At 63.7% G+C, this 55,014-nt stretch carries 58 protein-coding genes, 1 tRNA gene and 1 other RNA gene (1 of these 60 running past the window's edge); 37 read left to right on the top strand and 23 right to left on the bottom strand.

Annotation, left to right across the window (positions count from 1 at the left end; translation table 11 throughout):
• From Q4G22_RS01700 to Q4G22_RS01675, 6 genes are all read right to left on the bottom strand, one after another.
• A protein-coding gene (locus tag Q4G22_RS01700; RefSeq protein ID WP_303384153.1) for a phage terminase large subunit family protein crosses the window boundary here: on the bottom strand, positions 1-1,507 show its 5' portion. The gene continues 272 nt to the left of window position 1, outside the view; only the first 1,507 of its 1,779 coding nucleotides appear in the window; its start codon is at positions 1,505-1,507; the stop codon falls past the left edge of the window.
• The gene (locus Q4G22_RS01695) at positions 1,500-2,120 is read right to left on the bottom strand and encodes a hypothetical protein (RefSeq protein WP_303384152.1); all 621 of its coding nucleotides are present in this window, start codon (positions 2,118-2,120) and stop codon (positions 1,500-1,502) included. The genes Q4G22_RS01700 and Q4G22_RS01695 overlap by 8 nt, the downstream gene beginning before the upstream one ends.
• A 497-nt stretch (positions 2,121-2,617) precedes the next feature.
• Entirely contained in the window at positions 2,618-5,005 is a 2,388-nt protein-coding gene (locus tag Q4G22_RS01690) for a DUF5906 domain-containing protein (RefSeq protein WP_303384151.1), read from the bottom strand.
• A 191-nt stretch (positions 5,006-5,196) separates the two neighbouring features.
• On the bottom strand, positions 5,197-6,411 hold the full coding sequence (locus tag Q4G22_RS01685) for an integrase arm-type DNA-binding domain-containing protein (protein WP_303384150.1): 1,215 nt from the start codon (positions 6,409-6,411) through the stop codon (positions 5,197-5,199).
• Positions 6,412-6,571: 160 nt separating this feature from the next.
• Positions 6,572-6,646: transfer RNA gene (locus tag Q4G22_RS01680), tRNA-Glu, on the bottom strand.
• 512 nt (positions 6,647-7,158) lie between these two features.
• Positions 7,159-7,602 (bottom strand): hypothetical protein, encoded by a 444-nt coding sequence (locus Q4G22_RS01675; RefSeq protein ID WP_303384149.1) that lies wholly within the window; start codon positions 7,600-7,602, stop codon positions 7,159-7,161.
• Positions 7,603-7,624: 22 nt separating this feature from the next.
• On the opposite strand from Q4G22_RS01675, the gene Q4G22_RS01670 reads away from it, so the two are divergent.
• From Q4G22_RS01670 to Q4G22_RS01640, 7 genes are all read left to right on the top strand, one after another.
• Positions 7,625-7,786 carry a hypothetical protein gene (locus Q4G22_RS01670; protein ID WP_303384148.1) on the top strand — a complete coding sequence of 54 codons (162 nt, stop codon included), beginning with the start codon at positions 7,625-7,627 and terminating at the stop codon, positions 7,784-7,786.
• Positions 7,787-8,208: 422 nt separating this feature from the next.
• Positions 8,209-8,679: a hypothetical protein gene (locus Q4G22_RS01665; protein WP_303384147.1), complete on the top strand. Its 471-nt coding sequence runs from the start codon at positions 8,209-8,211 to the stop codon at positions 8,677-8,679.
• A gap of 25 nt (positions 8,680-8,704) precedes the next feature.
• On the top strand, positions 8,705-8,992 hold the full coding sequence (gene gatC / locus Q4G22_RS01660) for an Asp-tRNA(Asn)/Glu-tRNA(Gln) amidotransferase subunit GatC (protein ID WP_303384146.1): 288 nt from the start codon (positions 8,705-8,707) through the stop codon (positions 8,990-8,992).
• Positions 8,989-10,473 (top strand): Asp-tRNA(Asn)/Glu-tRNA(Gln) amidotransferase subunit GatA, encoded by a 1,485-nt coding sequence (gene gatA / locus Q4G22_RS01655; protein WP_303384145.1) that lies wholly within the window; start codon positions 8,989-8,991, stop codon positions 10,471-10,473. Before gatC ends, gatA begins: the two co-directional genes overlap by 4 nt.
• Before the next feature lie 31 nt (positions 10,474-10,504).
• A complete protein-coding gene (locus Q4G22_RS01650; protein ID WP_303384144.1) occupies positions 10,505-11,050 on the top strand; it encodes a hypothetical protein in 546 nt (181 codons plus the stop codon).
• 3 nt (positions 11,051-11,053) lie between these two features.
• Positions 11,054-11,725: an N-acetylmuramoyl-L-alanine amidase gene (locus Q4G22_RS01645; RefSeq protein WP_303384143.1), complete on the top strand. Its 672-nt coding sequence runs from the start codon at positions 11,054-11,056 to the stop codon at positions 11,723-11,725.
• Positions 11,726-11,734: 9 nt separating this feature from the next.
• Positions 11,735-12,145 (top strand): GFA family protein, encoded by a 411-nt coding sequence (locus Q4G22_RS01640; protein ID WP_303384142.1) that lies wholly within the window; start codon positions 11,735-11,737, stop codon positions 12,143-12,145.
• Here the strand turns inward: Q4G22_RS01640 and Q4G22_RS01635 are convergent.
• The gene (locus tag Q4G22_RS01635) at positions 12,085-12,774 is read right to left on the bottom strand and encodes a hypothetical protein (RefSeq protein ID WP_303384141.1); all 690 of its coding nucleotides are present in this window, start codon (positions 12,772-12,774) and stop codon (positions 12,085-12,087) included. The genes Q4G22_RS01640 and Q4G22_RS01635 overlap by 61 nt on opposite strands.
• 51 nt (positions 12,775-12,825) lie before the next feature.
• On the opposite strand from Q4G22_RS01635, the gene rnpB reads away from it, so the two are divergent.
• Both rnpB and rpmG read left to right on the top strand, forming a co-directional pair.
• Positions 12,826-13,191: RNase P RNA component class A (gene rnpB, locus Q4G22_RS01630), an RNA gene on the top strand.
• A gap of 96 nt (positions 13,192-13,287) precedes the next feature.
• The gene (gene rpmG, locus Q4G22_RS01625; RefSeq protein ID WP_303362178.1) at positions 13,288-13,455 is read left to right on the top strand and encodes a 50S ribosomal protein L33; all 168 of its coding nucleotides are present in this window, start codon (positions 13,288-13,290) and stop codon (positions 13,453-13,455) included.
• 250 nt (positions 13,456-13,705) lie between these two features.
• On the opposite strand, the gene Q4G22_RS01620 is transcribed toward rpmG, so the two are convergent.
• A complete protein-coding gene (locus Q4G22_RS01620; protein ID WP_303384140.1) occupies positions 13,706-14,680 on the bottom strand; it encodes an alpha/beta fold hydrolase in 975 nt (324 codons plus the stop codon).
• A gap of 4 nt (positions 14,681-14,684) precedes the next feature.
• Positions 14,685-14,969 carry an SCP2 sterol-binding domain-containing protein gene (locus Q4G22_RS01615; protein ID WP_303362180.1) on the bottom strand — a complete coding sequence of 95 codons (285 nt, stop codon included), beginning with the start codon at positions 14,967-14,969 and terminating at the stop codon, positions 14,685-14,687.
• Between the two features lie 178 nt (positions 14,970-15,147).
• Between Q4G22_RS01615 and Q4G22_RS01610 the strand changes: the two genes are divergently transcribed.
• The 13 genes from Q4G22_RS01610 (at position 15,148) to Q4G22_RS01550 (ending at position 27,025) form a co-directional block, all read left to right on the top strand.
• Entirely contained in the window at positions 15,148-15,615 is a 468-nt protein-coding gene (locus Q4G22_RS01610; protein ID WP_303384139.1) for a hypothetical protein, read from the top strand.
• Positions 15,616-15,619: 4 nt separating this feature from the next.
• A complete protein-coding gene (locus tag Q4G22_RS01605) occupies positions 15,620-18,589 on the top strand; it encodes a helicase-related protein (RefSeq protein ID WP_303384138.1) in 2,970 nt (989 codons plus the stop codon).
• Complete coding sequence (locus Q4G22_RS01600) at positions 18,586-18,990, top strand: nuclear transport factor 2 family protein (protein WP_303384137.1); 405 nt, start codon at positions 18,586-18,588, stop codon at positions 18,988-18,990. The genes Q4G22_RS01605 and Q4G22_RS01600 overlap by 4 nt, the downstream gene beginning before the upstream one ends.
• The gene (locus Q4G22_RS01595) at positions 18,987-19,268 is read left to right on the top strand and encodes an RNA-binding S4 domain-containing protein (protein ID WP_303384136.1); all 282 of its coding nucleotides are present in this window, start codon (positions 18,987-18,989) and stop codon (positions 19,266-19,268) included. Before Q4G22_RS01600 ends, Q4G22_RS01595 begins: the two co-directional genes overlap by 4 nt.
• Before the next feature lie 88 nt (positions 19,269-19,356).
• The gene (fdxA, locus tag Q4G22_RS01590; RefSeq protein WP_303384169.1) at positions 19,357-19,695 is read left to right on the top strand and encodes a ferredoxin FdxA; all 339 of its coding nucleotides are present in this window, start codon (positions 19,357-19,359) and stop codon (positions 19,693-19,695) included.
• Between the two features lie 340 nt (positions 19,696-20,035).
• Positions 20,036-20,545 carry a CarD family transcriptional regulator gene (locus Q4G22_RS01585; RefSeq protein WP_303384135.1) on the top strand — a complete coding sequence of 170 codons (510 nt, stop codon included), beginning with the start codon at positions 20,036-20,038 and terminating at the stop codon, positions 20,543-20,545.
• A 192-nt stretch (positions 20,546-20,737) separates the two neighbouring features.
• Positions 20,738-22,081, top strand: coding sequence for a Hint domain-containing protein (locus tag Q4G22_RS01580; protein ID WP_303384134.1), 1,344 nt, complete (start codon positions 20,738-20,740; stop codon positions 22,079-22,081).
• 116 nt (positions 22,082-22,197) lie between these two features.
• Entirely contained in the window at positions 22,198-23,118 is a 921-nt protein-coding gene (locus Q4G22_RS01575; protein ID WP_303384133.1) for a manganese-dependent inorganic pyrophosphatase, read from the top strand.
• Positions 23,118-23,987 (top strand): TIGR01459 family HAD-type hydrolase, encoded by an 870-nt coding sequence (locus tag Q4G22_RS01570; protein ID WP_303384132.1) that lies wholly within the window; start codon positions 23,118-23,120, stop codon positions 23,985-23,987. Before Q4G22_RS01575 ends, Q4G22_RS01570 begins: the two co-directional genes overlap by 1 nt.
• 164 nt (positions 23,988-24,151) lie before the next feature.
• Entirely contained in the window at positions 24,152-24,595 is a 444-nt protein-coding gene (locus Q4G22_RS01565; RefSeq protein WP_303362190.1) for a MaoC family dehydratase, read from the top strand.
• 26 nt (positions 24,596-24,621) lie between these two features.
• Entirely contained in the window at positions 24,622-25,551 is a 930-nt protein-coding gene (locus Q4G22_RS01560) for a bifunctional riboflavin kinase/FAD synthetase (protein WP_303384131.1), read from the top strand.
• Complete coding sequence (locus tag Q4G22_RS01555) at positions 25,551-25,991, top strand: YcgN family cysteine cluster protein (RefSeq protein WP_303384130.1); 441 nt, start codon at positions 25,551-25,553, stop codon at positions 25,989-25,991. Before Q4G22_RS01560 ends, Q4G22_RS01555 begins: the two co-directional genes overlap by 1 nt.
• A complete protein-coding gene (locus Q4G22_RS01550; RefSeq protein ID WP_303384129.1) occupies positions 25,988-27,025 on the top strand; it encodes a low specificity L-threonine aldolase in 1,038 nt (345 codons plus the stop codon). The genes Q4G22_RS01555 and Q4G22_RS01550 overlap by 4 nt, the downstream gene beginning before the upstream one ends.
• Here the strand turns inward: Q4G22_RS01550 and Q4G22_RS01545 are convergent.
• Both Q4G22_RS01545 and Q4G22_RS01540 read right to left on the bottom strand, forming a co-directional pair.
• Positions 27,010-27,162, bottom strand: a complete 153-nt coding sequence (locus Q4G22_RS01545; protein ID WP_303384128.1) for a hypothetical protein — start codon at positions 27,160-27,162, stop codon at positions 27,010-27,012. The genes Q4G22_RS01550 and Q4G22_RS01545 overlap by 16 nt on opposite strands.
• A 3-nt stretch (positions 27,163-27,165) precedes the next feature.
• The gene (locus Q4G22_RS01540; RefSeq protein ID WP_303384127.1) at positions 27,166-27,918 is read right to left on the bottom strand and encodes an NAD kinase; all 753 of its coding nucleotides are present in this window, start codon (positions 27,916-27,918) and stop codon (positions 27,166-27,168) included.
• 123 nt (positions 27,919-28,041) lie between these two features.
• On the opposite strand from Q4G22_RS01540, the gene glyA reads away from it, so the two are divergent.
• Entirely contained in the window at positions 28,042-29,325 is a 1,284-nt protein-coding gene (glyA, locus tag Q4G22_RS01535; RefSeq protein WP_303384126.1) for a serine hydroxymethyltransferase, read from the top strand.
• Between the two features lie 100 nt (positions 29,326-29,425).
• Here glyA and Q4G22_RS01530 read toward each other — a convergent pair whose 3' ends face one another.
• Entirely contained in the window at positions 29,426-29,815 is a 390-nt protein-coding gene (locus tag Q4G22_RS01530) for a hypothetical protein (RefSeq protein WP_303384125.1), read from the bottom strand.
• Positions 29,816-30,058: 243 nt separating this feature from the next.
• Between Q4G22_RS01530 and Q4G22_RS01525 the strand changes: the two genes are divergently transcribed.
• The 4 genes from Q4G22_RS01525 to Q4G22_RS01510 all read left to right on the top strand — a co-directional run bounded on the left by Q4G22_RS01525 (position 30,059) and on the right by Q4G22_RS01510 (position 33,292).
• The gene (locus Q4G22_RS01525) at positions 30,059-30,835 is read left to right on the top strand and encodes an alpha/beta fold hydrolase (protein WP_303384124.1); all 777 of its coding nucleotides are present in this window, start codon (positions 30,059-30,061) and stop codon (positions 30,833-30,835) included.
• Positions 30,836-30,876: 41 nt separating this feature from the next.
• Positions 30,877-32,472, top strand: a complete 1,596-nt coding sequence (locus Q4G22_RS01520; RefSeq protein ID WP_303384123.1) for a peptide chain release factor 3 — start codon at positions 30,877-30,879, stop codon at positions 32,470-32,472.
• A gap of 69 nt (positions 32,473-32,541) precedes the next feature.
• Positions 32,542-32,928: a MerR family transcriptional regulator gene (locus tag Q4G22_RS01515; RefSeq protein ID WP_303384122.1), complete on the top strand. Its 387-nt coding sequence runs from the start codon at positions 32,542-32,544 to the stop codon at positions 32,926-32,928.
• On the top strand, positions 32,909-33,292 hold the full coding sequence (locus Q4G22_RS01510; protein WP_303384121.1) for a carboxymuconolactone decarboxylase family protein: 384 nt from the start codon (positions 32,909-32,911) through the stop codon (positions 33,290-33,292). The genes Q4G22_RS01515 and Q4G22_RS01510 overlap by 20 nt, the downstream gene beginning before the upstream one ends.
• Here Q4G22_RS01510 and Q4G22_RS01505 read toward each other — a convergent pair.
• Together Q4G22_RS01505 and Q4G22_RS01500 are read right to left on the bottom strand one after the other, a co-directional pair.
• Positions 33,289-34,122 (bottom strand): transglutaminase family protein, encoded by an 834-nt coding sequence (locus Q4G22_RS01505; RefSeq protein WP_303384120.1) that lies wholly within the window; start codon positions 34,120-34,122, stop codon positions 33,289-33,291. The two genes, Q4G22_RS01510 and Q4G22_RS01505, sit on opposite strands and share 4 nt — an antisense overlap.
• A complete protein-coding gene (locus Q4G22_RS01500; protein WP_303384119.1) occupies positions 34,122-34,544 on the bottom strand; it encodes an OsmC family protein in 423 nt (140 codons plus the stop codon). Before Q4G22_RS01500 ends, Q4G22_RS01505 begins: the two co-directional genes overlap by 1 nt.
• A 243-nt stretch (positions 34,545-34,787) precedes the next feature.
• Here Q4G22_RS01500 and Q4G22_RS01495 point away from each other — a divergent pair, with 243 nt between their 5' ends.
• Positions 34,788-35,570 carry a 3-hydroxybutyrate dehydrogenase gene (locus Q4G22_RS01495; RefSeq protein ID WP_303384118.1) on the top strand — a complete coding sequence of 261 codons (783 nt, stop codon included), beginning with the start codon at positions 34,788-34,790 and terminating at the stop codon, positions 35,568-35,570.
• 112 nt (positions 35,571-35,682) lie between these two features.
• Here the strand turns inward: Q4G22_RS01495 and Q4G22_RS01490 are convergent, their stop codons facing one another.
• From Q4G22_RS01490 to Q4G22_RS01465, 6 genes are all read right to left on the bottom strand, one after another.
• A complete protein-coding gene (locus Q4G22_RS01490; RefSeq protein WP_303384117.1) occupies positions 35,683-36,150 on the bottom strand; it encodes a CinA family protein in 468 nt (155 codons plus the stop codon).
• Positions 36,147-36,638, bottom strand: a complete 492-nt coding sequence (locus tag Q4G22_RS01485; protein ID WP_303384116.1) for a phosphatidylglycerophosphatase A — start codon at positions 36,636-36,638, stop codon at positions 36,147-36,149. Before Q4G22_RS01485 ends, Q4G22_RS01490 begins: the two co-directional genes overlap by 4 nt.
• Before the next feature lies 1 nt (position 36,639).
• Entirely contained in the window at positions 36,640-37,782 is a 1,143-nt protein-coding gene (locus tag Q4G22_RS01480; RefSeq protein ID WP_303384115.1) for a bifunctional 2-C-methyl-D-erythritol 4-phosphate cytidylyltransferase/2-C-methyl-D-erythritol 2,4-cyclodiphosphate synthase, read from the bottom strand.
• Positions 37,779-39,959 (bottom strand): phosphoribosylformylglycinamidine synthase subunit PurL, encoded by a 2,181-nt coding sequence (gene purL / locus Q4G22_RS01475; RefSeq protein WP_303384114.1) that lies wholly within the window; start codon positions 39,957-39,959, stop codon positions 37,779-37,781. Before purL ends, Q4G22_RS01480 begins: the two co-directional genes overlap by 4 nt.
• 87 nt (positions 39,960-40,046) lie before the next feature.
• Complete coding sequence (locus Q4G22_RS01470) at positions 40,047-41,072, bottom strand: hypothetical protein (protein WP_303384113.1); 1,026 nt, start codon at positions 41,070-41,072, stop codon at positions 40,047-40,049.
• 324 nt (positions 41,073-41,396) lie between these two features.
• On the bottom strand, positions 41,397-42,317 hold the full coding sequence (locus Q4G22_RS01465) for a LysR family transcriptional regulator (RefSeq protein ID WP_303384112.1): 921 nt from the start codon (positions 42,315-42,317) through the stop codon (positions 41,397-41,399).
• 161 nt (positions 42,318-42,478) lie between these two features.
• Between Q4G22_RS01465 and Q4G22_RS01460 the strand changes: the two genes are divergently transcribed.
• The 8 genes from Q4G22_RS01460 (at position 42,479) to Q4G22_RS01425 (ending at position 51,931) form a co-directional block, all read left to right on the top strand.
• Positions 42,479-45,874 (top strand): indolepyruvate ferredoxin oxidoreductase family protein, encoded by a 3,396-nt coding sequence (locus Q4G22_RS01460; protein WP_303384111.1) that lies wholly within the window; start codon positions 42,479-42,481, stop codon positions 45,872-45,874.
• Positions 45,875-45,938: 64 nt separating this feature from the next.
• A complete protein-coding gene (locus Q4G22_RS01455) occupies positions 45,939-46,751 on the top strand; it encodes a glutamate racemase (RefSeq protein ID WP_303384110.1) in 813 nt (270 codons plus the stop codon).
• 24 nt (positions 46,752-46,775) lie between these two features.
• A complete protein-coding gene (gene ccmE / locus Q4G22_RS01450) occupies positions 46,776-47,225 on the top strand; it encodes a cytochrome c maturation protein CcmE (RefSeq protein ID WP_303384168.1) in 450 nt (149 codons plus the stop codon).
• 78 nt (positions 47,226-47,303) lie between these two features.
• Entirely contained in the window at positions 47,304-47,915 is a 612-nt protein-coding gene (locus Q4G22_RS01445) for a holin-associated N-acetylmuramidase (protein WP_303384109.1), read from the top strand.
• On the top strand, positions 47,906-48,562 hold the full coding sequence (locus Q4G22_RS15670; protein ID WP_368661450.1) for a holin family protein: 657 nt from the start codon (positions 47,906-47,908) through the stop codon (positions 48,560-48,562). Before Q4G22_RS01445 ends, Q4G22_RS15670 begins: the two co-directional genes overlap by 10 nt.
• A gap of 93 nt (positions 48,563-48,655) precedes the next feature.
• Entirely contained in the window at positions 48,656-50,626 is a 1,971-nt protein-coding gene (locus Q4G22_RS01435; protein WP_303384108.1) for a heme lyase CcmF/NrfE family subunit, read from the top strand.
• Positions 50,623-51,096, top strand: a complete 474-nt coding sequence (locus tag Q4G22_RS01430) for a cytochrome c-type biogenesis protein (RefSeq protein WP_303384107.1) — start codon at positions 50,623-50,625, stop codon at positions 51,094-51,096. The genes Q4G22_RS01435 and Q4G22_RS01430 overlap by 4 nt, the downstream gene beginning before the upstream one ends.
• Positions 51,097-51,160: 64 nt before the next feature.
• Positions 51,161-51,931, top strand: coding sequence for an enoyl-CoA hydratase-related protein (locus Q4G22_RS01425; protein WP_303384106.1), 771 nt, complete (start codon positions 51,161-51,163; stop codon positions 51,929-51,931).
• Positions 51,932-52,018: 87 nt separating this feature from the next.
• On the opposite strand, the gene Q4G22_RS01420 is transcribed toward Q4G22_RS01425, so the two are convergent.
• From Q4G22_RS01420 to Q4G22_RS01410, 3 genes are all read right to left on the bottom strand, one after another.
• Positions 52,019-52,705 carry an NUDIX hydrolase gene (locus Q4G22_RS01420; RefSeq protein WP_303384105.1) on the bottom strand — a complete coding sequence of 229 codons (687 nt, stop codon included), beginning with the start codon at positions 52,703-52,705 and terminating at the stop codon, positions 52,019-52,021.
• Positions 52,702-53,103: a DUF983 domain-containing protein gene (locus Q4G22_RS01415; protein ID WP_303384104.1), complete on the bottom strand. Its 402-nt coding sequence runs from the start codon at positions 53,101-53,103 to the stop codon at positions 52,702-52,704. Before Q4G22_RS01415 ends, Q4G22_RS01420 begins: the two co-directional genes overlap by 4 nt.
• A gap of 71 nt (positions 53,104-53,174) precedes the next feature.
• Positions 53,175-54,563 carry a diguanylate cyclase gene (locus Q4G22_RS01410; protein ID WP_303384103.1) on the bottom strand — a complete coding sequence of 463 codons (1,389 nt, stop codon included), beginning with the start codon at positions 54,561-54,563 and terminating at the stop codon, positions 53,175-53,177.
• A gap of 111 nt (positions 54,564-54,674) precedes the next feature.
• Here Q4G22_RS01410 and Q4G22_RS01405 point away from each other — a divergent pair, with 111 nt between their 5' ends.
• Entirely contained in the window at positions 54,675-54,965 is a 291-nt protein-coding gene (locus tag Q4G22_RS01405) for a DUF3572 domain-containing protein (RefSeq protein WP_303384102.1), read from the top strand.
• Positions 54,966-55,014: the final 49 nt, after the last annotated feature.

The following is a 55,014-nucleotide window of genomic DNA, read 5'->3' as shown; positions in this document are numbered from 1 at the left end:
CGCCAGCGGCGACCATCTGCATAATGCGCGCCTTAACGCCGTCGACTCCGACCAGTTGAAGCCTGACTGTTTTCTGCCGTGCCTGCCCGACCGTTAAAGTCGGGTGCTTCCAGCCCGATACGCCTTTGCACGGAAAGATGCGCTGATGCGACCTGCCGCGGGTCGCGTCATAGACCGCGTCGACGGTGACGCCATCGCCGGAATCGATAAGGGCCGCGTCATAGCGCAGGGTTCCGCCGCGTGGATGCGGAAAGCTGCGGCGCAGCGCGTCGAACAGGTCCACCCATACGTCACCGGCCAGCGGATCGCCCCAGAACACGTCATGCCGCAGCACCAGCGCCGCGCCGTCAGCCGTCCAGCCCAGAGTTGCCAATTCGATGCGGTCGCGCTGAATATCGGCCCCGCCTGTGATCGTCAGCACCTCGGGCGGTATTCGGTCGAGGCAAAACGGTTCGGCCCGTGCCATCAGGTCGGATTCGTCCAGTCCCTCACTGTCATCACGCCATGCCTGGCCCAGAACCGTGTTGACCCAGGTCTTGAGCAACGACGGGTCGCGCTTGGCTGCGACGAATTCAGTTGCGAGACGGCCCAAGGCAGCATTCGGCAGAGTCGAAACAAGCGAGTTCAGGCGATAGCTATGATGGCCGGTCACTTCGGGCTTCGTCGCAACCCATCGACCAGCCGCGACCATCCTTGCCTTTTCGGTTTCCTGCGTCACGCAGCCGCAGCTTGGGCAGACATAATAAGCCGCTTCGGGCTTGCCTTCGGGCCACTGAATATCCTTCCATTCTATTTCGTGGAATTCGCCGCATTCCGGGCAAGGCACCTGATAAATACGGCAATCGCCTTCATTATAGGCGCGCAATATCCGGCTGGTTTCTTCGTCGACCGGCGTTGACGCCATGACGATTAGCCTGTTTGAATAAGTCATCGTGCGGCGAATGGCCAAGGCAACCGGATCACCTTCATCACCGGCGGAAAGCGCGAGTCCGTCCACTTCGTCAACCCAAAGGGTGCGAACAGTTCGGGCGCGCAGATTTTTAGGGCTGCCGCCAGAAACAAGCGCCAATGAGCCGCCCGGATAGTGGCGCGAAAGCATCGTATCGCGCCCGCTCACATCTTCCAGCAGCGCGTTGCGCAGCGCCGGGCTGGCCGCAAATGTCGGTTCGATGATATTGGTCATCAGCATTCGGCAATCGGATTCGGACGGCATAACCACCATCTGCGCCGCCGGATCATTCAGCGCATAATGCCCGATTGCAGCAACCATCAATTGAGTTGCGCCGACTCGGGCTGATTTCAATATAGAAACCCGCTCCACGGCAGGATTGCCCATGCTTCGGGCGATTTCTACCTGATACGGGAACAGTTTGAAGCGGCCAGATTGCGCGGCCACAGTAGCAGGCAGGCGAACATTCTTTTCCACCCATTCCGCCAGATCGAGGCGCGCGGGCGGCTTGATGGCTGCAAATACATCGCGGCGCAGGCCGATAATCAAATCATCCATGATCTGCGATTTCCTCTAGTGCCAATCTGATTTCGGCCTCAATTGCCGCCTGCGCTTCCCGGTCAAGCCCAAGCTGAGTTGTGACGCGGGCGGGAATTGCCATGATCGCCGTGCGCAGGTCGATTGCGAGAGTCGTCCATTCGCGCCGCACATCCGCGACCGGAATCAGTTCGCCTTTAGAAACGCTATTGGCGATTTCCAGTTTTTGCGCTGCGGCTTCGGTCTGGCGTAGCTTGGCCGCTTTCAGATCGTCGGGAACCTGCCCCCCGCCCTTCACCGTGCCGTCACGCAACTGGGCCAGATAGCCTTGCAGGGACGCGCGCACATCCCATCGGGCATCACGCGCCTTCACAAGAATGCCGTCGCGGGTCTTTGTTCGGACCTGCGAGGTGGCGATTCCCAGCAGCGCGGCTATCTCAACCTCATTCATGATGCTGGGTATGCCCTCAGCAATTGTCGTTTTATCCGTGGCAGGCTTTGCGGCCTTCCTGGGTGTGCGGGTAGCCTTAGCCGGGGAAGGGCTGCCAGCGGCCCGCTGATTAAGCGGGGCGGGCTGCACCGGATCGGCGGTGATGAACAAATCATCCAGGGTAGTCGAGTTTTGATAGGTCATCTGCGCTTACCTATTTTGGCCTTGCAATTTGAAATTTTCTTCTGCGGGTCGCGAATCGGGGTCCATGCCCCCCGCGGCCTGCCACCCTGCGGAAGAACCTAGTGGGAACAAAAGGTTAATGCACTGCGGTCGATCATCGGTCACAGCCAATCTTGAGCCGGTCCACGTGGTCCACGTGCCGGTCCAAGCAAGACGTCTCGTAACCCATTGGATTCGTTGGCTGGTCCAAGTGGTCCACGTGGTCCACGTAGTTTCATTCAGGGCTGACGCTGTGCCGTCCTGTGGCTGCGGCTGTGCCGTCGCTGCGTCCAATGTCACACCGTCCAGATCAAAACAGGATTCTACGTGGACCACGTGGACCACTTGGACCGGGCATTGATTTTGCTGGACTTTTCTGGCTTCGGCACTTGGACCAAAAACATCCCTCACTTGGACCACGTGGACCGGATGCGAGGCAAATGGGCTGCAATCAAGCTGCGGAAATGCACTGGAAGCCATCATTGATCCCAGTCCACTTCACTGCCGATGAACGTAGCAAATGCACTGCGGCATTGTGCCAACGGCGGGACCGTGTAACTCCGCGTCCTTTCGCCAGAAACGCGCGGGCGGGTCGACTGAATATCGCCGCACAACTCAAGCAGCTTCTTACCAAATCGTTCGCTAGAGATTGCCGCGCCGTGCCACCTTTGCCGCTCAAGCCATGCTTCATAGTTACACCGCAGCGCGTCACGGGCGACTGTGATCGCCGAAGTTTCCCAAGTCGGTTGATCGCTGTCGAAGCCATCCCCGACGCCATGCGACAAGTCGCCTTCGCTAAGCCGGTCATACCACCAGGCGTCGACGTTCCGCAGCCCTTCCAGCTTCTGCCGCGTCAGCGCCGCCGTCTCGGGCGGGTTGCGCACATCGAAGTCGCTCAGATCGAACGATTGCAGAAAGTGCAGCAGCGCGCCCGCGCCGCCGTTTGCCTGTTCCTTCCAAATCGCACCGAAATAAGCTGTGTCCTTCGCATGGGCAGGCGACACGTCCAGCACGAAAAACCGCCGTTCGCCGGGAGTCGCGGGCACAACCCATTCCGCGTTAGAGGTAATCAGCAGCCGCCCGAAATGGTCGATCTTGTAAGGGTCAATGCCTTTGCGCTCGATTTCGAGAGACTGGCAGGTAATGAGGTTTTTCAGGACGCCTTCTGCCCGGTGATCGCCCGCCCAATAACCTTCCTCAAGGTGAATCAGGATCGCCGTTTCCATGTGGGCATTGAAGCGCCCGGTGAGGTGTTCCGGCTGCGACAGGGTGACATGGTGGCGCGGGAACAGCGCCCCGAGATAGTGGCCCACGGTATCCTTGCCAGCGCCCTTTGCGCCGCGCAGCACAACGGCGGTGCCGGGCTTCTGTTCGGGGTGCTGCACCAGATGCGCCATCCAGCCAAGCAACCAGTGGTAATCCCGCTCGCTGCCATCGCATATCACGTCCCGCACATGGGCAAGGAACAGGTCGCAGGAAGCGTCCGGGTCGGGCTGCACTGCCCAGCCGCGCCAGATGTTATAGGCCCCAACTGGCGTTTCCTTGGGATTGAATACCAGCCCGCCGCGATACTCTCGCCGCTGCGGGTGACGCATCCAGGCTGCCGTGACAGGTTCGCTGCGATTTGTGCCGGGCACCTTCACCCGCCTGTTCGCATTCATTTTGTGAAGTTCGGTGTCGTTGAAAACCTCATAGTCACCGCCGTTCTCAATGATGATACGAAACTTGCCCCCGATCATCACGGCGGCATGATCCCGGTTCAAATCGTTGACAGGGTTGCGCTTGCCCGAGACGGGCAGTTCCGGCAGATCGTCAAAGTCGTCATCCAGCACCTGGACGCCGCGCCCGTAGCCATCAATTCCGGCGCGGTCGAATAGATGCGAGATTCCAAGCGCGCCGGGCTTATCGGCTTTGAATGACTTCCAGACAGTGCGGGAGTCTTTTTCAATGTGCTTGCTGGATGCTTTGGCCCATTCATTCCAAATAGAATAGCCCTTGTTCGATCCGGCGAATTGGTGATGCAGCGCCATGCCGACATCTTTCCAATCGTCGCGGTCATCGACATCGAAAAAGGCCAAGGCTTGCGCCAAGTGATCGGGGTTCACCTCATCAAGACGGGCAGCGGGTTCGCCGGTGCTGCCGGTATCCTGCCGCGCGCCGAAGCGGGCCACCTGGTCCGCGTTGACCCACATGCCCAAGCCGCCCAGCGTCAGATCGACCGGGCGTTCCCATATATACGGCAAGCCGGTGTCAGGGTGAATCGACGGCGGGATAACGGCCTGCGAGCCGGTTCCCATAAGGTCGATCTCCCAGTCGTTCTTCTTCACCTCGCGGCCCTTGCTGGCGTCGAACACCATTGTGAAGCCGGTCGACTTGGCGATCTTGTGCTTGCGGAACGGCGCGCTGGTCAGGAAATAAAGGTGGCGAGACTCGCCGCCGCTGCCACTGATGACGCTGGGATAGGTTCGCGCCTGCGGCCAGATCGCCAACAACGCGCCCCATGCCTCAGCCGCCTTGCTGGGGTCGCGCACGTCCAGGTCGATCAGATGCAGGTAGTCGGTGCCAACCTTCGACGGTTCGCCGAGTCGAATGCCTACGTTAGCACCTTGGCGGTAGCTGCCGCGCAGGTCCGATTCGGTCTGATTCGGCAAAGCTGACCAGTCTGCGGCAACCGGGCGTTTCTGTCCTGCGACCAGCCAGTGCAGCGAGGCACCTGCCGCGATCAGGGCGCAGTTCGTGGCGTCTAACGGGTGTCCCGATGCGTCTCCATGCGTCTCAGAGAGTTCCAAAAGGTCAGCTATGCTGTCGCAGTTTTTAATAGAAAGGTCTTGCCCGCGCCGGGCAGATTCGCTATTATCTAGAGGCATTCAGAAGCTATCCCATCTTGAAAGCCGCTGCGGGGTCAGAACCGCGGCGGTTTTTGCGTTGCATTAACGCTGGTCAGCATAGCGGAAACTGTCCCAAATGTCTCGGTAATTGTGAGATTCACAGTAAATGAGAAAGGCCGCACTTTCACGCGCGGCCTTGACAAGTGGCAGGTGACAACCCGTCGCCCGACTCAGATAAGCAGATCGCTTATATCGGTGTCCGGGTTTTTAGTCACCTGTTGACTAATTCCAGCAGATTCAAATGAATCCAGCTTATCGGACCACCATTGCAGCATCCGATTTCGCTCATCTAAATACAAAGCCGCATTATATGCGCTGCGAACCGAATCCGTTGGCACATGGGCTAATTGCCGCTCGATTGCATCGGCCCGCCATAATTCGGATTCGTTTAATATAGTCGACGCGGTTGAACGGAAGCCGTGCGTTGTCGCGCGACTGTGGTATCCCATCCTGTAAAGCGCGAATAGCATAGTATTTTCAGACATGGGCTTGCCGCGTGACCCTTCGGCTATCCATTCGGATTTGCCCGCCAGCGCCCGCAGCTTGTCCAAGATCGCCTTGGCCTGCTTTGACAGGGGGATGATGTGATCGCGCCCGGCCTTCATCCTGTCCGCGGGTATGCGCCACAGATCGCCGTCGATTTCATCCCAGCGCCCATAGCGCACTTCATTCGTTCTGGTCATGGTGTGAATCAGCAGTTCCAGTGCCAGCACCGTCTTGGGGTCGCCGTCGAACGCCCGCAGCTTCTGCATGAATTCGGGCATGTCGGCTGCCCGCAGCGCGGCCATGTGCCGGGTCTTAGGCGGCGGCTTTAGAGCGCCTTTCAGGTTGGCGGCAGGGTCCAGCTTCGCGCGGTCGGTGGCGATGGCAAAGCGGAATATGGCGCTGATCTTCTGCCGCAGCCTCTTGGCTATGTCCTGCGCGCCGCGCGCCTCAACAGCCCTTAGCACCTTCAAGACTTCGCTGGGTTCTATCTCAGTGATTGGCCGCTGACCCAGATCGGGAAACACGTCGCGTTCAAACTGGCGCATCACCTGCGGGGCATACTTCGGTGCCCAAGTCGGTTCCTGAGCCGCCAACCATTCCTTGCCGATAGCCGCGAAGGTGTCATGATCGGTCGTGGCAATGTTGGTATGCCGCGCCGGGTCGATACCATCAGCCAGCGCCTTCTTGGCCCGGTCCCGCAGCGCGCGGGCGTCGGCCAGTCTCACGGCAGGATAAGCGCCGAAGGCAAGAGTCTTCTGTTTCCCGTCGAACCGATAGGCCAGACGCCACAGCTTGGAGCCGTTCGGGTTGACCATCAAGAACAGCCCGCCGCCGTCGCTGTATTTTTTCGGTTTGGATTCAGGCTTCAAGCCCCTCAATGCTGTATCAGTCAGCGCCATAGATCACCTGTTGGTATCGCGTAAAATTTCGATACCAGCATTTGATACCAACATCGCTGAGATGCATAGAGACGCACTGAGACGCATGGAATTTCGGAAGATTGATTTTAAACGATTTTCTTGGCGCTTGAGACGCATGGAGACAGAAAAATCGTGTGACTGGCAGCCCGTAGGGGAATCGAACCCCTCTTTCCAGGTTGAAAACCTGGCGTCCTAACCGATAGACGAACGGGCCATCATGGCGGCTGCCAGGTCTGCCCGGCGGCGTGGAGCGGTGTTTAGTCACAGGTGACCGGGGGTGCAAGAGGAAAAATCAGATGCTGCGGTGATTTTTTCGGGGCCGCAACGGCTGCGGACGTTGCATGGCGATCGGCGCAACGGGGGTGTTCCGTCAAGCCCTGTATTTGCTGGGATTTTGGCTGCACAACCTGTGCACAGGCCGTGCACCGGCTGTACACAACCTGTACACAGGCTGCGGGCGTTGCGCGCCATCCTGTCACAGCGGGTGCATCGCGATGTTTGCCACCGGCAACGGCAGAAACGTCAGGAACAGACGGCATCCAAGTCGCCGGGCTGATGTGATGGCGCAGGTGTGGCTCAATATGCTCGCAGCGCCGGGGTGGGGGGCGGTGCGGATAGTCCGGCAACGCGGCATCCAAGCCGCCATGCGTGCGCCTGGACCCAAGGGCAGTGCAACGGTCGAGACGGCGAAGGACAGCCCAAGCTCTGGCATCAGATTGTCGCGGTTCAGGCCATGGGTTTGCAGAGAGGGCGCGGCGGGGGTGACGAACACGCCGGTTTTGCAGGTCCGCAGGCCGGTCGGGGCGACCACGATGGTGTATCGGGCGGTGCGGTGGTCGGATGGGCAGCAAGGGGAAGGCGGTATGGCCTGTCACGCGATGCCAGGGACGATGGTGGCCACAGCCCACCAACCAGCCCGACCCGGCAAAGGCGCCGATGCAGATCGCCATCCATCGGCCACAGCCACCGGATCAGCGCGGCAAAGGGCGGGCCGGACAGCAGTTGCCAGATATTCGTCACGAAAGACGGCACGATCAGCAGGCTGGCCGCCGTCAGAGGCCGGATCAGCGCGCCCTTCGCCATGGCTGTCAGGCCGATGCGGGTGATGTCCTCGATGGCTTGGGCGATGGAAAGGGTTGGGGTCAGGGGCTGGCTTATGCTCTTGGGCATGGCGGCCCTGACGCGTGACTGAATGCCGGGGTTGCTGCTGTCAGCCTGTGATGAAGCCGAGGGTTGTTGGGGGCTGTCGGTGGGTCAGGCCGATGCGGGTGATGTCCTCGATGGCTTGGGCGGTGGAAAGGGTTGGGGTCAGGGGCTGGCTTATGCTCTTGGGTATGGCGGCCCTGACGTGTGACTGAATGCCGAGGTTGCTGCTGTCAGCCTGTGGGGAAACCGAGGGCTATGTCGCGGTTTGTGCGATTTGACCTGACCGATTTGCGTCTGTTTCTTGCCGTGACTGTGACTGTGACTGTGACTGTGACCGAGGCGGGCAGCATCACCCATGGTGCGGCCGTGCAGCCGGGTTTCCCCGGTCTGCTGTCAGCGAGAGGCTGCGTGATATGGGGCCGCCGGGCAGGTGAACTGGTGCGGGGCGGGGGCCGATTATGTGAGGCTGATCCTGCATCAGATGGCGCGGCTGCCGGGCGGGGGGCTTTGCCAAGGACTCGGCCCGGCTGCTGGGCAAGGCGGTGGCCGCATTTCTGCCCGCGTGGCTGCCCGAGGCTGGCGGCGAATCCGCAGGCCGATGTTGGCCCGAAGGAACGGGCCGGCGCGGATATGGCGCGCGGCGTGGCGCGGGGGCGCGCAGAGTGGCGGCCTTTGGATGCGGCGGATGCGGTGGGGCTGCCACAGTATGTCTTTGCCATTGACCGGCGGGTCATCATGGCGGCGCCGGATCGTCCGCAGGCCGTGCGGCAATTGTGGCGGACCGATTTTGTCGGCCTGCCGTTCTCTGGGTCGGCGTATAGGGCGCTGGCCGATCATCCGAATGCGCAGGCGGCGCGCGTCGGGTGGGGCTGTGCCCGCGCATCGTGCTGCACGGATTGGGCGATGTTGGCCGTAGGGCCGGGGAAGGCCGTCGGCGTCGTGGCTGAAAGGGCGGTGCATATCGTGGTTATTCCGCTGACCGAACCCTGGACTGTGCGGCACCTGTCGCTGTGCTGGCGGGACGGGGCGGCGTTGACGCCGCTTGCGCGGGGTTGCCGGATCGTCCGAGGGCTGCTTGCGCGTGGCCGACCCCGCCTGTAAACCCGCGACAACGAAAGGATCAGACATGTCCATCACCCAAGACGAGGCCCGCAAGGTCGCTCATCTGGCGCGGATCGCGGTCGATGAGGCCGAACTGCCCGCGCTGGCCGACAAGCTGAACGGCATCCTGCATTTCATGGAACAGCTGAACGAAGTCGATGTCGAGGGCGTCGAGCCGATGACCGGCGTCACCCCCATGCGGCTGAAACGGCGCGCTGATGTCGTCACCGATGGCAACATGCCCGAAAAGATCCTGAAAAATGCCCCCGACGCGCGCGAGGGCTTTTTTGCCGTGCCGAAGGTGGTGGAATGACTGCGCTGAACGAACTGACGATTGCGGATGCGCGCGATGCGCTGGCCAAGGGTGACACCAGCGCCGTTGACCTGACCAACGCCTGCCTGTCGGCGATTGACGCGGCGGGGGCGCTGAATGCCTTTGTGCATCACACGGCGGATCAGGCGCGGGATATGGCGGCGGCGGCGGATGCGCGGATTCGCGCGGGCGATGCGGCGCCGATGACCGGGATTCCCTTGGGGATCAAGGATCTGTTCTGCACCAAGGGCGTGCCGGGGCAGGCGGCCAGCCGGATTTTGCAGGGCTTTCTGCCCGAATACGAATCGACCGTGACGCAGAACCTGTGGAACGCGGGCGCGGTGATGCTGGGCAAGCTGAACATGGACGAATTCGCCATGGGCTCCAGCAACGAAACCAGCGTTTACGGCAATGCGGTGAACCCGTGGCGCGGCGCGGATGGGGCGGCGCTGACCCCCGGCGGGTCGTCGGGTGGTTCTGCGGCGGCGGTGGCGGCGGATCTGTGTCTGGCGGCGACGGGGACGGATACGGGCGGCTCGATCCGCCAGCCTGCGGCCTTTACCGGCACGGTGGGGTTGAAGCCGACCTATGGCCGGGTCAGCCGCTGGGGGACGATCGCGTTCGCCTCGAGTCTGGATCAGGCCGGGCCGATGACGAAAACCGTGCGCGATGCGGCGATCATGCTGGGCGCGATGGCATCGGGCGACGACAAGGATTCCACCTGTGCCGATCTGCCGGTGCCCGATTACGAAGCCGCGCTGAGCGGTGATATTCGCGGCAAAAAGATCGGGATTCCGCGTGAATACCGTATGGACGGGATGCCGGGCGAGATCGCCGATCTGTGGCAGAAGGGCGCGGATATGCTGCGCGATGCCGGGGCCGAGATCGTGGATATTTCGCTGCCGCATACGAAATACGCGCTGCCGGCCTATTATGTGATCGCACCGGCCGAGGCATCGTCGAATCTGGCGCGCTATGACGGGGTGCGTTACGGCCACCGCGCCAAACTGGGGCGCGGCGACGGCATCACCGAGATGTATGAAAAGACCCGCGCCGAAGGTTTCGGCCCCGAGGTGCAGCGCCGGATCATGATCGGCACCTATGTGCTGTCGGCCGGGTTCTATGACGCCTATTACAACCGCGCCCGCAAGGTGCGCGCGCTGATTAAACGCGACTTCGATCAGGCCTATGCCAGCGGGATCGACGCGATCCTGACTCCGGCCACGCCGTCTTCGGCCTTTGCGCTGGGGGCGATGGAATCGGCTGATCCGGTCGAGATGTATCTGAACGATGTGTTTACGGTGACGGTGAACCTTGCCGGTCTGCCGGGCATTTCGGTGCCGGTCGGGCTGGATAACAAGGGGCTGCCGCTGGGGCTGCAACTGATCGGTCGCCCCTTTGAGGAAGGCGATCTGCTGAACCATGCCTTTGTTCTGGAACGCGCTGCGGGATTCGTGGCCAAGCCGGAACGCTGGTGGTAACGTCGGGCTGATCTTGGGAAAGGGGCAGGCAATGCGGTTCTGGGCGATGATGACGGTGGCGAGCGTGGCGGTGGCCGGGTGTTCGATCAACGAAGGGATTAATCCCAACTATCAGATGAGCGATTCGGGGCGTTACGACGAATATCGTCGTGAGCGCGAAACGGCCTTGCTGACGGGCGCTCAACCGCCGCGCACGGTGCCGGTCGCCCGCCCGTTCGACGCGCCGACCGCCGCGGACATCATGTGGAAGCCCGAGCGGCAGCAGGCTGCGGTGGCCGCCGTTCCCGCGCAGGCTCCGGCGGCGCAGACCACGCGCTATGGCGGGGCGACGCCGGTTCTGACCCGCTTTGCCTTTGCTGCGCAGCACGCGCCGGGCACGCGTGTCTGGGCGCGTCCGGCGGCGGTATCGGCGGCGCAGGCGGCGCGGGTTTGCGCGCAATTCGCCAATGCCGATCAGGCGCAGGTGGCGTTTCTAACGGCCGGTGGCCCCGAAGCCGATCCGCAGGGTATGGACCCGGATGGCGACGGTTTCGTCTGCGGCTGGAACCCCGCGCCGTGGCGGCAGTCGCCGCTGTAACACATGGGTTGGCCTTCGCCCAACCACGGCGACCGGCGCGGGCAGGTGCCTGATCTGATCGTGATCCACTATACCGGGATGTCCGATTGCGCGGGCGCCCGCGCCCGGTTGTGCGATCCCGCCGCCGAGGTCTCGGCGCATTGGCTGATCGACGAACAGGGCCGGGCCGAGGCCCTGGTGCCCGAGGAACGCCGTGCCTGGCACGCCGGGGCCGGGTCGTGGCAGGGGCGCGAGGATGTGAATTCGCGCAGCATCGGCATCGAGCTGGCCAACCCCGGCGACCGCCCCTTTCCCGAACCGCAGATGGCCGCGCTGGAGGTGCTGTTGCGCGGGATCATGGCGCGCTGGCGAATCGCTGCGGCGGGGGTGATCGGTCATTCTGACATGGCGCCGGATCGCAAGATCGACCCCGGCCCGCGCTTTGATTGGGCGCGGCTGGCGCGGCAGGGGCTGGCGGTCTGGCCGGGGCAGGGGGATGATCGGCCATTGGCGGAAATGCTGGATGCGATCGGCTATCCCGCGGTGGATGACGCTCTGCGGTTGGCGGCGTTCCGGCTGCGATTTCGACCATGGGCGCGGGGTGCGGAAAACGAGGCGGATCGGCGGGCGGCTGCGTCGCTGGGGGCTGCCGCCCCCGGTCTTGCCGATGGCAAGCCCTCCCCCGCGGATATTTGAGGACAAGAGATGCCGGATTGGATCGAGGGTGCGTGTCATTGCGGGGCTGTGCGATTCCGGGTGCGGTTGAGCGACGGGCTGGCGACGGCGCGGCGTTGTAACTGTTCGATCTGCCGGATGCGCGGCGCGGTGGCGGTATCCGCGCCGCTGGGCGGGTTCGAGGTTGTGGCCGGAGCCGGGGATCTGACGCTGTATCAGTTCGGCAGTCGTGTGGCCGAGCATTATTTCTGCCGGGTGTGCGGGATTTATACGCATCACCGGCGGCGGTCGAATCCGAATGAATATGGGGTGAATCTGGCCTGTCTGGCCGGACATTCGCCCTTTGATCTGACTGATGTGCCGGTGATGGATGGGCAGAATCACCCGCGCGATGGTGGCGGCGGGGTTGCGGGTGTGCTGCGGTTTTCGCCATCTTCATAGCACAGCGGCGGGCGCGGCCAGCCTTTTTCGGTCAGGCTGTTGCCTTGAATCCAGTCCGAGCCGAGGGCGATTATAAACACCTCCAGCGGCATCCAGGCGTTCGGCGCCTGTGGGTCGTGCTGTTCGAACAGGGCATCTGCGAAGGCGGTGGCATCGCTGCCGCACGGAGTCCTGGCCCCGGCGTTTCGCAGGATGCGATCCAGATTGGCGATCAGATAGGTGTGGCTGCGGGCGATTGCGTCTTTATTGGGAACCTTGGCGCAATCGCCGCGCAATGCCTGAAAACTGACAGGGGTTCGCAGCGGGCTGTCGCTGAAAATTGTCACCTCGCCTGCCAGAATCCCGGCGGCGAAGAACCGGACCCGTTCGTGTTCGGCGGTGTCGGCGTCCCATGCGCGGCGTTCGCGGGCGAGGCGGGTCAGTGTTTCACTGTCGATGAAGCAGCCGGGCTTGCCATCGGCGGCGTATTGATCTTTTGGGCCAATCGCCGCCTGAACCTCGGGCGAATCCCATGTCAGTTGGCTGGCGACCAGCGAAATATCCGCCTGCGCGGTGCCCGCCACCAATAGTGCCGCCAACCCCGCCATGAACCGCATGTCGATCCCTTTTGTTTCGGGGGAATATTCCATGAAGGCGATACCATTGACAGTCTGCCATCTGAACCGCCATATCCCCCTTGCGCGGATGGCCGGATGACCGCGGGTTTTGGCCCGAGGAAAGTCCGGACTCCATAAGGTATCGGTGCCGGGTAACGCCCGGCGGGGGCAACCCCAGGGACAGCGCCACAGAGAACAGACCGCCCGCGTCCGCGCGGGTAAGGGTGAAACGGTGGGGTAAGAGCCCACCGGGGGGCTGGCAACAGCGCCCGCATGGCAAGCCCCACCGGGAGCAATGCCGAATAGGGACCACGCGCCTTTGGGCAGGGCGGCCTTGCCCCAGTGGTCCGGGTTGGCAGCTTGACGCCCGCAGCAATGCGGTGCGCAGAGGAATGGTCATCACCGGGGGCGACCTCGGGACAGAATCCGGCTTACAGGCCGTCCGCGCGATTCCCCGGTTTTTCGGTTGACTCTGTCGGGTGGGGCGCTAAAAGGCAGCTTCACGATTTTACGGCGGGCTACCCTGCCGCAGCAGGAGCATGAACCATGGCGAAGCCGACGACGATCAAGATCCGTCTGAACTCGACCGCCGGGACCGGGTATTTTTACGTTACCAAGAAAAATGCCCGCACCATGACCGAAAAAATGGTCGTCCGCAAATACGACCCGGTCGCCCGGCAGCACGTTGAATTCAAGGAAGGCAAGATCAAGTAAGATCACGCCTTTTCTGGATTGCATGAACCGCGCCTGATTTGGGTGCGGTTTTTGCGTTTTGCGCCGATGTTGGGGGGACGATTTGGTGAGGCAGTGTCACTGTCTGACATGCAGGCCCATCATGGGGTGCTATCTGTTGGGGGGCAGCCTTGCCCGGCAGGTGATGCGGCGGGACTTTGGCTGTGCGGCGGTTTTGCCGCTGGTGGCGCAGCGGCCGGCCGGTCATGCTGGATTGCGCCGGGGCCAGACCTTAGATGGTTGAAGCGAACAGAGTTGTGGCGGCGGTCAGAAAACGGTCGCGCCGGGGGGCGGTCTCGATCATGATGTCATGCCGTGCGCCGGGGGTTTCCAGCAATTGCGCGCCGCTCCATCGGGCGCAGCGGTCACGGATCGCCTGTGCCGAGACGATCTTTTCCGCCCCGCCCAGTGATGTCAGCATCGGCAGTTGGGGCGAGGGCAGCGCGGCCAGGCGCGAGCATTCGTTCAGTGCCCCGGAAAGCCAGTCAAAGCTGGCCCCGCCCAGGGTCAGCTCGGGCCATGCCGCCGCCTCTTGCAGCAGGCGGCACCATCCGCCAACATCCGAGGTCAGCAGGTTGGCGCTGAAACTTTCATCCAGCACATAGCAGCCTGCGGCAGTGCCACTGCCCGGCGCGGCCTGTCCGCCACGACCAAGGCGCCCGGCCAGATAGGAGAGGCCAAGCGCCATGCCGCGCGGGATCTGCCCCAGATTGATGCCCCACATCGGCGCGGAAAACACGGCCGAGGCGACCGGCAGATTGTTCATCAGCGCCGCCAGACCGATACAGCCGCCCATCGAATGCGCCAGCAGGTGCCATGGCCGGGGCAATCCCAGATCGGTCGCGGCTGCGATCATTTCGGCCACGTCGCGCTGATAATCGGCAAAAGCCCCCACGTGCCCCGCGCGCGAGTTGGGCAACAACCTGTCGGCCAAACCCTGACCGCGCCAGTCGATTGCCAGTGTGGCATAGCCCCGCGCCGCCAGTTCGGCAGCGACAGGGGCATATTTTTCGATATATTCGGTGCGGCCAGGAAACAGCAGCACGGTGCCTGCCGTCGCGGGTTCGTTCCAGATGGCCAGTCGCAGACGAATGCCATCATCCGCGCGCAACCAAAAGGCCCGCGCGGGCGGCAGGTTGTCGCCTGGCAACTGGTGAAACGGCGCGGTTTCCAGACCGGGGCTGCCGGTCAGCGGGCCGGGTGCCATCCGATCAGGACAGCGCGGTGCCCAGTTGCATCGCCAGCCCCATCGAGCCGTCGATCTTCAGCTTGCCGGTCATGAAGGCCATGGTCGGGTTCACGCTGCCGTTCAGGATGCCCTCAAACGTTTCGGCGGATGCGGTCAAAGTCACCTCGGCCGGGTCATCGGCGGCGCGGGCACCGTTTTCGTCGATGATGATCGCGCCTTCACCGTCGATCACGAATTTCGCGGTCGAGCCGAAGCTGCCCAGTTTTTCGTTCAGGGCGATGACCGCCTTGTTCACAACATCGCTCATTCCATCAGACTCCTTGTGCTTTTGCTGGTCACCGACGGCTTGGTCGGGTTAGATCCACGTTATGGTTGACCTGAACGGAAGTTTCCATTCTGTCGTTGCGGCATTCAAGCGCGCAATGATTACTATTTGGTTGATGCTGGCAGGTTTTTCCGCAGCATTTGCACAAAATTCGCCGGATATGGAGGCTTTGTTCGCGCAGCTTTCTCAACCCGAGGGAGAGTCGTGGCGGATCGCCGAATCGGATATTTTGCGGGAATGGTCGCGCTCGGGGTCGGCGGCGATGGATTTGTTGCTGAAACGCGGCGAACAGGCGCTGGATGCGGGCGATTCCAATGCGGCCATCGGTCATCTGACCGCGCTGACCGATCATGCCCCTGATTTCGCAGCCGGTTTTCAGGCCCGTGCCGCCGCCTTTGCCCTGCGCGGTGATTACGGCCCCGCAGCCGCCGATCTGGCCCGCGTGCTGGAGCTGGAACCCCGCCATTTCGCGGCGCTGACCCAGCTTGGCGGCATGTTAGAGGAAATCGGCGACAACACCCGTGCCCGCGCCGCCTATCGTGCCAGCCTTGACATTCACCCCCATCAGCAAGAGGCCATCGACGGCGTGGCCCGGCTGGACAGGGCCTTGGCCGGAACAGGTATCTGACTGCATGACCGATATGAATCGCCGTGTGACGGCTGTGCTGGGGCCGACCAATACCGGCAAAACGCATCACGCGATCCAACGGATGCTGGCCCATCGCACTGGCGTCATCGGCCTGCCGCTGCGGCTGCTGGCGCGCGAGGTCTATGACCGGATCGTGGCGCAGCGCGGCCCCAGCGTCGTGGCGCTGGTCACAGGCGAGGAACGGATCGTCCCCGACCGGGTGCAATATTGGGTCGCCACGACCGAGGCCATGCCCGAGGTCGGCGCCGATTTTGTGGCCATTGACGAAATTCAGCTGTGCGCCGATCCTGAACGCGGCCATGTCTTTACCGACCGGCTGCTGAACATGCGTGGCCTGCATGAAACCATGCTGCTGGGGTCCGACACCATGCGCCCCGCCATTGCCGCGCTGATCCCCGGCGCGCAGTTCCAGCGCCGCGAACGGTTCAGCGCGCTGACCTGGGCCGGGTCGAAAAAGCTGTCGCGGATGCCGCCGCGCAGCGCCATCGTGGGGTTCAGCGTCGATGACGTCTATGCCACGGCCGAGCTGCTGCGCCGTCAAAAAGGCGGTTGCGCGGTGGTCATGGGCGCGCTCAGCCCCCGCACGCGGAACGCTCAGGTCGCTATGTATCAGGCCGGAGAGGTGGATTATCTGGTCGCCACCGACGCCATCGGCATGGGGTTGAACCTCGACATCCGGCATGTGGCGTTCAGCGCCACGCATAAGTTCGACGGGCGGCGGATGCGCCCGCTGTTCCCGCACGAAATCGGCCAGATCGCGGGCCGCGCCGGGCGGCATACCGAACCGGGCACCTTTGGCGTGACCGGCGATGTCGGCCCCTTGGACGAGGGCTTGATCGAAGCCATCGAAAATCACCGTTTCCAGCCTATCCAGCGGCTGATATGGCGAAATGCCGCGCTGGAATTTGGCACGCTTGACCGGCTGGTATCCAGCCTTGAAACTCAGCCCAACAGCCAATGGCTGACCCGTGGGCGCGAGGCCGATGACCTGCACGCGCTGAAAGCCCTGCGCGATCTGCCGGAAATCAGTGACCGGACCACCCATCCCCGCGACATTCGCCTGTTGTGGGATGTGTGCCGCGTGCCCGATTTTCGGGGTATTTCGCCGCAGGAACATGTCGGCCTTTTATCGCGTATTTTCGGTTTTTTGCACGATGGGCGTGGCATTCCATCGGACTGGATGGCAAAGGCGGTGTCGCGGATTGATAAAACGCAGGGCGATATTGACGCTTTGTCAAAACGTTTGGCGTATATCCGCACATGGACTTATGTCGCGCAAAGAACTGGCTGGGTTCAGGACGAAAGCCATTGGCGCGGCGAAACCCGCGCTGTAGAAGACCGCCTGTCAGATGCGCTGCACGCCGCGCTGACGCAACGATTTGTGGACCGGCGCACATCCGTGCTGCTGCGCCGGCTCAAACAGAAGGAGAGCCTTGTGGCCGACGTGAATGACAAGGGCGAAGTAACGGTCGAGGGCGAATTCGCCGGTCGGCTGGAAGGTTTCCGTTTCCGCCCCGACCAGACCGCCAGTTCGGACGAGGCACGGATGCTGAACCGCGCCAGCTACGAGGCGCTGCGCCCGGAATTCCACCTGCGCGCCGACCGATTCTATAATGCGCCCGATACCGAACTGGATTTCACCGAACAGGGTGGTCTGATGTGGGGCAGCTCTGCCGTGGGCAAGCTGGTGCGTGGCAGCGATGCGCTGCACCCCGGTATCGAGGCGTTCGTTGATGACGAGGCCGGGCCAGAGATCGCCGAGAAGGTGAAACGCCGCTTGCAGCATTTCATCGACCGCAAGGTGGCCACGCTGTTTGAACCCCTGATCGCGCTGCAAAAGGACGAGGGGCTGACGGGTCTGGCGCGCGGCTTTGCCTTCCGTCTGGTCGAATCGCTGGGGATTTTGCCGCGCGATGGTGTGGCGAATGAGGTAAAAGAACTGGATCAGGAATCGCGCGGTCTGCTGCGCAAGCATGGCGTGCGCTTCGGGCAGTTCACCATCTTTATGCCCGCGCTGCTGAAACCCGCACCGACGCGGTTGCGGCTGGTCTTGTGGTCACTGGCCGAGGGGCTGGCCGAGTTCCCCGAAAGTCCGCCGCCCGGTCTGGTCACGATCCCGCATCTGGCTGATGTGCCGCGCGGGCATTATACGCTGTCAGGCTATCATCCCGCGGGCGACCGGGCGATTCGCATCGACATGCTGGAACGCCTGGCCGACCTGATCCGCACGCAGGACACGCGGGCGGGGTTCGAGGCGAACCCGGATATGCTGTCAATCACCGGCATGACGCTGGAACAGTTCTCCGGGCTGATGGAAGGTCTGGGCTATGCGGCCGAGAAAGGCGAGCGGGTGAAACAGCGCGCCGAACCGGCGGTGGCTGCCCCGGTGCCCGAACCTGTCCCTGAGGGCGAGCCGGGCGCGATCCTGACCGAAGAAGAATCGGTCCTTGCCGCCGAAACCCGCGCCAGGTGGGAGGCGGAACAGGCTGCCCGCAAAGCCGCCGAGGCTGAGACTGCCGCCGGGGCTGAGGGGGGCGATGCGACCGCTGCCGAGGATGGCGATGCGGCAGCGTCTGTTGAACCCGCCGCGCCGGAAATGGAGATCTTCTATACCTTCCGCTGGGCGCCCAAACCGCGCGGCAATCGACGTCCGCAGGGGGATCGCCCGCAAGGTCAGGGCCAGCGTCGCGGCCCACGCCGCGATGGTGCGCCGCGTGATGGCGCGCAGGCAGATGCGCCGCAGGGGGAACGTCGCGAACGTCACGGCAAAGGCGGCAAACCCGGCGAGGAACGCCATGGCGAGGGCAAGCCGCGCGGCAAGGGCGGCCCGAAAAAGGGCGGCAAACCCGGCGGGCAGGGGCATGGTCCGAAAACCTTCACCGCCCGGCCCGAGAAAAAGGCAGATCCCGACAGTCCCTTCGCCATTCTGGCGCAGCTCAAGGGCAATAAATGACGGCACAGGGCGCGGCGATTGTCCGCGCTTTCTGGGCGGCAATGAACAGCAATGACTGGCGGGCCGTGGCCGAACGGTTTCTGGCCCCCGACTTCACCGCCTTCTGGCCGCAGTCCGCCAAGGTGATCGAGGGGCCGGAGGCATTCGTCCACGTCAACGCCGGTTTCGCCGGGCAGGGTGACTGGCGATTTGAAATCCTCTCCCTCGCGGCCGAGGCGGGGGGAGCGCGCGTGGTCACGGACATCCGCGTCACCAATGCGGGGCTGGATGTTTCGACTCGCGCCATTACCTTTCATGAGATCGGCGGCGATCTGATCCACCGCCAGACCGAATTCTGGCCCGATCCCTATCCGGTGCCCGCCTGGGGCGAGGGGCTGTTGACGGATCATCCGCTGCAATGACCGACGACGCGCTGCGGTTGGACAAGTGGCTGTTTTTCGCGCGGATTTTCAAATCGCGCGGATTGGCCGCCGAACGGATCGAGGGCGGCGGCGTGCGGATCAACGGGGCGCCGGTGCGCAAGCCGGGCCGCAGCATCCGTCCCGGCGATCAGATCACCGTATCGGCGCATGGCCGCGTGATCGCGCTGCGCGTGCTGGCCCCCGGCACCCGGCGCGGTCCCGCGGCCGAGGCGCAGGGCCTGTATGAATTGCTGGGCGAGGATGCGTCGCGGGACTGACCGGCGCGCCGCTTTTCAGCCCGCCCGGCCTTGAATGATTGCGCGCCTGCGCGTAACTACCCCCACGAATGAACAGGAAACACGCGCAATGACCTATGTCGTCACCGACAACTGCATCATGTGCAAATACACCGATTGCGTCGAAGTCTGCCCGGTGGATTGCTTTTACGAAGGTGAAAACACGCTGGTGATTCACCCCGATGAATGCATTGACTGCGGCGTGTGCGAGCCGGAATGCCCGGCCGACGCGATCCGCCCGGATACCGAACCGGACATGGAAAAATGGGTCGAATTCAATCGGGAATATTCCGAACAGTGGCCCGTTATCACCCGCAAGAAGGACCCGATGCCCACCGCCGCGGAAATGGATGGCGTGACGGGCAAGCTGGACAAATATTTTTCGCCCAACCCCGGCGAAGGCGATTGAGCAGCGCAGCCGCGCCCGACCCGCTGCGGTGCTGATTCGGCACCGCAGCATTTCCCTGTTCTGGGATGTCATTTGTTAACGCATTGATAAGATTTGCATCCCCGCGCGGGGGTGCCGCGCGCCCATCATCGCGCAAGCCGCTTTTTTTGCGGCGTTTTTTGTGTTATGTTGTTGTTACAATTACGCTGCCACCGCCGCGATCCGGCGCGCGCATCCTTGGATGATCCGCCCCTCTGCCGGGTGCGGGCGACAGAATGAAAACCACAAGGGCCAAGGGCGGTCGCCACCGCCCAAGGCCCTTTGTGTCCTGCATCCCGCCGGACACATGCAAGAGGAAGCCATGTCGAAAACGAAAAAAGCCGAATTCCGCCCCGATGATTTCGTGGTCTATCCCGCCCATGGCGTGGGCCGGATCATGTCGATTGAGGAACAAGAGGTTGCCGGGCTGCGCCTGGAGATGTTCGTGATTTCCTTTGAAAAGGACAAGATGACCCTGCGCGTGCCGACCGCGCGCGCCACCGAAATCGGGATGCGCGGCCTGTCCAGCCCCGACATGATCGCCAAGGCGCTGGAAACGCTGAAGGGCAAGGCCCGCGTCAAGCGTGCGATGTGGTCGCGCCGGGCGCAGGAATATGAACAAAAGATCAATTCCGGCGATCTGATGTCGATTGCCGAGGTGGTGCGTGACCTGCACCGCAACGACGACCAGCGCGAACAATCCTATTCCGAACGCCAGCTTTACGAAGCCGCGCTGGACCGGCTGACCCGCGAAGTCGCCGCTGTCGGCGGGCTGGATGAAGGCGCGGCGCAAAAGCGCGTGGACGAGGTGCTGACCAGCCGCGCGGCGTGACTGGCGCGGCATAGCGGCAAAAGGGCACCTTGCGCGGGTGCCCTTTTGCATAAGAATGTCATAAAATCAGCCGGAAAGGTCAGTTGACTCTGATACCTGCCGGGCCTAGCAGTGATACTGCCGGATACCCGGCCCAACCGGCGGCGTGCCGCCTCGATACCGCGATTATGCGGCTGTCTGAAGGGATATGTTATGGCGACCAAGCAGACGTTTAAGTGGACTGATTATGCGAACAGTTCATCCACCACGACCAGCGTAAAGGGTGGCTTTACCTACGACGATGAAGGCCCGGCCACCATCCGTGTTGATCCGGCAACTGGCGCGGGTGCCGCCGATGTTCAAAGCACCGGCAACAGCGGTGTTGCGCAAACTACCCCGCAAGGTAATGACCCGAGTGGGCAGCCCTACGATAATCAGTCAGAAATGCGCATGGGTTTGCGTAGTGGACAAAGTGTAACCACAAATATCAACTTTGATCCTGATAGCACACCTGCGGACCCTGCGAAGCCGGAAGTCGAGGTGACGAATGTTGATTTTCGCATCTTGCGTCTGGAAAATGGCCAGACAGGCGTAAACAGCGCAACATCAAGATCGGCAGTCACGATCAAAGCCTATGATGCAGATGGTAATCTGGTTCCCATTTCTGTCACTGCGGGCAATATGGTTGATGTCACGACCAATGCAGATGGTTCGGTGGTGGTCACGGGCAAATTGGCCTCGGGCAGTTCGACCGGCACCAGAAACTGGGGGGACCAAGGCTACCCTCCTTTTACTTCTACGGCTATTGCGCGGGCCGAGGCTGTGTCGGCATTGATCCAGATCGCCGGGCCGGTTGCGCGGATTGAGGTCACGGCGACATATACTGGAACGAACACCAATGGTAACGCATACCCGACGATGACGGATATCAACTATTGGTCTGAGGCGGTTGTTTGTTTTGTCGCGGGCACATTGATCGAAACCGATCAGGGGCTGGTTGCGGTTGAAGACCTGCAAGAAGGCATGATGGTGCTGACGCGTGACGAAGGTTTCCAACCCGTTCGTTGGACCGGGCAGACCCGCTTGTCACTGATAAAGCAGAATAATGTTCGCCCGATTCGGATCAAGGCCGGTGCTTTGGGGGATGGTATCCCTTCAGCTGATTTGCTGGTCAGTCCGCAGCACCGGATTTTGGTGCGTTCGGCCATTGCGCACAGAATGTTTGGCACAAACGAGGTTTTGGTTGCGGCCAAGCAATTGCTGCAACTGGATGGTATCGACATTGCCGATGACATGGATGCGGTGACGTATGTTCACTTCATGTTTGATCGGCACCAGATTGTCTTGTCCAACGGCGCGGAAACGGAATCGCTTTATACCGGCCCCGAGGCGATCAAATCCGTGGGCGCTGCCGCGCGTCGGGAAATCTTTGCGATCTTTCCTGAACTGCGCGACCGCGACTATATGCCGGAACCAGTCCGGCATCTGGCATCAGGTCGCATGGCGCGCAAGCTGGCGGTGCGCCATGCGCAAAACCTTAAACCGCTGGTCAGCTGATCGCGACACGGCCCGCCCACCCGGCGGGCCTTTTTCTGACCGTGGCGGATCGTGGACAATGCGCCGCGCTGCGCCTATAAGGCGCGCAAATTCCCGTATAGACACAAAGGCGCAACATGACGATCAAGGTTTTCGGCCACACCGCCCCCGACACGGATTCGACCGGCTCGCCCATTATCTGGGCCTGGTATCTGAGCGAAGTCCGCAAGCAGCCCGCCAAGGCCGTTCTTCAGGGCGAACCGAACACTGAAGCGGCGTGGATGCTGAACCGCTGGCGTCTGGACAAGCCCGAAATCATCGCTGACGTGGCCGCCGGCGACAAATGCGTGATCGTGGACACCAACAACCCCGCCGAACTGCCCGCCAGTCTGGCCGAAGCCGAGGTGATCGAGATCATCGATCACCACCTGCTGGCCGGTGGCGTGAAGACCAAAAGCCCGATCAACATCACCATCCGTCCGCTGGCCTGCACCGCCACGATCATGCACGACCTGATCGGCGACGACATGGCCCGCGCCCCCGAGGGGGTCAAAGGCGCGATGCTGACCTGCATCCTGTCTGACACGCTGGAATTCCGCAGCCCGACGACGACCCCGCACGACCGCGCCGTGGCGGAAAAGCTGGCGGCTGATCTGGGCGTGAACATCACCGATTACGCGACCGAGATGTTCGCCGCGAAATCGGACGTGTCGGCCTTTTCCGACGATGCCCTGCTGAAGATGGACAGCAAGGAATACGAACTGGGCGGCAAGCAGTTGCGCGTGTCGGTGCTGGAAACCACCGCGCCGCAGGTTCTGCTGGATCGCAAGGCCGCGCTGATGGCCGCGATGCCCGGCGTCGCCGCCGCTGATGGCGCTGACGAAGTGCTGCTGTTCATCGTGGACATCCTGAAAGAAGAAGCCACCCTGCTGGTGCCAAACGATTTCGTCAAACAGGTGGCCGAGCGCAGCTTTGGCGTGGTCGTGACCGGCGACAGCGTGGTTCTGCCCGGCGTGATGAGCCGCAAAAAGCAGATCATCCCCGTTCTGGCGGTCTGATGACCCGGATCATTGACAGCCTGTCGCAGATCGGCGGCGATTACAGTGCTTTGCTGTGTGATCTGTGGGGCTGTTTGCATAACGGCAAGCAGCCCTATCCAGCGGCGGTCGCGGCGTTGCAGGCGTTTCGCGCTGATGGCGGGCAGGTGTGTTTGCTGACCAACTCGCCGCGTCCGTTCGGGGCGGTGCAGGCACAGCTGGATGGCATGGGCGTGCCGCGCGATGCGTGGGATGTGATTGTCAGTTCCGGCGATGCGACGCAGGCGGCGATGATGGCGGGGCAGGTCGGGCACAAGGTCTGGCACATCGGCGCGGCCAAGGACGACGTGTTCTTTAGCGATCTGCCCGCTGCTTTTGCCGATGCGCCGCCGGTGGCGCGCGTGCCGCTGGATCAGGCGCAGGGCATCATCTGCACCGGCCCGTTCGACGAAGCCACCGAAGCACCCGAGGATTACCGCGACCGTTTCGTCGATGCCATTGCGCGCGGCCTGCCGATGCTGTGCGCCAATCCCGACATCGTGGTGGATATGGGCGAGACGCGGATTTATTGCGCCGGGGCGTTGGCCGCGCTGTATCAAGAGATGGGCGGACAGGCGTTCTATTTCGGCAAGCCGCACACGCCGGTTTACGACATGGCGCGCGCCCGGCTGGCTCTGGGGGTGGATGCCAGGGTGCTGGCTGTGGGTGACGGAATCTTTACCGATGTGCTGGGTGCCGCGCAGCAAGGGATTGATGCGCTGTTTGTCACCGGCGGGCTGGCCGCTGACCTGATGGGGTCGGATGTGGAAAACCCCGATCCGGGCCTGCTGGCGGAATGGCTGGCCGAACAGGGGCAGGCACCGCATTATGCCATTGGTCGGCTTAGGTAAATCGCCGCTATAGATCACAAACGCCCGCCCGATCCGGCGGGCGTTTCGCGTCTTGGGGTTGGAAATACGACGGTAACATTATTATCAACACTTGCGCCTGGTGGGTATTTTCTTGCGTGCCGGTTTCGTTGCTGCTATGCAGCATCCGTTCTTTGGAGGTCAGGATGTTGGATAACCTTCCCCGCGGCACCATCGTCATCGAGGATCTTGAGGTCGGGATGATGCGTTACCTGCAAAAGCATGTGACGGATCGCGACATCGAACTGTTCGCCGAGGTCTCGACCGACCGCAACCCGGTGCATCTGGACGATGCCTATGCGCAGGACACCATATTCGAGGGCCGTATCGCCCATGGGATGCTGACCGCCGGGCTGATTTCCGCCGTGATCGGGGAACAACTGCCGGGGCATGGCACCGTCTATCTGGGCCAGACGCTGAAATTCATGGCCCCCGTGCGCCCCGGCGATCTGGTCCGGGCCGAAGTGACGGTGGATGCCATCGACCACGCGAAACGGCGGGTCACGCTTGCAACCCGCTGCCTTGTCGGTGATACGGTCGTTCTGAAAGGCGAGGCGGTCGTGCTGGCCCCAAGCCGCAAATTCGACTGACGGGCCGCTGGCCCCAGGGGGCCGCATTGCGCATCCATCGTGACTGGACCGGACTTGCCGCCAAAGATCGCGGTGCCAGCGTGGCGATGGGGAACTTTGACGGCGTGCATCTGGGCCATCGTGCGGTGATCGACGCCGCCCGCCACGCCGCTGCCGCGCCACTGGGTGTGGTTACGTTTGAACCGCATCCGCGCGAATATTTCGCCCCCGGTGCCCCGCCCTTTCGCCTGATGAATGCCGAGGCGCGGGCCAACCGGCTGGCGCGTCTGGGGGTTCAGCAGCTTTATGAGCTGCCCTTTGGTCCGGTCATGGCGGGGCTGACGCCCGACGGTTTCGTGCAACAGGTGCTGGCCGATGGCCTTGGCGTGGCGCATGTGACGGTTGGCGCCGACTTCCGCTTTGGCAAGGATCGGGCGGGCGATGCGGCGATGCTGGAACGGCTGGGCCGCGATCTGGGCTTTGGCGTGACCATCGCGCCGCTGGTCGGGGCGAACGGCACCGATTACAGTTCGACCGCGATCCGCGCCGCGCTGGCCGATGGCCACCCGCGCGATGCCGAACGAATGCTGGGCCACTGGCACCGGATCGAGGGCGAGGTGCTGCATGGTGACAAGCGCGGCCGCGATCTGGGCTGGCCCACCGCGAATATGTCGGTTCAGGGCCTGCATCTGCCGCGCCTTGGGGTCTATGCCGTGCTGGTCGATGTGCTGAGCGGCCCGCACAAAGGCCCGTGGCAGGGCGTCGCCAGCCTTGGCGTGCGCCCGATGTTCGGCGTCAACCTGCCCAACCTCGAGGTGCATCTGTTCGATTTCACCGGCGATCTGTATGGGCAGCACCTGTCGGTTGCCTTGGTCGATTTTCTGCGGGATGAGGCGAAATTCGACAGCCTGCCCGCGCTGATCGCCCAGATTGAGGCGGACGCGGCGCAGGCCCGCGCCATATTGGCAGGCCCATGATGCGCCCGGCGTTCTGGGAATTGCCGCTGAAGAGCCTGACCCGCGACGAGTGGGAGGCGCTGTGCGACGGCTGCGGCAAATGCTGCCTGAACAAGCTGGAGGATGAAGACACCGGCGAGGTTGCCTTTACCCGCGTGTCCTGCAAGCTGCTGGATGGGCAGACCTGCCGCTGTTCGTCCTATCATAATCGCCACGATTATGTGCCCGAATGCGTGGTGCTGACGCCGGACAAGATCGCCAGGATCGCCTATTGGCTGCCGCGCACCTGCGCCTATCGCCTGCGGGCCGAGGGCAAGCCGCTGGAACATTGGCATCCGCTGATCTCGGGCGATCCAGAGTCGGTTCACGCCGCCGGGGTCAGTGTGCGCGGCTGGACGGTATCAGAAGCCAGCGTGACCGAAGACGATTGGGAAAACCTGCTGATCGAGGATTTGTCGTGAATTTCGGATCGGACAACTGGTCGGGTGTGCATCCCGCCATATGGGACGCGATGGGGCGTGCGAATGACGGGCTGGTTCCCGGCTATGGCCGCGACGATCTGACGGCGGCGGCGGTCGCGGCAGTGCGCCAGACGTTTGAGGCGCCGCAGGCCGAGGTGTTCCTGCTGGGCACCGGAACCGGGTCGAATGCGCTGGCCCTGTCGCAGATTTGCCCGTCTTGGGGGCGCATTTTTTGCCACGAGGCTGCGCATATCCACACCAGCGAATCCGGTGCGCCGGGTTATCTGTCGGGTGGGGCGCAACTGGCGTTGGTGCCGGGGGCCGATGGCCGCATCACGCCCGATGCGTTGCGCGATACCTTGGCGATTTATCCACAGGTGGATGAGCACGATGGGCAGAACGCGGTGCTGTCGATCACCAATGCCAGCGAATGCGGGCGCGTCTATGGCCCTGCCGATCTGGCGGCGCTGGCCGATGTCGCCCATGCTGCCGGAATGCTGGTGCATCTGGACGGCGCGCGGTTTGCCAATGCTGTGGCGGCGGCGGGGGCCTCGCCCGCCGATCTGACGTGGCGGGCGGGCGTTGATGCGCTGTCGCTGGGCGGCACCAAGAACGGCTGTATGGCGCTGGAAGCCGTCGTGATCTTTGATCCTGCCCGCACGGCTGGCTTTCGCTTTCGCCGGATGCGGGCCGGGCAGCTGTGGTCCAAGCATCGTTTTCTGGCGGCGCAGATGCTGGCCTGGCTGGACGGCGGGTTGTGGCTGGATCTGGCCCGCCACGCCAACGCCATGGCCGCCGATCTGGCGCAGGGGCTGACCCCGATCTGGCCGGTCGAGGCGAATGAAGTCTTCCTGCGCCTGCCCACCGCCCGCATCAGCGCCCTGCGCGCCGCCGGGTTACAGGCCGCCGATTGGGATATGCCGGACAATGGCACCGACAGCGCCGCGATCCGCCTTGTGACCAGTTGGGCCACCGCCCCCGAACAGGTAGCGGCGGCGCGGGCTGTGCTGCTGGCGGATCAGGTCAGGACATAGACCAGCGCAGCGGCGCCGATCAGCACCAGCAGAACCAGCACGGCAAAGTCATAGGGGTCGCGCGGAAACCGCCCGCGCAACAGATCGGCCAGCATCGACACGAAGCCATAGATCAGGGCGAAAATACCGTCTGCCATGGCCTAAACGAACTGTTCCCGCATCAGCCGTTCCTCCATCCCGTGACCGGGGTCGAACAGGATGCTGTGGGCGATGCCGGGTTCCGAACGGATCTCGACCCACTCGACCCGCTCGACCCCGCGGGAATCGGCATCGGCCATGACGGGGCGTTTTTCGGGTTCCAGCACGTCGAACCGCACCAGTGCCGTTTTGGGCAGAATTGCCCCCCGCCAGCGGCGCGGACGAAAGGCGGCGATGGCGGTCAGGGCCAGCACCTCGGACCCCATCGGCAGAATCGGCCCATGCGCGGAATAGTTATAAGCCGTGGACCCGGCCGGCGTGGACAGCAGCACTCCGTCGGCGACCAGTTCCGGCATCCGCACCCGTCCGTTGACCGAGACGCGCAGCTTGGCCGCCTGCGCACCGGCGCGCAGCAGGCTGACCTCGTTGATGGCCAGCGCGTGACATTCGCCGCCGCCGGGTATGCCTGCCACCATGGATAAGGGGTTGGTCAGCGTCACCTCGGCGGCGGTGATGCGTTCGGGCAGGTCGTCCTCGGCATAGTCGTTCATCAAAAAGCCGTAGGTGCCCCGGTTCATGCCGTAAACCGGCAGCCCGGTCATCAGGTGCAGCGTGGACAGCATCAGCCCGTCGCCACCAAGCGCCACGATCACCGAGGCACGGTCCGGCGGCACCTGACCATAGCGCGCGGTCAGCCGTGTCAATGCCGTCTGGGCAACCTCTGTCTGGCTGGCGATGAAATGTATGTCCCCCATATCCGCATCTTCACCGCCCGTGCGCGCTTGGCAAGTCGCAAAAGCCCCCGCTTGATGTCGCAAGCGCCCTTTGCGCGCCGCGCCAAACCGGCTACATGACGACAACACCAGCAGGAGGCCCCTATGACCGACACCGGATTCTTTACCCAGTCCCTTGCCGACCGCGATGCCGATATCGCCCGCGCCATCGGCCTTGAACTGGGGCGCCAGCGTGATGAAATCGAACTGATCGCATCGGAAAACATCGTGTCCAAAGCCGTGCTTGAGGCGCAGGGCAGCGTTCTGACCAACAAATACGCCGAAGGTTATCCGGGCAAACGCTATTACGGCGGTTGCCAGTATGTGGACATCGTGGAAGATCTGGCCATCGACCGCGCCAAGGAACTGTTCGGCTGCGCATTCGCCAACGTCCAGCCCAATTCAGGCAGCCAGATGAACCAGGCGGTGTTTCTGGCCCTGCTTGCTCCGGGCGACACCTTTATGGGGCTGGACCTGAACTCGGGCGGGCACCTGACCCATGGTTCGCCGGTGAACATGTCGGGCAAATGGTTCAACGTGGTCAGCTATGGCGTGCGCAAGCAGGACCAGTTGCTGGATATGGAGGCGATTGCCGAAGCCGCCCGCCAGCACAAGCCGAAACTGATCGTCGCCGGTGGCACCGCCTATTCCCGCATCTGGGACTGGGCTGCCTTCCGCAAGATCGCGGACGAGGTGGGGGCCTATCTGATGGTGGATATGGCGCATATCGCCGGTCTGGTCGCGGGCGGGCAACATCCCTCGCCCCTGCCGCACGCCCATGTGGTGACGACGACGACGCATAAATCCCTGCGCGGCCCGCGTGGCGGGATGGTGCTGACCAATGACCCCGACATCGCGAAAAAGATCAACAGCGCCGTTTTCCCCGGTCTGCAAGGTGGCCCGCTGATGCATGTCATCGCCGCCAAGGCCGTCGCCTTTGGCGAGGCGCTGCGCCCCGATTTCAAGGACTATGCCGCGCAGATCGTGAAAAATGCCCGCGCCATGGCGGACGAGCTGATGAAGGGCGGCATCGACATCGTGTCGGGCGGCACCGACAATCACCTGATGCTGGCCGACCTGCGCCCCAAAGGCGTGACCGGCAAGGCGACCGAGGCGGCGCTTGGCCGCGCGCATATCACCTGCAACAAGAACGGCGTGCCGTTTGACCCGGAAAAACCCTTTGTGACCAGTGGTATCCGTCTGGGCACGCCTGCGGGCACCACGCGCGGCTTCAAGGAAGATGAGTTCCGCCAGATCGCCCGCTGGATCGTCGAGGTCGTCGATGGCCTTGCCGCCAATGGCGATGAAGGCAATGCCGAAGTCGAAGCCAAGGTCCGCGACGAGGTGGCGGCCCTCTGCGCCCGCTTCCCGCTGTATCAGGGCATGTGACATCCGCGGCGCGGCGCCTGTCACAATGCGCCGCGCCCGCCGCTTTCTGTTTTGCCCAAATGCGCATCTTTGGGCCGCGCCATGGCTGCGCCCCGCGCGGCTATCCCCGCGCCGTCATGACCCAGACAATCACCGCCCCCAACATCAGCATGCCAAAGGCGACCGAGGCGGCAAAATTCACCGTGCGGTTTTTCCACCGGCTGACCGACCCCAGCGGCGTCAGATAGCGGATCAGCGCGTGATGGGCGCGCGTTGCCGGGCGCTTGTCGATCTGGCGGGCGATCCGGGGGGCGGCGACCACCGCATCGGCCTGCGCCAGAATCATCGCCTGCCGCCGCAGATGCCGGGGCAGGGCGGCACCGCGCCTGCGGATCATATCGGCCAGCGACGGAAACTCGCCCCGCTGCGCCCCGCCAAAACGGTCGGCCATCAGGCGGGCCACATCATTGGCCATGCGGCGTAGATCTTCGGGTGTGCGGGCCTCTTTCATGGTGCAAAGAATAGGTCAGCGCGCTGGCCAAGGCCAGTCATTCGCGAAACTTTGCTGGTCCTTGCGCCTGTGTGCTTGCAAAATACGCTGCATTCCGTGAAGACATGAATCAGATTCGATCTGCCGTGCCGGGCTGGTTATATCATGGCTGTGACTTCTCTTACAGAATTGAACTGAAAAGGATCGTTTCGGCATTTGCACAGTCTGAACGTAGGCTTTGCGCCGGGGCAGGAAGGAATGGAAATGCTGAAGACGTATGAGATCGGCGACAGCGACGGCAAGCCGGTGGTCATGGTCCACGGTCTGTTCGGTCAGGCACGGAACCTGGGTGCCCTTGCCCGCCGTCTGGCACAGGATGGGCGGCGTGTCGTTTCCGTTGACATGCGCAATCACGGCGACAGCTTCTGGTCTGACGATCATACCTATCCCGCCATGGCCCATGATCTGGCCGAGGTGGTTGATATGCTTGGCGGGCGGGCCGATCTGGTTGGCCATTCGATGGGCGGCAAGGCGTCAATGACGCTGGCGCTGACCCAGCCCGATATGGTGCGTCGTCTGGTGGTGATGGACATTGCGCCGGTCGCCTATGCGCATGACCAGTTGGGTATGATCGACGCGATGGAGGCGATCAACCTGACCGGCATCCGCCTGAGATCGCAGGCTGATACGCTGTTGGCCGAACATATCTCTGATCCGGGTATTCGCGCCTTTCTGCTGCAATCGCTGAACGTCAAGGAAGACCCGGCGCAGTGGAAGGCAAACCTGCGTGTGCTGCGTGCGCGGATGCCCGAACTGGTGGGGTGGCCCGCGGAACTGACCGGCACGCATTTCTATAACCCCACCATGCTGCTGACCGGCGACGATTCCAACTATGTCACCGAAGAAGGCCGGGTGGCGATGCGCAGCCATTTCCCGCTGGGGCGGATTGTGCGGGTCAAGGCGGCGGGCCATTGGCTGCATGCCGACGCTCCGGAAACCACTGCGGGCGGAATTGCCGCCTATCTGGCCGGGCCGGGCTGACCGGCCTTGCCCCGCTGCGGGGCCGGGGTTATGTCGCGGGCATGGAAAACCGCCCCGCACTCCCGCCCGAAATCGCCCGCCGCCGCACCTTTGCGATCATCTCGCACCCGGATGCGGGCAAGACCACGCTGACCGAAAAGTTCCTGCTGTTTGGTGGCGCGATCCAGATGGCCGGTCAGGTCCGCGCCAAGGGCGAGGCGCGGCGCACGCGGTCGGACTTTATGAAGATGGAACAGGACCGGGGGATTTCCGTCAGCGCGTCCGCGATGTCGTTTGAATATGGCGATTTCCGCTTTAATCTGGTCGATACCCCCGGCCACAGCGATTTTTCCGAAGATACCTATCGCACGCTGACCGCCGTGGATGCGGCGGTGATGGTGATCGACGGGGCCAAGGGCGTCGAAAGCCAGACCCGCAAGCTGTTCGAGGTCTGCCGCTTGCGTGATCTGCCGATCCTGACCTTCTGTAACAAGATGGACCGGGAAAGCCGCGATACCTTTGAAATCATCGACGAGATCCAGGAAAATCTGGCGATTGACGTCGCGCCCGCGTCCTGGCCCATCGGCATGGGCCGCGAGTTCATCGGCGCCTATGACCTGCTGAACGACCGGCTGGAAATCATGGACCGCGCCGACCGGAACAAGGTCGCGGAAACCGTCAAGATCACCGGCCTTGACGATCCGAAACTGGCCGACCACATCCCCGAGGCGCAGCTTGCGCAACTGCGCGAGGAGGTGGCGATGGCGCGCGAACTGCTGCCCGCCTTTGACCGAAAATCCTTTCTCGAAGGGCATCTGACGCCGATCTGGTTCGGTTCGGCTATCAATTCCTTCGGCGTGCGCGAGCTGATGGAGGGCATCGGCCATTACGGCCCCGAGCCGCAGCCGCAAAACACCGCCGAACGCCAGATCGCGCCCGAGGAAAAGCCCGTCACCGGCTTTGTCTTCAAGGTGCAGGCGAATATGGACCCGAAACACCGCGACCGCGTGGCCTTTGTGCGCCTCGCCTCGGGCCATTTCGAACGCGGCATGAAGCTGACCCATGTGCGCAGCAAGAAACCGATGGCGGTCACGAACCCGGTGCTGTTCCTTGCCGCCGACCGCGAACTTGCGGATGAGGCATGGGCCGGCGACATTATCGGCATCCCGAACCACGGCCAGCTGCGCATCGGCGACGCGCTGACCGAGGGCGAGGGCTTGCGCTTTACCGGCATCCCGTCCTTTGCGCCGGAACTGCTGCAAACCGTGCGCGCCACCGACCCGATGAAGGCCAAGCATCTGGAAAAAGCCCTGATGCAATTCGCCGAGGAAGGCGCGGCCAAGGTATTCAAGCCGATGATCGGCTCGGGCTATATCGTCGGCGTCGTCGGCGCCCTGCAATTCGAGGTGCTGGCCAGCCGGATCGAACTGGAATACGGCATCCCGGTGCGGTTCGAGCCGTCGCAATTTACCTCGGCCCGTTGGGTTGCCGGGCCGCAGGACAAGATCGACGCCTTTGCCAACACCAACAAGCAGCACATGGGAACCGACCACGATGGCGACCCGGTTTACCTGACCCGCCTGCAATGGGACATCGACCGCGTGGCCCGCGATTACCCGGATGTGCGGCTGACGGCGACCAAGGAAATGATGGTGTAAAACTGCCTTGACCTGGAGCGCGCTCTAACCCGTAGATGATCGGGCGTTCCTGACGGAAAGGCCCGAATCATGCAGATCGCAGATTTCGCGCAACAGACGGGGTTAAGCCCGGATACGCTGCGCTATTACGAAAAGATCGGTCTGTTACCGCCGCCGCTGCGCGATGCGGGTGGGCGGCGGGTTTATCAGCGACGCGATCTGGATTGGGCACGGTTTCTGATCCGCCTGCGGCAGATCGGTATGCCAATTGCCGAGATGCTGACCTATGCCCGGCTGCGTGCCGGGGGTGACGTAACCGCGGTTGCCCGCCGTGATCTGCTGGCCCGCCATCGTGCGGCGCTGGCGGCACGGATCGACGGGTTAAGCGAATGCCTTTCCGTTCTGGATCAAAAGATCGCCATCTATCAGGCGATGGTTTCAGAAAAGGACGCAGACCATGACCCCAAAAACCGATGAGACCCGCAACGAACGTGGCCGCCGCCTGCTGGCCCAGATCGACGGCGCGGCAGGGCAGCAGGTTATCGACAACCTTGCCGACATTGCCCCCGATTTCGCGGAACTGCTGTTCGAGTTCCCCTTTGGCGATATTTATGCCCGACCGGGCCTTGCGCTGCGGGACCGGGAAATCGCCACCATCGCCGCGCTTGCCGCAATGGGAAATGCCCGTCCTCAGTTGGAAGTGCATATTCAGGCCGGGCTGAATGTCGGTCTGACCCGCGAGGAAATCACCGAGGTGCTGATCCAGATGTCAGTCTATGCCGGTTTTCCCGCCGCGCTGAACGGTCTGGTGGCGGCAAAGGCGGTGTTTGGTCGCGCCTAGTCTGGCACCACCACATTCCCCGCCGCGTCCACCTCGTCCGTCCAGACGGTGAATGACCGCAATTCATGCGGGCCAAAGCTGGAGATCAGCGCAACATCCGCCGCATCGCGGCCGTGGCCGATAACGATGCGGCCGATGCGGGCGGCGTTGTTGCGTGGGTCAAAGGTCCACCAGCGGCCCGACAGATAGACCTGCATCCATGCGGCGAAATCCATCGGGTCGTCTACTGGCGGAACGCCGATGTCGCCCAGATGACCGTTGATATAGCGGGCGGGAATATTCAGCGCCCGGCATATCGAAATCGCCAGATGTGCAAAGTCGCGGCACACGCCCTTGCCCTGTTCCAGCGCGTCATGCGCGGTGCGCGTCGCATCGGCGTCGCCATAGTTAAAGGCGATATGCCCATGCACCCAGTCCACCACCGCCTGCACCCGGTCCCACCCGTGCGGCATCGAACCGAACAGGTCCCATGCCGCCGGGCTGACCAGTTCTACATCGCAATAGCGCGAGGCCATCAGATAGATCAGCACATCATCGGGTAGGGTCTCGACCGGCATTTCCTGCGCTGCGTGGCAGATCGGGTCGGGCAGGCCGCTGTCCGCGATGATCGCGTCTGAACGCAGGGTCAACGGGCCGCCGGGCGCGGTCAGCCGGATACAGAAATTCCCGAACCCGTCCAGATAGGTCGAAAAAGGAACGCCCGGATCTGTGGTGAACCGCTCGGGTCCGCGCAGGTCCAGCTTCCGCTCGGGCCGTGCCGACATCTGCGCGATCAGCGGCAGCGGCCCCCGGCTTTCGATGGTCATCTCATAGCCATAGCGGATCAGCATCAGGTGACGGTTGCCTCCATGGTGATGGTTGCGTTCATCAGCTTGCTGACGGGACAGCCTTCTTTGGCCTTGCCCGCCAGTTCCTCGATTTTTGCCTTGTCGCCGCTACCGCTGATTTTTGTGGTCAGATGCGCTTTGGTGATCGAAAAACCGTCGCCGTCCTTGTCCAGCGTCACGGCGGATGTGGTTTCAACCCGCACATCGCTGATCCCGGCCTCCTCCAGCATCTTGGACAGCGCCATGCTGAAACAGGCGGCATGGGCGGCGCCGATCAGTTCTTCGGGGTTGGTGCCGGGCTTGTCCTCGAAACGGGTGTTAAAGCCATAGGGCTGGGCCTCCAGCGCGCCGGATTGGGTCGAGACCTGACCCTTGCCGTCCTTGAGACCGCCTTCCCAGATGGCCGAGCCTGATTTGGTGAACATGGCATTTCTCCTTGGTTAACCATCTTACCAACGCGGCACAGGTTTCAATGGTTGCGGCGCGCCAGCTATCATAGATCAACGGGAAGGCCCGATTTGAGGGCAAGTTTGCCCATGGAACCACCAGTTCGCGGGTGTGCGGCGCGGATAGCAGGCAGCGGGCAGGGTGCCCGCGCCGCTTGTGCGCCCTGCCGATTTCCCCCATGCTGCGGCGCAACAGGCTGCCATCAGACGAAGGACAAGCAGATGTTTCAGAAATTCCTGACCGGCAAGACGGCGGTTATCACCGGATCGAACTCGGGCATCGGGCTGGGCGTGGCCGAGGAACTGGCGCGTGCCGGTGCTGATGTCGTGCTGAACAGCTTTACCGACCGCGACGAAGATCATGCATTGGCCGAAAAGCTGGGCAAGGAACATGGCGTTACGGCCCGCTATATCAAGGCCGATATGTCCAAGGGCGACGAGTGCCGGGCGCTGATCGAACAGGCCGGGGCCTGCGATATTCTGGTGAACAATGCCGGTATCCAGCACGTCGCGCCGGTTGACGAGTTCCCGACCGAGAAATGGGATGCGATCATTGCGATCAACCTGAATTCGGCCTTTCACACCACTGCCGCCGCGCTGCCGTTGATGCGTGCGGCGGGTTGGGGCCGGGTCATCAACGTCGCTTCGGCGCACGGGCTGACGGCCTCGCCCTATAAATCGGCCTATGTCGCGGCGAAACATGGTGTTGTCGGGCTGACCAAGGTGACGGCGCTGGAAACCGCCGAGGAACCGATCACTGCCAATGCGATCTGCCCCGGCTATGTGCTGACCCCGCTGGTTGAGGCGCAAATCCCTGATACCATGAAGAAATACAACATGGACCGGGACGAGGTGGTGCGCAACGTCATGCTGGCCCGCCAGCCGTCCAAGGAATTTGCCACGGTGCAGCAGTTGGGCGGCACGGCGGTGTTCCTGTGCAGCGCGGCGGCGGATCAGATCACCGGCACCACCATCAGCGTGGATGGCGGCTGGACCGCACTCTGATCGGTGCTGCCCCAAGATACCTATCCAAACAGCAAGCCCGCCAGGTTCATATAACGGCGCGGATGCTTGCTGTTTGCCCGAATACGCAGCTTGGGGCGCGCGGCATCGCCGCTTAGCGCGTCAGCGCCGCCAGCAGCAGTGTCAGCGCGTGGTTTACGGTTGCCGCACGGACATTGTGGCGGCCAAGCGCCCCGAAATCGACGGTTTCGGTGTGGGTGCCATCTGGCGTGGCGATGCCAAAGCAGACGCGGCCTTCGGGTTTGTGATCCGACCCGCCCGGCCCGGCGATGCCGGTGACCGAGACCGCGATCCCGGCGGCTGACCGTTCCAGCGCCCCCGCCGCCATCTCGGCGGCGGTCTGTTCGCTGACCGCGCCATGGTTGTTCAGCGTCGCGGCGGTGACGCCCAGCATGTCTTGCTTGGCCGCGTTGGAATAGGTGACAAAGCCGCGCTCAAAGGCATCGCTGGACCCCGGAACCTCGGTCAGCGCCCCGGCGATCAGCCCGCCGGTGCAGCTTTCGGCGGTGGCGATCATCACGCCGCGCGCGCGGGCGGCGGCCAGAACCTGCGTGGCGTTCACATCAGCAACCCATGGCTGATCGTGGCGGCGGCCATCGTGGCAAGGCCCGCGAAGAGGCCGGCCCACAGGTCATCCAGCATGACCCCCGCCGCATCGCCGCGCCGGTCGGCGCGCCCGACCAGCCACGGTTTCCAGATGTCGAACAGGCGGAAAAACAGAAAGGCCGCGACCCAGCCGGGATAGGGGAAGCTGTCGGCGGGCAGCCCGGCCATCCAGAAGCCAAAGGACGGAAAACACAGCGCCAACCATTGCCCGGCCACCTCGTCGATAACGATCTCGCTGCGGTCGGGGTCGTCCATACCTGCGGTGTGGCGGGCGACGGCCCAGAAACCCAATGCGGTGACGGCGATGGTGGCGAGGACCAACAGCGGGAAATGCCCGATGTGGTGGATCAGCAGCCCAAGTGCGACCGCGACCGCCGATCCCCAGGTGCCGGGGGCCGGGCGCAACAGGCCCGCGCCGAACCAGATGCAAAGGATGCGGTCCATCTTAGCCTCCCAGCAGCGTGGCGGTGGCGATGGCGGCGATGCCCTCACCCCTCCCGGTGAATCCCAGCCGTTCGGACGTGGTGGCCTTGACGCTGATGCGGTCGGCTGAGATGCCCATGATTTCGGCCAGACGGGCCATCATCGCGGGGGCGTGCGGGCCGATCTTGGGCTGTTCGCAGATCAGCGTCACATCGGCATTGCCGATCCGAAAGCCCATGTCGCGCGCCAGATCGGCGGCGTGCGCCAGAAAAATCGCGCTGTCGGCACCTTTCCACTGCGGATCGCTGGGGGGAAAGTGGCGGCCAATGTCGCCCTGCGCCAGCGCGCCATAGATCGCATCGGTCAGCGCGTGCATCCCCACATCGGCGTCGGAATGGCCGATCAGCCCGTGGCTGTGCGCAATTTTCACGCCGCACAGCCAGACATGATCGCCCGGCCCAAGCGCGTGAACATCGAAACCGTTGCCAAGGCGAACATCCATTGCGGCCCCCAGAATACGTTCGGCCCGCGCAAAATCGGCGGGGTAGGTGATTTTCAGATTGTCTTCGCTGCCCGCTGTGATCGTGACGGGGATACCTGCGCGCAGGGCCAGTTCGACATCATCGGCGGCATCGCCTGCGTCGATGTAATGATGGCGTATTTGGGCCAACAGGAAACCCTGCGGCGTCTGCGCCCGGAATAGCCCGTCGCGCGGGGTCGGTTCGGTCACGGTGCCGTTTTCGCCGCGCCACAGCGCATCGGTGACGGGCAGGGCAGGCGCGGCGGCGGGTGCGCCGGATTGCAGCGCCTCGATCACGCCTTGGATGACCTGATCGGGCAGCAAGGGGCGGGCACCGTCGTGGATCAGCACATGGGTTGTGTCATCCCCCAGCGTTTGCAGGGCGTTGGCGATGCTGGCCGCACGGGTGTCGCCGCCTGCGACGATGATGCAGCGCCCGCCGAATGCCTCGATCGCGCGGGGCATATCGTCGGGGTGGACCGTCAGGATTACGCGGTCGAACCCGGCAAAGGCGGCCAATGTGCGCGCCAGCACCGTTTGCCCGCCAAGGCTTTGCCATTGTTTCGGCAAATCACCCCCGGCGCGGGTGCCGCGCCCGGCGGCGGTGATGATCGCGGCATAGCCGGGGGGCGCGGTGACACTCATGCGTGGTCGGGGGTGTCGCCGTGGATCGCGGCCGCAAAGGCCGTGCGATACAGCGCCGACAGATCGGCCAGATCGCCCGCGTCATCGCCGAATTGCACCGCCATGCCGCCGAATTGCCCGACTTGAGCCGCCGCGATGCCCGCCTTGGCTGCGGCTTTCAGCAGCGCGTCCGCGCCGGGCGCGTCGGCGGCGATCAGATAGCGGGCCTGATCTTCGCCGAACAGTTCGGCGATGTCGCCGGTTTCCAGGCGGATGCCCAAGCCCGCGGCCTCGGCCATTTCAAACGCGGCCAAGGCCAGCCCGCCGTCCGACAGATCGGTGGCGGCGCGGATATGGGCGCGATTGGCGCGGATGAATTCGCCCTGCGCGCGTTCGGCGGCAAGATCGACGGGCGGGGCGTCGCCACCCTCGATGCCGAAGGCTTCGGCGGCCAGCGCGGATTGGCCAAGGTGGCTGCCGGGCGCGCCGATCAGGATGGCGACGTCGCCCTCGGTCGGCTGGCCCGCGATCAGATCGTCCAGCCGCTCGATCAACCCGACAGCGCCGATGGTGGGGGTCGGCAGGATGCCCTTGCCGTCGGTTTCGTTATACAGCGACACGTTGCCCGACACGATGGGAAAGTCCAGCGCCCGGCACGCCTCGCCGATACCTTTGATCGCGCCGACGAATTGGCCCATGATTTCAGGCTTTTCCGGGTTGCCAAAGTTCAGGTTGTCGGTTGTCGCCAAGGGGGTCGCGCCCACGGCGGACAGGTTGCGGTAAGCCTCGGCCACGGCCTGCTTGCCGCCCTGATACGGGTTGGCTTTGACATAGCGGGGGGTCACGTCGCTGGTAAAGGCCAGCGCTTTGTCGGTGCCATGGACGCGCACCACGCCCGCGCCCATGCCGGGGCGGCGGAGGGTATCGGCGCCCACCTGCGTGTCATATTGTTCCCAGACCCACGCCTTATGCGCATAATTCGGGCTGCCGATCAGTGCGCGCAGTGCCTTGATCGGGGTGATCTCGGGCAGCGCCTCCAGCGGCGCGGCGGGGGGCGTTTCGACCCAAGGCCGGTCATATTCCGGCGCCGATGAGGAAAGTTTCGACAGCGGCAGATCGGCCATCACCTCGTTGCCATGCAGGATCAGAAAGCGGTCCTCGGCGATGGTTTCACCGACCACGGCGAAATCGAGATCCCATTTTTCAAAGATCGCCCGTGCCTCGGCCTCGCGCTCGGGCTTCAATACCATCAGCATCCGTTCTTGCGATTCCGACAGCATCATTTCATAAGCCGTCATATTGGTTTCGCGCTGCGGCACGTGGTCAAGGTTCAGCTGAATGCCCAGCCCGCCCTTGTCGCCCATTTCCACCGCCGAGCAGGTCAGCCCCGCCGCGCCCATATCCTGAATGGAAATCACGGAATCGGTCGCCATCAGCTCAAGACAGGCTTCCAGCAGGCATTTCTCGGTGAAGGGGTCGCCGACCTGCACGGTGGGGCGCTTTTCCTCGATCGTGTCGTCAAACTCGGCGGAGGCCATGGTCGCGCCGCCGACGCCATCGCGGCCGGTTTTCGCGCCCAGATACACCACCGGCATACCGACGCCCGAGGCGGCCGAGTAGAAAATCTTGTCCGTATCGGCCAGACCGGCGGCAAAGGCGTTCACCAGACAGTTGCCGTCATAAGCGGGGTGGAATCGCACCTCGCCGCCGACGTTCGGCACACCGAATGCGTTGCCATAGGCACCGATCCCTTCGACCACGCCTTTGACCAGGTGCGCGGTCTTGGGGTGTTCAGGCCGACCAAAGGACAGCGCGTCCATTGCGGCAATCGGGCGTGCGCCCATGGTGAACACGTCGCGCAGGATGCCGCCGACGCCGGTGGCCGCGCCCTGATGCGGTTCGATATAGGATGGGTGGTTGTGGCTTTCCATCTTGAAAACAACGGCTTGCCCGTCGCCGATGTCCACCACGCCCGCATTCTCGCCGGGGCCGCAGATGACCTGCGGGCCGGTGGTGTGCAGCGTGCGCAGCCATTTCTTGGATGATTTATAGGAACAATGTTCGTTCCACATCGCGCTGAAGATACCCAGTTCGGTGAACGTGGGTTCGCGCCCGATGATGTCCAGAATCCGCTGATATTCGTCAGGCTTCAGCCCGTGCGATGCGATGAGTTCGGGGGTGATGGCCGGTTCGTGCATCTTCGCTCGCGCCCTGCGTTGGAAATTTCCTCTGCTTTTAGGGCGCGGCGCGGCGGGGCGCAAGGAAGGGGGCGCTGCCGCCTGCCTTCAGTTCATATCCAGCCGCAGCCGCGCCACGAAATCACCCGCACCGCTGCCGGTGCGGGTGATGCGAACGGTCTGCACACCATCCTGCGGCAAGGGCAGCGGCTGATCCGCAGTCAGCGTGGCCTGCGTCGGCGCGGTCAGTTGCACCCGAAAGCCATCGGCACGGGGCATGACCAGAGTCAGCGTCTGACCGGGAACGGAAGTGACAGTATAATCGCAATGCGCGCCGCTGGAGATGCGGCCCGATACAGCGACAGAGCCACGATCCAGCGGCTCGACCGGGTTGCAGGTGGCCGCGCCATTGGCGGCGGGCGTGGCCTGTGGTGCGGCCGCCGTTTCTGCCGGGGCGGGGCTGCTGGCGGCTGTCGGCGCGGGGGCGGTAACGGGGGCAGGGGCTGCGCTGCTGTCAGCGGGGCGCGCGGCGGGCACTGTTCCCGTTGCCGCCTGCGCCGGGCGCGGCTGCGGACGCGTGTCGGCAACGGCGGTGGTTGCAGGGCGGGCGGCGGGCGCGGTGGCGGCGGCGCTGTCAGGGGCGGCGGGGCGCGCGGCGGGGGCTGGCTCGGCCGGGGCGACGGGGGGCGTGAACGTGCGCCCGGCGGGTCGGGCCTGCGGGCGCTTGGTGCTGGGGCCGGTTGCTGGGGGCGCGGCGGCGGTGGCCGTGCCGATGATCTGGAATTCAACCGTAAACTGTGGTGCCTGCCCCATGGCGGCATGATCCGCATTCTGCGCCAGACGCACCGTATATTCGCCGCTTTGCGGCAATTGCCACGGTTGCCCGGTCAGATCGTGTTGCACCGGCGCGATCACCCGCGCCGTGATCTGCCCCTGCGAGGCGATGCGGGCCGACAACTGCTGCCCGGCCTGTCCGCTCAACTGAAAGTCGCAGGCCGAGGCGCCGACGATCCGGCCACCAACCAGCGCATTGTTCTGACCCTGCGTAAAGGTTACAGGCCCGCCGCAACCCGATTGCGCAAAAGCCGCCCCGCCCCAGATCAGACCTGCCGTGGTGACAAGCATCAGCCGCATCATCATCTCTGCCTCATTGGTTTTTTGGTTACTGCCATTTTGCCATCTGCGCTGCACAGCGGAAAGGCACCTTGGCGTGATCGCCCGGCAGATGAAAAAAAAGCCGGGCACGAAGCCCGGCCATAGTCCAACAGGGAGGTTGAAGGCGATACGCGAATGCGCAATTATCACCCTCTTGGCGGATGTATGGGCAGCAGGCCGCTGGATCAAGAAATTTCACGCTGCAATTGCAGCATAGCACCTATGTCGTTGCTGAATGGCTACACGCGCTGGTTGTGGGGGCCGGGCGATCAGGGCATGATTCGGAAATAAAAGTTAATTGTCTCAATCGACTGTATCGCGGATCGCATCCGATTCGACCTGCTTGCGGCGATAGGCCTGAATTTCCTCCAGCACGAAATCGCGAAAGGCGGTCACGCGCCGGGACTGACGCAGTTCTTCGGGGAAGGCCAGGAAAACGGGAACCTCGACTGATTCTATGTCCGGCAATACCCGGATAAGGTCGGGGAAATCGGCGGTCAGATAATCCGGCAGCACACCGATCCCCACCCCTGCCAGCACCGCCTGCAACACCCCGAAATAGTTGTTCACCATCAGCGTCGAACTGACATTATGCGACAACAGCGTGTGCGACAGCACCGCCCCGGCCGAGACCTGCGGTGTCGAAGGCTGCTGACAGATCAGCCGGTGCGGGGCCAGATCCTCCAGCCGGTCGGGCACCCCGGCGCTGTCCAGATAGGCGCGGGTGGCGAACAGTTGCATGCGGATGTTCAGCAGGCGGCGACGCACCAGATCGGATTGCTGCGGCTCTTTCATGCGGATGGCGACATCGGCTTCGCGCATGGGCAGGTCCAGCACCCGTTCTTCCAGCAGCAGGTCGATTTTCAGATCGGGATAGCGCGAATACAGCTTCGACAGCCGGGGCACCAGCCACAGCGTGCCGAAACCCACCGTCGTCGTCACCTTTAGTTCGCCAAATACGTGTTCCTCACTGTCCTTGATTCTCGCGGAAGTTGTTTCCAGTTTGCGCACCATTGACGAGGTTGCGTCGAACAGCAATTCGCCCTGTTCCGTCAGAATCAGGCCGCGTGCGTGGCGATGGAACAGCGTTGTCCCCAGCGATTCCTCAAGCGCGCGGATCTGGCGGCTGACGGCGGATTGCGACAGATGCAAAACATCGCCCGCGTGGGTCAGGCTGCCCGCATCGGCAACCGCGTGGAAAATCCGTAACTTGTCCCAATCCATGGGTTCTGTTCCCGCGAAGACTGTCATGCAATCAGCGCAACCCTAGCGACAGGTCCACCGCGTGCCAATAGTGCGAGAGTATGAATTTTTTCCTTCATCGGTCAATAATTCTGACCTATACTGCGACAATACGTCATCCGCGTTCTTGGGGAGGGGAGCAGATGGGCAAAACGGAATTTTCACTGGCGGACCGTTTCGATCTGTCGAAATCGCAGGTGTTGCTGAACGGCACGCAGGCTTTGGTGCGGCTGATGCTGATGCAGGCGGCGCGCGATCAGGCGGCGGGGCTGAACACGGCGGGGCTGGTGACCGGCTATCGCGGCAGCCCCTTGGGCAGTGTCGATCTGCAAATGATGCGCGAAACCAGGCGGCTTTCCGCCGCAGGTGTGCTGTTTCAGCCCGGCCTGAACGAAGATCTGGCCGCCACCGCCATCTGGGGCAGCCAGCAGGCCGAGATGCGGGGCGAGGGCAAATACGATGGCGTGTTCGCGCTGTGGTATGGCAAGGGGCCGGGGGTGGACCGTTCGGGCGACGTGATGCGGCACGCCAATATGGCCGGATCGTCGGCGCATGGTGGCGTGGTGATGGCCATGGGCGACGATCACACCGGCGAATCCTCGACCGTGCTGCATCAGTCGGATTGGGCAATGATCGACGCTTATATCCCGGTGCTGTCGCCTGCCGGGGTGCAGGAAATTCTGGATTACGGGCTGTATGGTTTCGCTCTGTCGCGCTTTGCCGGTGTCTGGACCGGCCTGAAAACCATGAAAGACACGGTGGAGGTCACCAGCGTGGTGAACGGCGATCCGAACCGGATGCGCTTTGTCGTCCCTGATTTCAACATGCCCGAGGGCGGGCTGAACATCCGCGTTGGCGATACGCCCGTCGCGCAAGAGGCGCGGATGATCGACCATAAACGCAAGGCGGCCGAGGCGTTTGCCCGCGCCAATCGCATCGACCGCAAGGTTTGGGGCAAGCCGGGCGCGCGCATCGGCTTTGTCGCGGCGGGCAAGAACTGGTTGGATCTGGTCCATGCCCTGTCCCTGCTGGGCATCGACGAGGCCGAGGCCGACCGGCTGGGCATCACCATCTACAAGGTCGGTCAGACCTGGCCTCTGGACATGAGGTCCATGCAGGAATGGTCTGAAAACCTTGAGCTTATTGTCTGCGTCGAGGAAAAGCGCAAGCTGATCGAAGTGCAGTTGAAAGAGGCAATCTTTGACAATCGCCGTGGCCGCCGTGTCCATGGCTGGCGTCACGACCGCACCGGCGAGGAACTGTTCCCGACCCGTTACGCGCTGGACCCGGTGATGATCGCACAAAAGCTGGGCGGCATTCTGATTGAGGAAGGGCGCGGCACCGATGCCATCAAGGCCGGGCTGGACCGCATCAATGAAGTGCGCCGCAATGACAATGCGCCTGAGATTTCCGTCAGAACCCCTTGGTTTTGTTCGGGTTGCCCGCACAATAGCAGCACCCGCGTGCCCGAGGGCAGCCGCGCTTATGCGGGTATCGGCTGTCATTATATGGTGCAGTGGATGGGTCGGGAAACCAATGGTTTCACCCATATGGGCGGCGAGGGGGTGAACTGGGTCGGCGAATCGCCATTCAGCACAAGAAACCATGTGTTTCAAAATCTTGGCGACGGAACCTATAACCATTCTGGCTCTTTGGCGATCCGTGCGGCCAAGGCGGCGGGCACGAATATCACCTACAAGATCCTGTATAATGACGCGGTGGCGATGACCGGCGGTCAGCCGAACGAGGGTGAGCTGACCGCCCCGCAGATCGCGCGCGAATTGCTGGCTATGGGCGTCGCCCCGGTGGTTGTCGTCTATGACGAGAAAGAGGACGTTGACCGCAGCCAGTTCCCGCAGGCGATGCGGTTCGAGGAACGCGGCAGCATGATGGCGGTGCAGCGCGAATTGGAAACGGTGACGGGCGTCAGTGCGATCCTGTATATCCAGACCTGCGCCGCCGAAAAGCGTCGCCGCCGCAAAAAAGGCCAGTTCCCCGACCCCGACCGCCGCATCTTTATCAACCCCGAGGTTTGCGAGGGCTGCGGCGATTGCTCGGTCCAGTCCAACTGCGTTTCGGTCGTGCCGCTGGACACCGAACTGGGCCGCAAGCGCGCCATCGACCAGTCGTCGTGCAACAAGGATTATTCCTGCGTGAACGGCTTTTGTCCGTCCTTCGTGTCGGTGCGCGGCGGCCAGCTGCGGCGACCCAAGGGGTCTGACATCACGATCCCCGACCTGCCCGCGCCCGCGCTGCCCGTCATCAACGGCACCCATAACGTGGTGATTACCGGCGTCGGCGGCACGGGCGTTGTGACCATCGGTGCCGTTCTGGCGCAGGCCGCGCAACTGGATGGCAAGGGCGCCGGCATGATGGAGATGGCGGGTCTGGCCCAAAAGGGCGGGGCGGTGCATATCCACCTGCGGCTGGCCAACGATCCCGCCGATATTTCCGCCATCCGCGTCGCCGTGGGCGAGGCTGATTGCATCATCGGCGGCGATCTGGTGGTGACGGCGGGGGCGAAAACCATCGGGTTGATGACGCAGGGCCGCACCGGCGCGGTGGTCAACGATCACGAGATCATCACCGGCGAATTTACGCGCTTTCGCGATTTTCAGGTGCCCTCTGACCGGCTGAAACTGTCGTTGCAGGCGCGTCTGGCGGATCGCGCGGCGTTTTTCGATGCCAGCGATCTGGCGCTGCGGGTGTTGGGCGATTCGATCTATTCCAACATGCTGGTGATGGGCGCGGCCTGGCAGCAGGGGCTGATCCCGCTGAGCGAAGCGGCGATCCTGCGCGCGATCGAAATGAACGGTGCTAAGGTGGCTGAAAACCAGCGCGCCTTTCAGATTGGCCGCTGGGCGATGGTCTTTCCCGAACAGGCGGCAGCGGCGGCCCGCCCGCCCGAGCCTGAGGCGGCGCCCGATCCGGTGGCTTATCGTGCCGCGCGGCTGGTCGATTATCAGGATCAGGCGTTGGCCGACAGGTTCATGGCCTTGGTGAACCGCGCGCCCGCCGATCTGCGCGAATCCGTGGCGCGCGGTTACTATAAGCTGTTGGCCTATAAGGACGAATACGAGGTCGCGCGGCTGCATCTGACCACCGCCGATCAGGTCGCCGCGCAGTGGCAGGGCGATACGCGGCTATCTTTCCACCTTGCGCCGCCGATCCTGCCGGGGCGCGATGCCAATGGCCGCCCGCGCAAGCGCGAGTTCGGTCCGTGGGCGCTGCCGCTGTTCCGGCTGCTGGCACGGATGAAGGGGCTGCGCGGCAAGCCCTACGATCCATTCGGCTGGCTGGCCGAGCGTCGGATCGAACGCGCGGCCATCGCGGAATACGAATCCGACATGGCCGAACTGCTGCCCAAGGTCACGCCCGCGACCATGGCCTGCTTGCGCGAACTGGCCGAATTGCCGCTGACCATCAAGGGCTACGGCATGATAAAAGACGATGCGATCAAGGCCGCCGCCGCCCGCCGTGCCGAGCTGTTGGCCGAATTTCGTGCCGGTGGCTCGCCCATGCGTGAAGCGGCGGAATGACTTAGGTCATTTCCCTTCGCGCGCGGCGGCGCTATGACTGCGGCGCGCGAAGGGGGATTTCTGCATGGCGGTTGGTGTTTTCGATTCCGGTCTGGGTGGTCTGACGGTGCATCAGGCCATCGCGGCCCGGTTGCCTGATCTGCCGCTGGTCTATCTGGGCGACAACGCCCATGCGCCTTACGGCGTGCGCACGCCAGACGACATCTTTGATCTGACGACCGCCGCCACCGAACGGCTGTGGGCCGAGGGCTGCGATCTGGTGATCCTTGCCTGCAACACCGCCAGCGCCGCCGCGCTGCGCCGGATGCAGGAAACATGGTTGCCCGAGGGCAAGCGGGTGCTGGGCGTCTTTGTTCCGATGATCGAGGCGCTGACCGAACGCGCATGGGGCGACAATTCGCCGCCCCGGCGGGTGGCGGTGAACAATGTCGCGCTGTTCGCGACCCCGGCCACGGTCGCCAGCCGGGCCTTTCAGCGCGAACTGGCCTTTCGCGCCGTGGGCGTCGATGTCGAGGCGCAGCCTTGCGGTGGTGTCGTCGATGCCATTGAAATGGGTGACGAAATTCTGGCCGAGGCGCTGGTCGCCAGCCATGTCGAGGCGCTGCTGCGCCGGATGCCCCACCCCGAGGCGGCGGTTTTGGGCTGCACCCATTACCCGCTGGTGCAGAATGCCTTCCAGCGCGCCTTAGGGTCGCAGGTCAAGGTTTTCAGTCAGGCGGGGCTGGTTGCCGAAAGCCTGGCTGACTATCTTACCCGCAGGCCCGAGTTCATCGGACCGGGCACGGAATCGAAATATCTGACCACCGGCGACCCTGTGCGGGTGTCGGGCAAGGCCACGCAATTCCTGCGCCGCCCGATCCGCTTTGAGGCCGCTTAATCAAAGGGGGAACCCATGGCCGGGTTGAAATCGCTCAAGAAAACGCGCCGTATCCAGATCATGTCGGCGGCTGCCGTGGCGCTGGTCGTGGCGGCGGGGCTGATTGGCTATGGCTTTCGCGACGGGATCAACCTGTATCGCTCGCCCTCGCAGGTGACGGAAAACGCGCCCGATCCGGGCGAGTATTTCCAGCTTGGCGGGTTGGTCAAGGAAGACAGCATCACCGACCGCCACGGGGTCGAGTTCCGCTTTGTCATCACCGACGGGCTGGCGGAAATTCCGGTGGCCTATGTCGGGCGTGACCCGGCCCCCGATCTGTTCAGCGAGGGGCAGGGAACCATTGCCAAGGGCTATTACCGCGACGGCGTGTTTCAGGCCGATAACCTGCTGGCCAAGCACGACGAAAACTATATGCCGCGCGAGGTGATGGACACGCTGAAAGAAACCGGCGTCTATCAGGATCCGAACGCCTGATCTCGCAACGCGCGAAGCCTTAATCCGGCGTTAACCCGTCTGCGCGACCTTTCCCCCTGGTTAACCTTGGGGGCAAGGATGAAAACTGTCGAGCAGATCGCGACCGAAATCGTCGCGCGTGAAGGGGGCTACGTCAACGACCCCGACGATCCCGGCGGGGCGACGAATTACGGCGTCACCATCGGGACAATGCGCCGTCTGGGCATGGACCTGAACGGCGATGGCCGTGTCGATGAACGCGACGTGCGGGCGCTGACCCGCGCGCAGGCCGTTCAGGTTTATGTCGAACATTATTTTCGCCGTCCGCGTCTGGCCGAACTGCCGGTCACGGTGCAGGCCAGCGTGTTCGACATGCAGGTGAACGCCGGTGCGAATGCGGTGAAAATCCTGCAACGGCTGCTGACGCGCATGGGCTTTGCGGCCAAGGATGACGGCGTGATCGGCCCGCGCACCATCGCGGCGGCGCAATCGGCGGCACAGGTCGCGCCACAGCATCTGGCCGACGCCTATGGCATCGCGCGGCGCAACTATTACTACGCCATCGCCGATAATCGCCCGGCCAGCCGCAAATATGCCCGGCGCAAGGATGGCGGCAAGGGCGGCTGGATCACGCGGGCCGAAGAGTTCATCAGCCCGAAATACCACCTCAGCGCCGCGCAGCACCGGGAAAGGACCGCGAAATGGGCATGATCGACCGCTTTCTGAATCTGGGGGGCACCGTCACGGCGGCGGGGAATGTGGCCGAGATCTTTCGCCAGAACGCCACTCGCCGGATGGAACTGGACGAAGAGGCCTATGCCCGCGCCATCGAACAGCTTGGGCTGGAATTTGCGCACGCGCCGCAGACGTGGTTCGACAGTTTCGTGAACGGGCTGAACCGCCTGCCGCGTCCGGGGATGACGGTGGGGGTGTTGGGCCTGTTCACCTATGCCATGGTCGATCCCGCCGGATTCGGCCTGCGGATGGAGGGGCTGGCCGAGGTGCCCGAACCGCTGTGGTGGCTGCTGGGGGCGATTGTCAGCTTTTATTTCGGCGCGCGCGAGGCGCATTATTTCCGCAATCGCGTCGTGCTGGAACGATCCGGTCGCAAAGGGCGGGCGCAAGGCACGGCGGATGCCAGCGGCGCGGGCATGGTCGCCCTGCATGACACGGAAGGGCAGGCGGCGCTGGATGCCGCGCTGGCCGCCGCCATGACCGCGCCGGTCGATCCGGTGATGCCGGTGGCGGCATCTGTGAGCGCTGCGTCCGCCGCCCCCCCGCAAGGCTGGCGCCTGCCTGCCGATACCTTTGCCGATAATGCCGCGCTGCGCGACTGGTCGGCCGGCCTGCGCGGATAGGTCACACAGAAAACTGAACCATTGCGGCAAAGGGGGGACTGTTCCCCCCTTTGTCATGTGTTTATGGTCGACATCAGCCCAAGGGAGACGACCATGATCGCAGAATTCGGCCATTTCGCCCTGATTTTGGCCTTTATGGTGGCTCTGTATCAGATGATCGTGCCGATGATCGGCGCGTCGCGCGGGTGGACCGCATGGATGGACAGCGCCCGGCCCGCCGCGATGGCGCAGTTCCTGCTGACCGGGCTTTCCTTTTGTGCGCTGACCGTGGCCTTTGTCACCTCGGATTTCTCGCTCAGGCTGGTTTACGAAAATTCGCATACCGCCAAACCGATGCTGTATAAAATCAGCGGCGTGTGGGGGAACCACGAAGGTTCGATGCTGCTGTGGGTGCTGATCCTGGCGCTGTTCGGTGCGGCGGCGGCGGCCTGGGGGGGCAATCTGCCGCCCGCATTGCGCGCGCGCGTTCTGGCGGTGCAGGCGGCGATCGGGGCGGCGTTCTATGCGTTTATCATCTTCACCTCGAACCCGTTTTTGCGACTGGAAGTGCCGCCCTTTGACGGGCGCGACCTGAACCCCCTGCTGCAAGACGTCGGCCTGGCGCTGCACCCGCCGTTCCTTTACCTTGGCTATGTCGGGCTTTCGATGTCGTTCAGCTTTGCCGTCGCGGCGCTGATCGAAGGCCGTGTCGATGCCGCCTGGGCGCGGTGGGTCAGGCCGTGGACGCTGGCGGCCTGGGTGTTTCTGACCATCGGCATCGCGCTTGGGTCGTGGTGGGCCTATTACGAACTGGGCTGGGGCGGGTTCTGGTTCTGGGATCCGGTCGAAAACGCCAGCTTCATGCCGTGGCTGCTGGCAGCCGCCTTGCTGCATTCCGCCATCGTCGTCGAAAAGCGCGAGGCGCTGAAAAGCTGGACGATCCTGCTGGCGATCATGGCATTCGGCTTTTCGCTGATCGGCACGTTCATCGTGCGCTCGGGCGTGATTACCTCGGTCCACAGCTTTGCCAGCGACCCGGAACGCGGCGTGTTCATTCTGGCGATTCTGGCGGTGTTCGTGGGCGGCGCGCTGACGCTGTATTCGGTGCGCGCGCAGGCGATGGCCGCCAAGGGGGTGTTCGCGCCGGTATCGCGCGAGGGGGCCTTGGTGCTGAACAACGTGCTGTTGGCGGTGGCCTCGTTCGTGGTGTTCATCGGCACGGTCTGGCCGCTGATCGCCGAACTGGGCTGGGGTGCCAAGCTGTCGGTGGGCGAGCCGTTCTTTAACAAGGCCTTTACCCCCTTCATGATCGTTCTGGCCATCGTGCTGCCCTTGGGCGCGATCATGCCGTGGAAACGCGCCACCATCCGGCGTGCGCTGATGCCGCTGCGGGGGGCGCTCGCGCTGACGGCGGCGGTGATGCTGCTGGTGTTTGCGGTCTCGACCGGGCATTCGGCACTGGCGGTGATCGGCACCGGGTTGGGCAGTTGGATCATCTTTGGCGCGGGCGCCGAACTGATCCACCGCACCGGCGGGTCGGGTCTGTCGCGTCTGGCGCGGCTGCCGCGCGCCGATTGGGGCAAGGCGGTGGCTCATGCCGGATTGGGCGTGACCTTTATCGGGGTGTCGCTGCTGATGGCATGGGAAACCGAAAACATCCGGGTCGCCCATATCGGCGAATCGTTCGAACTGAGCGGTTACACGATCACCCTGCGTTCGGTCGATGAGGTCGAAGGCCCGAACTATCTGTCCACCATGGCCACGATGGATGTGGCCCGCAATGGCCGTCAGGTCGCCACGCTGCACCCGGAAAAGCGCGTCTATCCGGTGCAGGCCATGCCCACGACCGAGGCGGCGATCAACAATGGCGTGTTCCGCGACATCTATCTGGTGATCGGTGACGCGCAGGCGGGCGGAGGCTGGGCCGTGCGTTATTATATCAAACCCTTTGCCAACTGGATCTGGGCCGGGTCGGCGCTGATGGCATTGGGCGGGCTGATTTCCTTGTCTGACCGGCGCTATCGCGTGGCTGCGGGCGCGCGCCGCGACTCGCGCCGTGCTGCAACGGGGGTGCCTGCGGAATGAAACGGCTGGTTCTGATTGCGCTGCTGGCCTTTGCGCCGGTGACTGTGGCGGTGGCGCCGATGCCTGCGGTTGCGGTGCAGCCCGATGAGGTGCTGGATGATCCGGTGCTGGAAACGCGGGCGAGGGCGATCTCGCAAAAGCTGCGCTGCCCGGTGTGTCAGGGCGAAAACATCGACGATTCCAATGCCGCCATCAGCCGCGACCTGCGGCTTTATGTGCGCGAACGGCTGGTTGCGGGCGACAGTGATAATCAGGTGATCGACGCGGTGACGGCGCGCTATGGCGAATTCGTCTTGTTCGAGCCGCGTGCGACAGGCGCCAACTGGGTGCTGTGGCTGGCCGGGCCGGTGATGGGGCTGGTGGCGCTGGCCTTTGCCGCCGGTTTCCTGCGCCGCCGACAGGGAGGGGCCGGGCCGGCACCACTGACGGACGAGGAAAAAGCCCGACTGGACCGGCTGATGCAGGACTGACGCCGGGTCTTGCTGGCGCGGCGGCACGCAACTGTGCAGGATGCGCGGCAGCAAGGGGGAAACCATGACATTCCAGACCATCCTGTTCACCGTCGTTGACGGTATCGCCACGCTGACACTGAACCGCCCGCAGGTGATGAACGCGCTGAACGCGCAGATGCGGACCGAAATCACCACCGCGCTGAGCAATATGCCCGAAGCGGTGCGTTGCGTGGTGATGACCGGCGCGGGGCGCGGCTTTTGTTCCGGGCAGGATCTGACCGACGCACCTGCGGATGCCGATTTCGGGCGGGTGCTGCGCGAGGAATACGAGCCGATGCTGCGCGCGGTGATGGGCTGTCGCGCGCCGGTGATCGCGGCGCTGAACGGCGTGGCGGCGGGGGCCGGGGCCAATCTGGCGCTGGCCGCCGATCTGGTGATTGCGGCGGAAAGCGCTTCGATCATTCAGGCGTTTACGCGCATCGGCCTGATCCCTGACGCGGGCGGCACCTGGCTGGTGCCTCGGCTGGCGGGCCATGCGCGCGCCATGGGGATGATGCTGCTGGCCGAGCCTGTCAGCGCGCGCCAGGCCGCCGACTGGGGCCTGATCTGGGAAGCTTTGCCCGACGACGCCTTTGCCGAGGGCGTCGCCCGCCGCGCCCGGCAACTGGCCGCAGGGCCGACCGGAGCTTATCTGGCGATCCGCCGCGCGCTGGTGGAATCGGGGCAGAACACGGTTGAGGCTCAGATGGCGCTTGAGGCCGAATTGCAGGGCGTGGCGGGCCGCAGCGCCGATTTCCGCGAAGGTGTGGCCGCGTTTCTGGAAAAACGCCCGGCGCGGTTTACCGGGCGGTAAGGTCGCACCCCAAGCCGGGGGTTTTCCACCCCCGGACCCCCGAGGATATTTCTGGACAGAAGATGCCTGCGTGCGAAACTGTGGGCGTCAGGTGATTTGCGCAAAGCGCGGGTTGGTGCTGCGGTTGTCGAAAAACGGCACGCTGTCGGGGATGGGCAGCGGGCCGTGGTCGGCGCTGTGGATCAGCTCGGCGACTTCGGCCAGCACGACTTCGGTGATGAAGGGCAGGTTCAGCGCCCGCGCCTGAGCAAGCGGCACCCAGTGCAGATGGGAGAGTTCGTCGCAGGCTGCGCTGAAATCCTCAGGATCGCCCGCGACATCGGTGGCGTCGGCCAGAAAGAAGCGCGCGTCAAAGCGGCGCGGGCGGCCCGGCGGAGTGATGGCGCGAAAGACGAAATGCAGCGCCCCCGCATCGGGGATCAGCCCGGCCGGGCCAAAGCCGGGTAGGGCGCATCCGGCACCGGGGCGCCCCAGCAGCAGGCCGGTTTCTTCGGCCAGTTCGCGCAGGGCGGCACCGGCCAAGGCGGCAGGGTTGGTGGGGGCGTTGTCACGTGGCTCGGCCAGCAGGCGGTTATGATGCGGCGCGGCCAGCGGGCGGGCCAGTGGCAGGGCGGTATCCTCGGCATCAACGGCGCCGCCCGGAAAGACGTATTTCGACGGCATGAACACCGCCTTGGCGCCGCGCATCCCCATCAGCACACTGGGCGCGCCCTGATCGCGGCGGATCAGCAGCACCGTGGCCGCGTCGCGGATCGGCGGGGCGGTGTCGGTCATGCCGAATCGGGTTCGGCACTGGTGCCGAAACCGTGCATCCGCCGCGCCCATTGCAGCCCGACCATCGCGCCCTTGATCCGCGGCAGCAGCAGCAGCGACAGAGCCACCGACGCCAGGCTGAAGCCGATCAGCATCGTCATGGGCGACGGGCGGAACGCCATATAGACCCACAGCAGCAGCGGCGCGCCAAGGTGCGATACGATCAGGATGGTCAGATAGGCCGGGCCGTCGTCGGCGCGCTGATGGTGCATGGCTTCGCCGCAGGCCGGGCAGGTATCATTGACCTTGAGGTAGCTGTGCAGCAACCGCCCCTCGCCGCATGAGGGGCATTTACCCATGAAACCGCGCCGCATCGCGAGGCCGGTCTGCCGTTCCGGGGTGTCGCTGTGTCCGCTCATATATGTGTCCCTGAAAACCGTGCCGCAATATAGGTCAGGCTTGTGCGGATTGTCACGGGTTTGCAAGACGCTCAGGCGGCGGCCAGCATACAGCGGTTGCGCCCGCCGGATTTGGCCGCGCGCATTGCCTGATCGGCACGTTCCAGCAGCGAATCGGTTTCATGCTCGGCGTCGGTTTGACCGGGGTGCGCGCCAAAGGTCGCTACGCCGATCGAGACGGTGACGAACAGCGCCCGGCTGTCCGCAGCCCGTGGCAGGGGGATCGGGGTGGACATGACGGCGTGGCGGATGGCTTCGGCGCAGCGGGTGGCCTGAGGTGCGGCGGTGTCGGGCAGCAGCACCAGAAATTCTTCACCGCCAAAGCGCGCGACGGGGCCGACCGGACCGGCAACCGATTGAATCCGGGCGGCGATTTCGGCCAGAACCGCGTCTCCGGCGGCGTGGCCGTGCTGGTCGTTGATCTGCTTGAAGCGGTCCACATCCAGGGCCAGAAGGGCACATTCGCCGCCGCGCGCCTGTGTTTCGGCGATCATCTGGCGCAGCCGGGGCAGGGCGAAGCGGCGGTTATAGAGACTGGTCAGCGGATCGACCAGCGACCAGGCGATGCTTTGACGCGCCTCGGCCCGGCGTTCGTCGGCGTGGCGTTTGCGCACGATCTGTTCGCGCAGCGCCAGCACGGTCATCTCGATCATCTCGGGGGTGGCCAGATCAGGCCCCAGCGTTTCGCCCGCGCCCAGATCCAGCGCGATGGCGGCCATTTCCGGCCGATCAGGGGGGGCGGCGATCACAAAGGCCGCATCGCGTGACGCGACGCGCGAGCGCAGTTCCGACAGCAGGCGCAGCCCCTCGCTACGCTGGTCAAGGTCGGCGGCGATCAGATACAGGTCGCCCGCCTCGCCCCGCGCGACCGAGGCCAGAGCCTGCCCCGCATCCTGCACCGAAAAGCGATAGCGCAGGCGCTGCGACAGCGCATGTTTCCAGCCCAGAGCCTGCGAGGGCGTTTCCGCCACCAGCACGATATGCGGCAACCTGCCTGCTGTGCGGCCATGCTGAAACGGCACCTGCGATTCGGCAAAGGCGCGTGGCAGATCGACGCTGGCACTGTTGCGCAGCAGGCCGCGGATGCGCGCCAGCAACAGCAGCGCATCCCCGCGCGGTTCCAGCACCGCCGAGGCGCCGGCCCGCATCACCGCCAGTCGCTGATCGGTCGGGCACAGCGCGATGATCGCCGCCCCGTCCTGACCGCAATCGTCACGGATCATCGCGCAGATCGCGGCGCAATCATGGTCCGGCACCGCCTCGCCCACAATGACCAGATCGGGCGCGAAGGCACGCAGCCGCGCCATCGCCTCGGGCAGAGTGGCGGCGGTAGCGATGTCATAGCTGGCAGGCGTCAACCGCCCCTTGAGCACAAGGCGGTTCGTTGCCAATCCGTCCACGATAAGGATACGGCCTGTCATTCTTGCGTTGCGTCCTTTACACGCCTGCCTGTGATTGGCACCTTGGCAGCAAATGTTTAATAAACCCTTTCGATCTGAACGCAGTGACGAAAAAACCATAGGGCAGATCCGATGACATGGACGCAGGACAGCGCCCGCGATCTGGCGGTCGAGGCGTTGGGCTTTATCGCCGCCGACCCCGAGATGGTGCAGGCTTTGCTGGCGAATGCCGGGCTGCGCCCCGAAGATCTGCGGCACCTGGCCACCAGCCCCGATCTGGGGCAGTTCGTGCTGGATTTCATCCTTGAGGACGACCGCCGTGTGCTGGATTTCGCGGCCAGCACCGGCATCCGGCCAGAGGCGGTGATGGCCGCGCGCACCGTTCTGGCCGGGCCGGGCAGTGCCGGGTGGTCGGCGGATTAAGGCGATCACATCGCCGCAATCCACGTATCGGCTTATCGAATTATTAACA

It is taken from the genome of Paracoccus sp. (in: a-proteobacteria), assembly GCF_030538655.1.
Lineage (GTDB): Bacteria > Pseudomonadota > Alphaproteobacteria > Rhodobacterales > Rhodobacteraceae > Paracoccus.
Note: the sequence above shows the minus strand (reverse complement) of the source record. Positions and strands in the feature narration are given on the sequence as shown.

Bases quoted from the DNA above. Each gene is read 5' to 3' on its own strand.
- Q4G22_RS01695 (WP_303384152.1), bottom strand. From the start codon at position 2,120: ATGACCTATCAAAACTCGACTACCCTGGATGATTTGTTCATCACCGCC.
- Q4G22_RS01690 (WP_303384151.1), bottom strand. From the start codon at position 5,005: ATGCCTCTAGATAATAGCGAATCTGCCCGGCGCGGGCAAGACCTTTCT.
- Q4G22_RS01685 (WP_303384150.1), bottom strand. From the start codon at position 6,411: ATGGCGCTGACTGATACAGCATTGAGGGGCTTGAAGCCTGAATCCAAA.
- Q4G22_RS01675 (WP_303384149.1), bottom strand. From the start codon at position 7,602: ATGCCCAAGAGCATAAGCCAGCCCCTGACCCCAACCCTTTCCATCGCC.
- Q4G22_RS01670 (WP_303384148.1), top strand. From the start codon at position 7,625: ATGCCGGGGTTGCTGCTGTCAGCCTGTGATGAAGCCGAGGGTTGTTGG.
- Q4G22_RS01665 (WP_303384147.1), top strand. From the start codon at position 8,209: ATGGCGCGCGGCGTGGCGCGGGGGCGCGCAGAGTGGCGGCCTTTGGAT.
- gatC (WP_303384146.1), top strand. From the start codon at position 8,705: ATGTCCATCACCCAAGACGAGGCCCGCAAGGTCGCTCATCTGGCGCGG.
- gatA (WP_303384145.1), top strand. From the start codon at position 8,989: ATGACTGCGCTGAACGAACTGACGATTGCGGATGCGCGCGATGCGCTG.
- Q4G22_RS01650 (WP_303384144.1), top strand. From the start codon at position 10,505: ATGCGGTTCTGGGCGATGATGACGGTGGCGAGCGTGGCGGTGGCCGGG.
- Q4G22_RS01645 (WP_303384143.1), top strand. From the start codon at position 11,054: ATGGGTTGGCCTTCGCCCAACCACGGCGACCGGCGCGGGCAGGTGCCT.
- Q4G22_RS01640 (WP_303384142.1), top strand. From the start codon at position 11,735: ATGCCGGATTGGATCGAGGGTGCGTGTCATTGCGGGGCTGTGCGATTC.
- Q4G22_RS01635 (WP_303384141.1), bottom strand. From the start codon at position 12,774: ATGGAATATTCCCCCGAAACAAAAGGGATCGACATGCGGTTCATGGCG.
- rpmG (WP_303362178.1), top strand. From the start codon at position 13,288: ATGGCGAAGCCGACGACGATCAAGATCCGTCTGAACTCGACCGCCGGG.
- Q4G22_RS01620 (WP_303384140.1), bottom strand. From the start codon at position 14,680: ATGGCACCCGGCCCGCTGACCGGCAGCCCCGGTCTGGAAACCGCGCCG.
- Q4G22_RS01615 (WP_303362180.1), bottom strand. From the start codon at position 14,969: ATGAGCGATGTTGTGAACAAGGCGGTCATCGCCCTGAACGAAAAACTG.
- Q4G22_RS01610 (WP_303384139.1), top strand. From the start codon at position 15,148: ATGGAGGCTTTGTTCGCGCAGCTTTCTCAACCCGAGGGAGAGTCGTGG.
- Q4G22_RS01605 (WP_303384138.1), top strand. From the start codon at position 15,620: ATGACCGATATGAATCGCCGTGTGACGGCTGTGCTGGGGCCGACCAAT.
- Q4G22_RS01600 (WP_303384137.1), top strand. From the start codon at position 18,586: ATGACGGCACAGGGCGCGGCGATTGTCCGCGCTTTCTGGGCGGCAATG.
- Q4G22_RS01595 (WP_303384136.1), top strand. From the start codon at position 18,987: ATGACCGACGACGCGCTGCGGTTGGACAAGTGGCTGTTTTTCGCGCGG.
- fdxA (WP_303384169.1), top strand. From the start codon at position 19,357: ATGACCTATGTCGTCACCGACAACTGCATCATGTGCAAATACACCGAT.
- Q4G22_RS01585 (WP_303384135.1), top strand. From the start codon at position 20,036: ATGTCGAAAACGAAAAAAGCCGAATTCCGCCCCGATGATTTCGTGGTC.
- Q4G22_RS01580 (WP_303384134.1), top strand. From the start codon at position 20,738: ATGGCGACCAAGCAGACGTTTAAGTGGACTGATTATGCGAACAGTTCA.
- Q4G22_RS01575 (WP_303384133.1), top strand. From the start codon at position 22,198: ATGACGATCAAGGTTTTCGGCCACACCGCCCCCGACACGGATTCGACC.
- Q4G22_RS01570 (WP_303384132.1), top strand. From the start codon at position 23,118: ATGACCCGGATCATTGACAGCCTGTCGCAGATCGGCGGCGATTACAGT.
- Q4G22_RS01565 (WP_303362190.1), top strand. From the start codon at position 24,152: ATGTTGGATAACCTTCCCCGCGGCACCATCGTCATCGAGGATCTTGAG.
- Q4G22_RS01555 (WP_303384130.1), top strand. From the start codon at position 25,551: ATGCGCCCGGCGTTCTGGGAATTGCCGCTGAAGAGCCTGACCCGCGAC.
- Q4G22_RS01545 (WP_303384128.1), bottom strand. From the start codon at position 27,162: ATGGCAGACGGTATTTTCGCCCTGATCTATGGCTTCGTGTCGATGCTG.
- Q4G22_RS01540 (WP_303384127.1), bottom strand. From the start codon at position 27,918: ATGGGGGACATACATTTCATCGCCAGCCAGACAGAGGTTGCCCAGACG.
- glyA (WP_303384126.1), top strand. From the start codon at position 28,042: ATGACCGACACCGGATTCTTTACCCAGTCCCTTGCCGACCGCGATGCC.
- Q4G22_RS01530 (WP_303384125.1), bottom strand. From the start codon at position 29,815: ATGAAAGAGGCCCGCACACCCGAAGATCTACGCCGCATGGCCAATGAT.
- Q4G22_RS01525 (WP_303384124.1), top strand. From the start codon at position 30,059: ATGCTGAAGACGTATGAGATCGGCGACAGCGACGGCAAGCCGGTGGTC.
- Q4G22_RS01520 (WP_303384123.1), top strand. From the start codon at position 30,877: ATGGAAAACCGCCCCGCACTCCCGCCCGAAATCGCCCGCCGCCGCACC.
- Q4G22_RS01515 (WP_303384122.1), top strand. From the start codon at position 32,542: ATGCAGATCGCAGATTTCGCGCAACAGACGGGGTTAAGCCCGGATACG.
- Q4G22_RS01510 (WP_303384121.1), top strand. From the start codon at position 32,909: ATGACCCCAAAAACCGATGAGACCCGCAACGAACGTGGCCGCCGCCTG.
- Q4G22_RS01505 (WP_303384120.1), bottom strand. From the start codon at position 34,122: ATGCTGATCCGCTATGGCTATGAGATGACCATCGAAAGCCGGGGGCCG.
- Q4G22_RS01500 (WP_303384119.1), bottom strand. From the start codon at position 34,544: ATGTTCACCAAATCAGGCTCGGCCATCTGGGAAGGCGGTCTCAAGGAC.
- Q4G22_RS01495 (WP_303384118.1), top strand. From the start codon at position 34,788: ATGTTTCAGAAATTCCTGACCGGCAAGACGGCGGTTATCACCGGATCG.
- Q4G22_RS01485 (WP_303384116.1), bottom strand. From the start codon at position 36,638: ATGGACCGCATCCTTTGCATCTGGTTCGGCGCGGGCCTGTTGCGCCCG.
- Q4G22_RS01480 (WP_303384115.1), bottom strand. From the start codon at position 37,782: ATGAGTGTCACCGCGCCCCCCGGCTATGCCGCGATCATCACCGCCGCC.
- purL (WP_303384114.1), bottom strand. From the start codon at position 39,959: ATGCACGAACCGGCCATCACCCCCGAACTCATCGCATCGCACGGGCTG.
- Q4G22_RS01470 (WP_303384113.1), bottom strand. From the start codon at position 41,072: ATGCGGCTGATGCTTGTCACCACGGCAGGTCTGATCTGGGGCGGGGCG.
- Q4G22_RS01465 (WP_303384112.1), bottom strand. From the start codon at position 42,317: ATGGATTGGGACAAGTTACGGATTTTCCACGCGGTTGCCGATGCGGGC.
- Q4G22_RS01460 (WP_303384111.1), top strand. From the start codon at position 42,479: ATGGGCAAAACGGAATTTTCACTGGCGGACCGTTTCGATCTGTCGAAA.
- Q4G22_RS01455 (WP_303384110.1), top strand. From the start codon at position 45,939: ATGGCGGTTGGTGTTTTCGATTCCGGTCTGGGTGGTCTGACGGTGCAT.
- Q4G22_RS01445 (WP_303384109.1), top strand. From the start codon at position 47,304: ATGAAAACTGTCGAGCAGATCGCGACCGAAATCGTCGCGCGTGAAGGG.
- Q4G22_RS15670 (WP_368661450.1), top strand. From the start codon at position 47,906: ATGGGCATGATCGACCGCTTTCTGAATCTGGGGGGCACCGTCACGGCG.
- Q4G22_RS01435 (WP_303384108.1), top strand. From the start codon at position 48,656: ATGATCGCAGAATTCGGCCATTTCGCCCTGATTTTGGCCTTTATGGTG.
- Q4G22_RS01430 (WP_303384107.1), top strand. From the start codon at position 50,623: ATGAAACGGCTGGTTCTGATTGCGCTGCTGGCCTTTGCGCCGGTGACT.
- Q4G22_RS01425 (WP_303384106.1), top strand. From the start codon at position 51,161: ATGACATTCCAGACCATCCTGTTCACCGTCGTTGACGGTATCGCCACG.
- Q4G22_RS01420 (WP_303384105.1), bottom strand. From the start codon at position 52,705: ATGACCGACACCGCCCCGCCGATCCGCGACGCGGCCACGGTGCTGCTG.
- Q4G22_RS01415 (WP_303384104.1), bottom strand. From the start codon at position 53,103: ATGAGCGGACACAGCGACACCCCGGAACGGCAGACCGGCCTCGCGATG.
- Q4G22_RS01410 (WP_303384103.1), bottom strand. From the start codon at position 54,563: ATGACAGGCCGTATCCTTATCGTGGACGGATTGGCAACGAACCGCCTT.
- Q4G22_RS01405 (WP_303384102.1), top strand. From the start codon at position 54,675: ATGACATGGACGCAGGACAGCGCCCGCGATCTGGCGGTCGAGGCGTTG.